The sequence below is a fragment of the Nodosilinea sp. P-1105 genome, from assembly GCF_012911975.1.
Classification (GTDB): Bacteria; Cyanobacteriota; Cyanobacteriia; order Phormidesmidales; family Phormidesmidaceae; genus Nodosilinea.
The window spans coordinates 56,750-113,239 of sequence record NZ_SMDQ01000002.1; the positions used below are offsets into that span (position 1 = coordinate 56,750).

56 protein-coding genes, 2 pseudogenes and 1 riboswitch (1 of these 59 running past the window's edge) are annotated in these 56,490 nt (G+C 54.9%); of the genes and pseudogenes, 29 read left to right on the top strand and 29 right to left on the bottom strand.

Going from position 1 to position 56,490, the window contains the following annotated elements:
* The first annotated feature begins 29 nt into the window (after positions 1-29).
* Entirely contained in the window at positions 30-1,658 is a 1,629-nt protein-coding gene (locus E1H13_RS01225; RefSeq protein ID WP_169611577.1) for a BCCT family transporter, read from the top strand.
* 12 nt (positions 1,659-1,670) lie between these two features.
* Positions 1,671-2,354, top strand: a complete 684-nt coding sequence (locus tag E1H13_RS01230; protein WP_169611578.1) for an SDR family NAD(P)-dependent oxidoreductase — start codon at positions 1,671-1,673, stop codon at positions 2,352-2,354.
* A gap of 127 nt (positions 2,355-2,481) precedes the next feature.
* Here the strand turns inward: E1H13_RS01230 and pyrC are convergent, their stop codons facing one another.
* On the bottom strand, positions 2,482-3,543 hold the full coding sequence (gene pyrC / locus E1H13_RS01235; protein WP_169611579.1) for a dihydroorotase: 1,062 nt from the start codon (positions 3,541-3,543) through the stop codon (positions 2,482-2,484).
* A 160-nt stretch (positions 3,544-3,703) separates the two neighbouring features.
* On the opposite strand from pyrC, the gene E1H13_RS01240 reads away from it, so the two are divergent.
* On the top strand, positions 3,704-4,141 hold the full coding sequence (locus E1H13_RS01240; protein ID WP_169611580.1) for a hypothetical protein: 438 nt from the start codon (positions 3,704-3,706) through the stop codon (positions 4,139-4,141).
* Positions 4,142-4,272: 131 nt separating this feature from the next.
* On the opposite strand, the gene smpB is transcribed toward E1H13_RS01240, so the two are convergent.
* Positions 4,273-4,743, bottom strand: coding sequence for an SsrA-binding protein SmpB (smpB, locus tag E1H13_RS01245; protein ID WP_169611581.1), 471 nt, complete (start codon positions 4,741-4,743; stop codon positions 4,273-4,275).
* A gap of 11 nt (positions 4,744-4,754) precedes the next feature.
* Positions 4,755-5,021 carry a YciI family protein gene (locus E1H13_RS01250; RefSeq protein ID WP_169611582.1) on the bottom strand — a complete coding sequence of 89 codons (267 nt, stop codon included), beginning with the start codon at positions 5,019-5,021 and terminating at the stop codon, positions 4,755-4,757.
* Positions 5,022-5,213: 192 nt separating this feature from the next.
* Here E1H13_RS01250 and E1H13_RS01255 point away from each other — a divergent pair, with 192 nt between their 5' ends.
* From E1H13_RS01255 to E1H13_RS01270, 4 genes and pseudogenes are all read left to right on the top strand, one after another.
* Positions 5,214-5,786 carry a 2'-5' RNA ligase family protein gene (locus tag E1H13_RS01255; RefSeq protein WP_169611583.1) on the top strand — a complete coding sequence of 191 codons (573 nt, stop codon included), beginning with the start codon at positions 5,214-5,216 and terminating at the stop codon, positions 5,784-5,786.
* A 98-nt stretch (positions 5,787-5,884) separates the two neighbouring features.
* Positions 5,885-5,963: riboswitch (Glutamine riboswitch) on the top strand.
* Between the two features lie 43 nt (positions 5,964-6,006).
* Complete coding sequence (locus tag E1H13_RS01260) at positions 6,007-6,459, top strand: DUF4278 domain-containing protein (protein ID WP_169611584.1); 453 nt, start codon at positions 6,007-6,009, stop codon at positions 6,457-6,459.
* A 247-nt stretch (positions 6,460-6,706) separates the two neighbouring features.
* Positions 6,707-7,337, top strand: a pseudogene (locus tag E1H13_RS27830) (chromosome segregation protein ParM); the annotation flags it as partial.
* Between the two features lie 281 nt (positions 7,338-7,618).
* Positions 7,619-8,731 carry a saccharopine dehydrogenase NADP-binding domain-containing protein gene (locus E1H13_RS01270; RefSeq protein WP_169611585.1) on the top strand — a complete coding sequence of 371 codons (1,113 nt, stop codon included), beginning with the start codon at positions 7,619-7,621 and terminating at the stop codon, positions 8,729-8,731.
* A 59-nt stretch (positions 8,732-8,790) separates the two neighbouring features.
* Here E1H13_RS01270 and E1H13_RS01275 read toward each other — a convergent pair whose 3' ends face one another.
* From E1H13_RS01275 to E1H13_RS01290, 4 genes are all read right to left on the bottom strand, one after another.
* On the bottom strand, positions 8,791-9,504 hold the full coding sequence (locus tag E1H13_RS01275) for a cyanoexosortase B system-associated protein (RefSeq protein ID WP_169611586.1): 714 nt from the start codon (positions 9,502-9,504) through the stop codon (positions 8,791-8,793).
* Between the two features lie 42 nt (positions 9,505-9,546).
* Positions 9,547-10,425 carry a cyanoexosortase B gene (gene crtB, locus E1H13_RS01280; RefSeq protein WP_169611587.1) on the bottom strand — a complete coding sequence of 293 codons (879 nt, stop codon included), beginning with the start codon at positions 10,423-10,425 and terminating at the stop codon, positions 9,547-9,549.
* Positions 10,426-10,589: 164 nt separating this feature from the next.
* Entirely contained in the window at positions 10,590-11,090 is a 501-nt protein-coding gene (locus tag E1H13_RS01285; protein WP_169611588.1) for a hypothetical protein, read from the bottom strand.
* Positions 11,041-11,895 (bottom strand): DUF4347 domain-containing protein, encoded by an 855-nt coding sequence (locus E1H13_RS01290; protein WP_169611589.1) that lies wholly within the window; start codon positions 11,893-11,895, stop codon positions 11,041-11,043. The genes E1H13_RS01285 and E1H13_RS01290 overlap by 50 nt, the downstream gene beginning before the upstream one ends.
* Positions 11,896-12,347: 452 nt before the next feature.
* Here E1H13_RS01290 and E1H13_RS01295 point away from each other — a divergent pair, with 452 nt between their 5' ends.
* The gene (locus tag E1H13_RS01295; RefSeq protein ID WP_169611590.1) at positions 12,348-13,049 is read left to right on the top strand and encodes a GntR family transcriptional regulator; all 702 of its coding nucleotides are present in this window, start codon (positions 12,348-12,350) and stop codon (positions 13,047-13,049) included.
* 117 nt (positions 13,050-13,166) lie between these two features.
* On the opposite strand, the gene E1H13_RS01300 is transcribed toward E1H13_RS01295, so the two are convergent.
* From E1H13_RS01300 to E1H13_RS01320, 5 genes are all read right to left on the bottom strand, one after another.
* On the bottom strand, positions 13,167-14,825 hold the full coding sequence (locus E1H13_RS01300) for a S8 family serine peptidase (RefSeq protein WP_169611591.1): 1,659 nt from the start codon (positions 14,823-14,825) through the stop codon (positions 13,167-13,169).
* 4 nt (positions 14,826-14,829) lie between these two features.
* Positions 14,830-15,216, bottom strand: a complete 387-nt coding sequence (locus E1H13_RS01305) for a hypothetical protein (protein ID WP_169611592.1) — start codon at positions 15,214-15,216, stop codon at positions 14,830-14,832.
* A gap of 138 nt (positions 15,217-15,354) precedes the next feature.
* Entirely contained in the window at positions 15,355-15,780 is a 426-nt protein-coding gene (locus E1H13_RS01310; RefSeq protein WP_169611593.1) for a hypothetical protein, read from the bottom strand.
* Positions 15,781-16,511: 731 nt separating this feature from the next.
* On the bottom strand, positions 16,512-17,318 hold the full coding sequence (locus E1H13_RS01315; RefSeq protein ID WP_169611594.1) for a TlyA family RNA methyltransferase: 807 nt from the start codon (positions 17,316-17,318) through the stop codon (positions 16,512-16,514).
* Positions 17,311-17,763, bottom strand: a complete 453-nt coding sequence (locus E1H13_RS01320; protein WP_206069867.1) for a hypothetical protein — start codon at positions 17,761-17,763, stop codon at positions 17,311-17,313. Before E1H13_RS01320 ends, E1H13_RS01315 begins: the two co-directional genes overlap by 8 nt.
* Before the next feature lie 387 nt (positions 17,764-18,150).
* Here E1H13_RS01320 and E1H13_RS01325 point away from each other — a divergent pair, with 387 nt between their 5' ends.
* From E1H13_RS01325 to E1H13_RS01335, 3 genes are all read left to right on the top strand, one after another.
* Positions 18,151-18,759, top strand: a complete 609-nt coding sequence (locus tag E1H13_RS01325; RefSeq protein WP_169611596.1) for a CPP1-like family protein — start codon at positions 18,151-18,153, stop codon at positions 18,757-18,759.
* 84 nt (positions 18,760-18,843) lie between these two features.
* Positions 18,844-19,239, top strand: coding sequence for a hypothetical protein (locus E1H13_RS01330; protein ID WP_169611597.1), 396 nt, complete (start codon positions 18,844-18,846; stop codon positions 19,237-19,239).
* Positions 19,240-19,313: 74 nt separating this feature from the next.
* Positions 19,314-19,670 (top strand): hypothetical protein, encoded by a 357-nt coding sequence (locus E1H13_RS01335; protein WP_169611598.1) that lies wholly within the window; start codon positions 19,314-19,316, stop codon positions 19,668-19,670.
* A gap of 51 nt (positions 19,671-19,721) precedes the next feature.
* Here the strand turns inward: E1H13_RS01335 and E1H13_RS01340 are convergent, their stop codons facing one another.
* From E1H13_RS01340 to E1H13_RS28250, 3 genes are all read right to left on the bottom strand, one after another.
* On the bottom strand, positions 19,722-20,900 hold the full coding sequence (locus E1H13_RS01340; protein ID WP_169611599.1) for a VOC family protein: 1,179 nt from the start codon (positions 20,898-20,900) through the stop codon (positions 19,722-19,724).
* A gap of 192 nt (positions 20,901-21,092) precedes the next feature.
* Positions 21,093-21,419: a hypothetical protein gene (locus tag E1H13_RS28245; RefSeq protein WP_240966350.1), complete on the bottom strand. Its 327-nt coding sequence runs from the start codon at positions 21,417-21,419 to the stop codon at positions 21,093-21,095.
* Positions 21,412-21,966: an inositol monophosphatase family protein gene (locus E1H13_RS28250; protein WP_240966351.1), complete on the bottom strand. Its 555-nt coding sequence runs from the start codon at positions 21,964-21,966 to the stop codon at positions 21,412-21,414. Before E1H13_RS28250 ends, E1H13_RS28245 begins: the two co-directional genes overlap by 8 nt.
* Before the next feature lie 91 nt (positions 21,967-22,057).
* Between E1H13_RS28250 and E1H13_RS01350 the strand changes: the two genes are divergently transcribed.
* A complete protein-coding gene (locus E1H13_RS01350) occupies positions 22,058-22,642 on the top strand; it encodes a DUF981 domain-containing protein (protein WP_169611600.1) in 585 nt (194 codons plus the stop codon).
* Between the two features lie 403 nt (positions 22,643-23,045).
* Here E1H13_RS01350 and E1H13_RS01355 read toward each other — a convergent pair whose 3' ends face one another.
* Positions 23,046-23,306, bottom strand: coding sequence for a hypothetical protein (locus E1H13_RS01355; protein WP_169611699.1), 261 nt, complete (start codon positions 23,304-23,306; stop codon positions 23,046-23,048).
* Between the two features lie 112 nt (positions 23,307-23,418).
* On the bottom strand, positions 23,419-24,504 hold the full coding sequence (gene leuB / locus E1H13_RS01360) for a 3-isopropylmalate dehydrogenase (protein WP_169611601.1): 1,086 nt from the start codon (positions 24,502-24,504) through the stop codon (positions 23,419-23,421).
* A gap of 503 nt (positions 24,505-25,007) precedes the next feature.
* Here leuB and E1H13_RS01365 point away from each other — a divergent pair.
* Positions 25,008-25,658: a YqiA/YcfP family alpha/beta fold hydrolase gene (locus E1H13_RS01365; RefSeq protein WP_169611602.1), complete on the top strand. Its 651-nt coding sequence runs from the start codon at positions 25,008-25,010 to the stop codon at positions 25,656-25,658.
* A gap of 275 nt (positions 25,659-25,933) precedes the next feature.
* On the opposite strand, the gene E1H13_RS01370 is transcribed toward E1H13_RS01365, so the two are convergent.
* Positions 25,934-27,616 carry a phosphatidic acid phosphatase gene (locus tag E1H13_RS01370; RefSeq protein ID WP_169611603.1) on the bottom strand — a complete coding sequence of 561 codons (1,683 nt, stop codon included), beginning with the start codon at positions 27,614-27,616 and terminating at the stop codon, positions 25,934-25,936.
* 626 nt (positions 27,617-28,242) lie between these two features.
* Here E1H13_RS01370 and E1H13_RS01375 point away from each other — a divergent pair.
* The gene (locus E1H13_RS01375) at positions 28,243-28,791 is read left to right on the top strand and encodes a DUF3038 domain-containing protein (RefSeq protein WP_206069887.1); all 549 of its coding nucleotides are present in this window, start codon (positions 28,243-28,245) and stop codon (positions 28,789-28,791) included.
* Between the two features lie 64 nt (positions 28,792-28,855).
* Positions 28,856-30,151, top strand: coding sequence for a DUF4335 domain-containing protein (locus tag E1H13_RS01380; RefSeq protein ID WP_169611605.1), 1,296 nt, complete (start codon positions 28,856-28,858; stop codon positions 30,149-30,151).
* Positions 30,152-30,159: 8 nt separating this feature from the next.
* Here E1H13_RS01380 and E1H13_RS01385 read toward each other — a convergent pair whose 3' ends face one another.
* From E1H13_RS01385 to E1H13_RS01395, 3 genes are all read right to left on the bottom strand, one after another.
* On the bottom strand, positions 30,160-30,636 hold the full coding sequence (locus E1H13_RS01385) for a ferredoxin (protein ID WP_240966352.1): 477 nt from the start codon (positions 30,634-30,636) through the stop codon (positions 30,160-30,162).
* 81 nt (positions 30,637-30,717) lie between these two features.
* Positions 30,718-31,110, bottom strand: coding sequence for a DUF1257 domain-containing protein (locus E1H13_RS01390; protein ID WP_169611606.1), 393 nt, complete (start codon positions 31,108-31,110; stop codon positions 30,718-30,720).
* Positions 31,111-31,168: 58 nt separating this feature from the next.
* Positions 31,169-31,384, bottom strand: coding sequence for a DUF2997 domain-containing protein (locus E1H13_RS01395; RefSeq protein WP_169611607.1), 216 nt, complete (start codon positions 31,382-31,384; stop codon positions 31,169-31,171).
* Between the two features lie 346 nt (positions 31,385-31,730).
* Here E1H13_RS01395 and E1H13_RS27620 point away from each other — a divergent pair, with 346 nt between their 5' ends.
* From E1H13_RS27620 to lspA, 10 genes are all read left to right on the top strand, one after another.
* A complete protein-coding gene (locus tag E1H13_RS27620) occupies positions 31,731-31,862 on the top strand; it encodes a hypothetical protein (RefSeq protein ID WP_256378479.1) in 132 nt (43 codons plus the stop codon).
* Positions 31,863-31,966: 104 nt separating this feature from the next.
* Complete coding sequence (locus tag E1H13_RS01400) at positions 31,967-32,836, top strand: rhodanese-related sulfurtransferase (RefSeq protein WP_169611608.1); 870 nt, start codon at positions 31,967-31,969, stop codon at positions 32,834-32,836.
* Positions 32,837-32,970: 134 nt separating this feature from the next.
* Entirely contained in the window at positions 32,971-34,296 is a 1,326-nt protein-coding gene (locus E1H13_RS01405) for a cardiolipin synthase B (RefSeq protein ID WP_169611609.1), read from the top strand.
* A 467-nt stretch (positions 34,297-34,763) separates the two neighbouring features.
* Complete coding sequence (locus tag E1H13_RS01410; RefSeq protein WP_169611610.1) at positions 34,764-34,934, top strand: ssl1498 family light-harvesting-like protein; 171 nt, start codon at positions 34,764-34,766, stop codon at positions 34,932-34,934.
* Positions 34,935-34,991: 57 nt separating this feature from the next.
* Positions 34,992-35,189, top strand: a complete 198-nt coding sequence (locus tag E1H13_RS01415; protein ID WP_169611611.1) for an electron transporter — start codon at positions 34,992-34,994, stop codon at positions 35,187-35,189.
* Positions 35,190-35,531: 342 nt separating this feature from the next.
* Positions 35,532-35,987, top strand: coding sequence for an ATP-dependent zinc protease (locus E1H13_RS01420; protein WP_169611612.1), 456 nt, complete (start codon positions 35,532-35,534; stop codon positions 35,985-35,987).
* A 122-nt stretch (positions 35,988-36,109) separates the two neighbouring features.
* Entirely contained in the window at positions 36,110-37,015 is a 906-nt protein-coding gene (rimK, locus tag E1H13_RS01425; RefSeq protein ID WP_169611613.1) for a 30S ribosomal protein S6--L-glutamate ligase, read from the top strand.
* 343 nt (positions 37,016-37,358) lie between these two features.
* Positions 37,359-38,867 (top strand): sodium-dependent transporter, encoded by a 1,509-nt coding sequence (locus E1H13_RS01430; protein ID WP_169611614.1) that lies wholly within the window; start codon positions 37,359-37,361, stop codon positions 38,865-38,867.
* A gap of 237 nt (positions 38,868-39,104) precedes the next feature.
* Complete coding sequence (locus E1H13_RS01435) at positions 39,105-39,704, top strand: biotin transporter BioY (protein WP_169611615.1); 600 nt, start codon at positions 39,105-39,107, stop codon at positions 39,702-39,704.
* Positions 39,705-39,708: 4 nt separating this feature from the next.
* Positions 39,709-40,185, top strand: coding sequence for a signal peptidase II (gene lspA / locus E1H13_RS01440; protein WP_169611616.1), 477 nt, complete (start codon positions 39,709-39,711; stop codon positions 40,183-40,185).
* A 29-nt stretch (positions 40,186-40,214) separates the two neighbouring features.
* Here lspA and E1H13_RS01445 read toward each other — a convergent pair whose 3' ends face one another.
* The 5 genes from E1H13_RS01445 to E1H13_RS01465 form a co-directional block, all read right to left on the bottom strand.
* Positions 40,215-40,931: a DUF6683 family protein gene (locus tag E1H13_RS01445; RefSeq protein ID WP_169611617.1), complete on the bottom strand. Its 717-nt coding sequence runs from the start codon at positions 40,929-40,931 to the stop codon at positions 40,215-40,217.
* A gap of 67 nt (positions 40,932-40,998) precedes the next feature.
* Positions 40,999-41,499 carry a hypothetical protein gene (locus E1H13_RS01450; protein ID WP_169611618.1) on the bottom strand — a complete coding sequence of 167 codons (501 nt, stop codon included), beginning with the start codon at positions 41,497-41,499 and terminating at the stop codon, positions 40,999-41,001.
* Positions 41,500-41,529: 30 nt separating this feature from the next.
* Positions 41,530-41,796, bottom strand: a complete 267-nt coding sequence (locus E1H13_RS01455; RefSeq protein WP_169611619.1) for a hypothetical protein — start codon at positions 41,794-41,796, stop codon at positions 41,530-41,532.
* Positions 41,797-41,930: 134 nt separating this feature from the next.
* Positions 41,931-42,401, bottom strand: coding sequence for a cupin domain-containing protein (locus tag E1H13_RS01460; protein WP_169611620.1), 471 nt, complete (start codon positions 42,399-42,401; stop codon positions 41,931-41,933).
* Between the two features lie 106 nt (positions 42,402-42,507).
* Positions 42,508-42,993, bottom strand: coding sequence for a hypothetical protein (locus E1H13_RS01465; RefSeq protein ID WP_169611621.1), 486 nt, complete (start codon positions 42,991-42,993; stop codon positions 42,508-42,510).
* A 400-nt stretch (positions 42,994-43,393) separates the two neighbouring features.
* Between E1H13_RS01465 and E1H13_RS01475 the strand changes: the two genes are divergently transcribed.
* Together E1H13_RS01475 and E1H13_RS01480 are read left to right on the top strand one after the other, a co-directional pair.
* Entirely contained in the window at positions 43,394-43,711 is a 318-nt protein-coding gene (locus E1H13_RS01475; protein WP_169611623.1) for a DUF2283 domain-containing protein, read from the top strand.
* A 441-nt stretch (positions 43,712-44,152) separates the two neighbouring features.
* Complete coding sequence (locus E1H13_RS01480) at positions 44,153-47,887, top strand: NB-ARC domain-containing protein (protein WP_206069873.1); 3,735 nt, start codon at positions 44,153-44,155, stop codon at positions 47,885-47,887.
* Positions 47,888-48,057: 170 nt separating this feature from the next.
* On the opposite strand, the gene E1H13_RS01485 is transcribed toward E1H13_RS01480, so the two are convergent.
* On the bottom strand, positions 48,058-50,601 hold the full coding sequence (locus tag E1H13_RS01485; RefSeq protein ID WP_169611625.1) for a glycogen/starch/alpha-glucan phosphorylase: 2,544 nt from the start codon (positions 50,599-50,601) through the stop codon (positions 48,058-48,060).
* A 1,084-nt stretch (positions 50,602-51,685) separates the two neighbouring features.
* Here E1H13_RS01485 and adhE point away from each other — a divergent pair.
* Positions 51,686-54,340: a bifunctional acetaldehyde-CoA/alcohol dehydrogenase gene (gene adhE, locus E1H13_RS01490; RefSeq protein ID WP_169611701.1), complete on the top strand. Its 2,655-nt coding sequence runs from the start codon at positions 51,686-51,688 to the stop codon at positions 54,338-54,340.
* A gap of 84 nt (positions 54,341-54,424) precedes the next feature.
* Here adhE and E1H13_RS01495 read toward each other — a convergent pair whose 3' ends face one another.
* Both E1H13_RS01495 and E1H13_RS27840 read right to left on the bottom strand, forming a co-directional pair.
* A complete protein-coding gene (locus E1H13_RS01495) occupies positions 54,425-54,763 on the bottom strand; it encodes a hypothetical protein (RefSeq protein WP_169611626.1) in 339 nt (112 codons plus the stop codon).
* A gap of 474 nt (positions 54,764-55,237) precedes the next feature.
* A pseudogene (locus E1H13_RS27840) lies at positions 55,238-55,399 on the bottom strand (phage integrase N-terminal SAM-like domain-containing protein); the annotation flags it as partial.
* Between the two features lie 366 nt (positions 55,400-55,765).
* Here E1H13_RS27840 and E1H13_RS01505 point away from each other — a divergent pair.
* Positions 55,766-56,490, top strand: partial view of a hypothetical protein gene (locus E1H13_RS01505; RefSeq protein ID WP_169611627.1) — the 5' portion only. The gene runs 385 nt beyond the window's last position; the window shows 725 of its 1,110 coding nt (coding positions 1-725); it begins with the start codon at positions 55,766-55,768; its stop codon lies beyond the right edge, outside the window.

Here is a 56,490-nt window from a genome sequence, read left to right on the forward strand (position 1 = left end):
TATAGACGCCGACCGCCTGCAAAAAAGTCATGTCTCAGCCTTCTCCCTCTCCCATCTCCCGACCAAAGAAACCCCCTGGCGCCGGCAACATTAAGCTGCGAGGATTTGACTTTCATCCTCAAGTCTTTTTGATTTCGGTCAGCCTGATTATCCTGTTTGTGTCCCTCACCCTGCTCTTTCGTCAGCCGGCTGAAACCGCCTTTGGGACGGTTCAAACCTTTATTACCACCACCATGGGCTGGTTCATGATTCTGGCGGCCACCCTCTATTTGGGTGTCGTCGTGCTGGTGGCCCTGAGTAAGTTCGGTAAGGTGCGCTTGGGAGGGCCTGAGGCAAGGCCTGATTTCCCCACATCGGCCTGGCTGGCCATGCTGATGAGTGCCGGTATGGGCATTGGCTTGATGTTTTGGAGTGTGGCCGAGCCGATTGAGCACTTTCAAAATCCACCGTCTCCGATGGGCATAGTGGAACCGAATACCGCCGCCGCCGCTAAGCAAGCCATGGGGCTGACCTTCTTCCACTGGACATTCCATGCCTGGGGCATCTATACCCTGGTGGGGCTGGCCCTGGCCTTTTTTGCCTATAACCGGGGCCTACCTCTGACCATGCGCTCAGTGTTCTATCCCCTACTGGGCGATCGTATTTATGGGCCGATCGGCAATGCGGTGGATATTCTGGCGATCGCCGCCACCCTGTTTGGCCTTGCCACCTCCTTGGGACTGGGGGTGCAGCAGGTGAACGCTGGGCTGGAATTTTTATTTACCGTGCCCGTCAGTGTTGGCATTCAGGTGGCCCTGATTGCGATTATCACCGGGTTCGCCACTGCCTCAGTCATGTCTGGTCTGGATGCCGGGGTGCGTCGCCTTAGCGAACTGAACATGATCTTGGCCGGCATTCTGATGGTGTTTGTGTTGCTGGTCGGCCCGACGCTGTTTATCCTGCACTCTTTTGTCGAAGATATTGGGTATTACCTGTCGATCTTACCCACCATGAGCTTTTGGACCCAGGCCTTTGAAGGGGCCACCTGGCAGCGGGAATGGACGCTCTTTTACTGGGGCTGGTGGATTTCCTGGTCCCCTTACGTGGGCATCTTTATCGCCAGGGTGTCCCGGGGCCGCACCATCCGAGAATTTGTCCTGGGGGTGCTGCTACTGCCCTCGCTGTTGACTTTTTTGTGGATGTCGGTGATGGGGGGGACTGCCTTGAATATGGAGTTGGGCGATTTTCCTGGCTTAATTACCGCAGCGGTATCGGACAACTTGGCCACCGCCCTGTTTGTGATGTTGCAACAATTGCCCCTGGCCAGCCTTACCTCCCTAGTGGCCATCATCTTAGTTGTGGTCTTCTTTGTCACCTCTTCTGACTCAGGCTCTCTGGTGATTGACAACCTGGCCGCTGGCGGCAAAGTCCACACCCCCACGACTCAGCGTGTCTTTTGGGCCGTGGCCGAGGGCGTTGTGGCCGGTGCACTACTGCTGGGCGGCGGGCTACAAGCCTTGCAAACAGCCGCGATCGCTACTGGCTTGCCCTTTGCCATCGTGCTGTTGATCATGTGCTTTAGCCTTTACAAAGGTCTGTCGCAGGAAATGGCCCTCGCCGCAGCAACGGCTAAGCCCCTAGCCTCAAGTGCTGCGAAGCCAGATCAGTCCCAATCATAGCGAAGCAAGACTATGACAAAGCATATCTTAATTACAGGGGTCAGTCGGGGGCTGGGTCGTGCCATGGTGGCCGACTTTATAGTCGCCGGGCATACAGTGTCGGGCTGTGCCCGCAATCCTGAGGCAGTCAGTGCCCTAGCGGCCCAGCATGGTGCTCCCCACCAGTTTTTAGCGGTCGATATCAGTGATCACCAGGCGGTAGCCACCTGGAGCCAGGAGGTGCTATTGGCCAATGGCATCCCTGACCTGGTGGTTAACAATGCCGGCTGGGTGAATACCCCGGCTCCGTTGTGGCTGGTGCCCGAGGCGGAATGTCGCGGCGTAGTTGAGGTGAATCTATTAGGCACGATCAATGTAATCCGCCACTTTGCCCCGGCCATGGTGCAACGGCAGACAGGCATTTTTGTTAATTTCAGCTCTGGCTGGGGGCGGTCAACCTCCCCTGATGTCGCCCCCTACTGCGCCACCAAGTGGGCCATCGAAGGGTTGACCCAGGCCTTTTCCCAAGAACTGCCGGCTGGCATGGCGGCGGTCTCCCTCAACCCCGGCATCGTTCATACCGATATGTTAGAAACCTGCTACGGGGAGAGGGCCGCTGCCTATACCCCGATTAGTCAGTGGGTTAAAGCTGCGGTGCCCTACCTGTTGGCGATTCAGCCCAAAGATAATGGGCGAGCCCTCACGGTGCCAGTCTAGAACGCCGGTATAGATCCCAGGGTTCTGCCCTGAGATACCCCGAAACTCATGACCAATCAGCCTAAGAACCCTGGGATCTTGACGTACTGTACCGATGCTCTAGGCGCTGTTATGGGTCTGGCATCCGTCACGGCAGTGCTTGCTGCTGGGCCGTGTCACCTGTTGAGTTCTGCCACGTCAGTGCTTCACCGGCCCGTAAGGGCACCAGCTCCGAATCTCCAAAGGGCAACTGGTCGGGAATCTGCCAGGGGGCTTTGGTCAGGGTTATCCGTTCGGTATTACGCGGCAGTTGATAAAAATCAGGCCCGTAAAAGCTGGCAAAGGCTTCTAGTTTATCCAGAGCACCCACACTTTCAAAGGCCTCTGCATAAAGCTCCAGGGCGTGCAGGGCGGAAAAGCAGCCTGCGCAACCACAGGCACTTTCTTTCCCATCCCGGGGATGGGGGGCACTGTCGGTGCCCAGGAAAAACTTGGGCTGCCCTGACGTAGCAGCCTTGAGCAGGGCCTGGCGATGGGTCTCTCGTTTCAAAATCGGCAGGCAGTAGTAATGGGGGCGCAGCCCCCCCTGAAACAGACTGTTGCGGTTAAAGAGCAGATGTTGCGGGGTGATGGTCGCCGCGATTTGATCGGTCTCTAAGACAAACGCCACGGCGTCGGCGGTGGTGATGTGCTCAAGCACCACCCGCAGATCAGGAAACCGCTGCTTGAGGGGAATCAAGTGCTTTTCAATAAACACTTTCTCACGGTCAAACATATCCACGTCGGCATCGGTCACTTCGCCATGGAGCAATAGCGGCATGTCCACCTGTTGCATGGCCTCAAACACGCGATCGCAGTTACGGATATCCGTCACCCCTGAATCTGAGTTGGTGGTGGCCCCCGCCGGGTAGTACTTCACAGCCTTAACGAACTGCGCTGCTTTCGCCGCCTTGATCTCTTCAGGGTCGGTATTGTCAGTCAGGTACAGGGTCATCAAGGGTTCAAACCGTTGACCGGCCGGAACCGCCGCCAAAATCCGATCGCGGTAGGCCGCCGCCTCGGCCACAGTACGCACGGGGGGCTTCAAATTTGGCATGACGATGGCCCGGGCAAATTGGCGCACCGTGTAGGGCAACACAGCCCGGAGGGCCGCACCATCGCGCAGGTGCAGGTGCCAGTCATCGGGGCGAGTCATGGTAAGAGTTTGCATTCCCCTATCATATACAGCTCTTTGACGCGGGTCACCAAAGGGAGCCTGAGCCAGGGATTGTTGCTCCAAGACTGGCATGCAGGCCTAACGACCAGGTCTATCTTGCCCTGCCAGGAGAAAGGACGTAGCCTATTCGAGGAAACCTCTATACGGTGACATCATGGACTTAATGGGTATGGTTAACCAGGCGATCGCCAGTACCGATACTGAAGCCAACAGTGGCCTGGTGGGCTCACTTTTAGGCAGCTTGAACAACGCCCCCGTGGAAAACAACAAAATCGCGACCATCGCCAGCAGTGTCCAAGGCTTGCTGCAGCAACAAAGCCAAGGCAATCCCAGTGCCCTGATGGGGGTCTTGCAAAACGTCGCGGCCACGGGTGCGGTAGATCAGTTAATGAAGACAGAACAGGTTAGCGCGATCGCCCAACGGGCCGGGGTTGATCCCGCCATGGTGCGCAACATCACCCCATTAATTGCCATGTTCCTGGTCAAGGGGTCCAATGCCAAAGGTGGCTGTATGCTCCAAAACGTCTTGTCTGGGCAGGTGGATTTAGGTCAAATGGCAGGACTGATTAATATGGCCAGTCGGTTTAAGTAACAAACCCTAGCGCCAACCGATTACTCTGCGGCATAGGTCAGCCAATCATTCCTGACACCCGACCCCCAAAACCTGATTACCTTCAGCCAAGGTAGTTACCTTCTGCAAGGCAGTACTAGCTACTGCCTGCCTCAGCCTCGCCCACTCAGGGCTCGTTCCGTCTCGCGCTTCTCTTGCTTGCGCTTCAGGCTTTCTCGCTTGTCGTGCAGCTTTTTGCCTCGGCCTAGGGCAATCGTCACCTTAATCCAACCCCGCTTCAGGTACAGTTTTAGCGGCACGAGGGTTAATCCCTTTTGCTCCACCTTGCCAATCAGTTTCCGAATTTCATCGCGGTGCAGCAGCAGCTTGCGGGTACGCTTAGCTTCGTGGTTATAGACCTTATTGGTCATGGAATGGGGGGACACATGCACATTGTGCAGCCATAGCTCGCCATTTCTAATTTGGGCATAGCCATCCCGCAGATTCACCTTACCCTGGCGAATGGACTTCACCTCTGACCCCAGGAGTTCGATGCCGGCTTCAAAGGTTTCTAAAATTTCGTACTGATGACGGGCCTGGCGGTTATCACTGATTACCTTATATCCGTTGCTAGAATCGGCCACACACGCTCCTCCTATTCCACTACCACCCGCCATTCATGGAGTTCGTACTCCACACAGTGGTGCTTAATCAACGGGTCGGCCGCCACAATGGCTTTGGCTTCATCCAGAGATGCCGCCCGAAACAACAGCATACCACCCCCGAATTCGGCCCAGTAGCCGCTCTTGGCCTGGTAGCCCCGCTCAATCAACCCTTTGACATAGGCCACATGGGCGGGCACATGTTGATCAAACGTAGACTTATCAACAACGCCTTTCTCTATTTTGACAAACCAGGGCATAGGGCACCAAAACTCGCTTAGCAGGACAGGCTATAGCAATTTGCTATGGTTGAAATCATGCCATCGTCCCCAGGGGCCTTCCCAGAAGATTTTCGTTTTTTAAGATTTATACTAAGTCCAGTTCGGGAGCTGGAGTTTTCCCACTGACAAAGCTCCAGGTGTCTGGACTTGGATTTGGTTTAAACCCCGCCTATGGCTTCCCCCCCAGTTGATACCGCCCGGTTTTTTGTCGCCCTACTGCCACCTCCAGATGTGCAAGCACAAATTACCGCCATCAAACAGGACATTTGGCAGCAATTCCACAGCAAAGCCGCCCTCAACTCACCCCCTCACATTACGCTCCAACCGCCGTTTACCTGGCCGTTAGATCGCCTGCAAGCGCTAGAGCAACCCCTGGCGACGCTGGCTCAGCAACATTCCCCTGTGCCCATACAGTTGTCAGGCTATGGCGCTTTCCCGCCCCGGGTAATTTACATCAATGTGCTGCGTCAAGGGCCATTAATGACATTGCAACCCGCCGTGATGGATCACCTTGAAACCCACTGTGCCATTGTGGATGCTGTGGCCAAGCGTCGCCCCTTTGCCCCTCACATTACCGTGGGATTTCGCGATCTAAAGCCTGCGGCCTTCCGTCAAGCTTGGGAGGCCGTGAAGGATCAGCCCTTCTTGGCCCAATTCCTCACTCCGTCCTTGACCCTGTTGCGCCATGATGGCCACAAATGGCAAATTTTCTCCGAGTTTCTACTTAGTCGGCAAAACCCTTAGAGATTAAGGGTTGTGGAGTTTGTGTAGAACCCTAACAATGGGGACTCTTCCTTGACAATCAGCCAAACCGTAGCTTACTATACAGAAGTAATCGGAAAAACGTTCATCTCTCTCATTTTTCTTCAACTGGATCAGAGAGAGACGGAAGTAGGGACTGATCCCCCGAAGGAACGCGCCCCAATTTTTGGATCATCCTTTGATCTTTTTGGAGGCGACTCTTATGAAACTCACTTATCGCGGCGTCAGCTACGACTATACTCCCCCCACAGTGGAGTCCAACATAACCGATGATGTTGGTAAGTTCCGTGGTGTAGATATTCGGTTCCGCACCGTTAAGAAAGCTCCGGTTCAACAACCCACAGTGGACTTAGTTTATCGTGGCGTGGCTTATCAAACGGGTACTCCTGCCGTGGCAGATGCTCCGGCCGTAGAGCCTACCCCTGTAACCACTGCGGCTGTGGCCAGTACTCCTGTCAACATCGAAGACAAAGCACGGATGCAGATGATCAATCGTCATCGTTCTGTGAAGCAGCGTCAGCAAGCGATGTTAGGCCGTCTGGCAACGGAAGCTGGTCTACCGATTGATGCAGCCAAGTACTGGAACCACATTCAAGGTAAGGTGCATCCCAGCTTTTGGGCCACCTATGGCCGTAGTGGTGCCGCAGCTAGCTAAGCTCATCTGCTGCTAACTCATCATCAAAGCCGGAAGAGGTTTGCTCTTCCGGCTTTTTGTTGTGCTTGCTTTAGGATGACACTTGCCGAAATTCCAACCCTAGGGCGGCGATCGCATTGGTCAGGGGCAACGTGATCGCCAAGGTCAGTAAAGGGTTCAAGATCAATGACCATGTCACAAGCTGCTGCTATACCGATGAACCAGGCATCGCCGGAAAAACCACCCAGCGATGCCGCAGCTTCTATCCGACATTTGGATGGTTTATCAGGGCAGTGGCTATGCCATGGGACAACTAGCAGAAGATTTTGGGGCTAATTTAGGGGTCGGCCAGTCTAAAGTTAATGATGCTTTTAGCCAAGGTCTTAGCCTGTATTGGTTATTTCCAATTACAGGATCAGATTTCGGTGGTTTTGGGTCTGCCCTATCACTCCCAGGATCAGTTTGAACGCGAGAAAGAGCAGCTGATGAGCCTACTGCTTGGTCCCCATGTGATGAGCTATCGCGGTGAACCCATGACTGTTCATATCCAGAAGGTTTGGGTGATGCCCGAAGGATATGGCAGCATTCTGTGGAATGAGGTTCAAGCCGCTGACGTTGACTTTACGAAGCTGCCAGTGGCGATCGTATAGCCAGTCCCTGGCGTTAATCGCAGCGGTCAATCAGCCCCAGGGCCAGCGGTTTTACTGTCTCCGGGGAGCTAGTAAGCCCACTAATCTGGATGATCTGTTACCTAACCTCAAGGAGAATTTTCCCCGGGAGATGTGTAACCGCCTGTTGGCTTGGTTCCCGGGGCGGGTTACGGACGTCATTCTCACCGGGGGGGCGGAGAGTTCTTTTGGAGCGATATTCAGCGTTTGCTTAAAGAGGCTAAAATCAATCCAGTGAGTTTGATCAGGCGCTCTTAGCCGCTGTTAAAGCTGAGCTAGTTAAACAGCCGGGCCTGAGTTTTAGCAGCCTTTGTAAAGAAGCCCTGCACCATCTGCTACTGGGCGATCGTCCTTCCTTTAGTCACCCTCCATGGTCTGCCAACCAACGGATTGAAAGCCTAGAAGCCCAGTTATTGAGTATAGAGCAGCGTTTTTTTGCCCAAGAGAAAAAAAGAACTGGCGCAGTGTCAAGAATAGCTGACCCTGGTTATGCTGATGGATCCCTAAACCCTATGGCCCCAAAAGTACTGATTGTCGGTGGTTGTGGCCGGGTGGGTCGGTGCATTGCGGCAGATTTGCGGCGTTATACCCAGTCTGCGGTCACGGTCACAACTCGGCAACCTCGGTCATTTGGGATAGAAGAAGGCTTGTCTGTCCTGACGCTGAATTTAGCGGATCGGGGGGCGGTGGAGGCTGCGATCGCGGCCCATGACCTGGTTATCCACTGTGCTGGCCCCTTTCGCTACCGCGACGACCATGTGCTGCGCAGCTGCATTGCGGCGGGGGTGGATTACCTCGACATTGCCGACAACCCGGACTATGTGACTCAGGCCCAAGCTTTGTCCGATGCTGCCCAGGCGGCTGGGATCACTGCTATTCAAAGCACTGGCGTATTCCCCGGCCTGTCTAACCTAATGGCCCGCCAGGGGGCAGAGGCCCTCGATCAGGCGGAGACGATCCAACTCAGCTATGTGGTGGATGGGTCTGGCGGGGCCGGGGTCACGGTGCTGCGCACCACCTTCCTGGAACTGCAACAGCCAATCAACGCCTGGATCAACGGCCAGCGCCAGCCGGTGGCCCCCTACAGCCAGCGGCAGCGGGTAGAGTTTCCACCCCCCTATGGCCCCTGCGCCGTCTACTGGTTTAACACCATTGAAGCCCTCACCCTGCCCCAGAGCTTGGCGGTACAGACTGTGGTCACTAAGTTTGGTTCTCGGCCCGATATCTATAATTACCTCACCTGGCTAATGGCCCGCTTGCCCCAGGCCTGGCTGACCCCAACGCGGATCGAAAAACTGGCCCAGATTAGCTATGCCATGACCCAGGTGAGCGATCGCCTCAGTGGTACCGGCATCGCCATGCGGGTCGATGTCACCGGCCAATGGCAAGGACAACTCACGACCGCTACCCTGACCTTTACCCATCCCGACACCGCTACCGCCGTCGGCGCTGGCACGGGCCTGGTGGCCCAGCAACTTCTGGCCGGCTACCGCAAACCAGGGGTCTGGCCGATTGAACAAGCCCTGACCCCTGCCGCCTGCCAGACGGGATTACACCAGCGAGACCTGATCGTCACCCTAGAGCATCACCCCGGTCAAACCACGCATGCTAAGCCACCACGCTAGGCTGCGGCTGAGTGGTGGTAGTTAAAATGCCCAAAATTTTATCCACCTCTTTGATGAAGTCAGTACTGAAACACGGTGCTGACCAGCTGTTGCTGAATCTGCTGGATTAGATCTCGGGCCAGAGGCTCATAGGCGTCAAGGTCCGCCTGGGGGGGCGTGGGGATTAACACCGCCACGGCTACCCAGGGGGTAAGGCGACGATCGCTAAGTTGCGATCGCATATTCGCCCAAAACCAGCGACTGGGGGCCGGGTGCCCGCCCCTGGGCCAGGCATACCACTGGGCCACCGCTAGCGACTGATGGTCGTTCTGGGCTTGGAGCCAGCGGGCCTGGATAGTCCCTGATGTCGGGGTCAGAGGCATACGAAGCGATTGGCTCTGTTCAATCTGCCAAGCTTGAACCCCTTGCAGGTCTAACCACTCGATCTGAGGCTGATCGCTATGCCAGGGCTGGGGCCGCAGCAGCACCGCCACAGAAGGTAGCCCCCCTGCTTGGCGGCGATCGCCCTCGGCCTGGTATTCCGCTAAGCTCCAAGCCTGGCGATTGATTGTGACCGGCTGATGGTCAGTCATCTGCCAGCCAGGCAGCGGCAGGCCCTCCTGCTGTAGGGTTTGTAGCCTCTCCATTTGGGCCACCTGGGGCGGGTTGACCCAGGGCCACTGGCCAGTGAAGTAAGCCGGTAAGATTGCGATCGCCGCTAAGCCTGCCAGCCCTATCACCAGAGCCAATTTAAACCAGGCTATGGGCACCTGCCACCCATGGGACTTTGTCACCTTATGCATCTCCCAAAAGCATCTTCGCCAGGGGCACCCCGCTTACACCGACGACGCCCGAGACTGGGCCGTCAGGGTCAGGGCGGGGGGTACCCAGCGGCGAATCCCGACCAGCAAGCCCATCAGCGACAGCAACATCAGGGCTGCATATAGATCTCCCCCCCACCCCTCATGAAGCCAGTCAAACGCAGCTGCCTGTCCAGTGCCGTGAAAATAGCTCAGCAGGGTGTTGCGAATCATGTTAGCGGCCAGACTAACCAGGACCACCATCGATAGAAATAGGCCGGTTTGTAGCCGCGATCGCTGCAAACCAGTCCAGTAGATCAGCATCAGCGCCACATATAAACTCGTCAGCAACAGCTTCAGCCCAGCACAGTGGGGGGCCACCTCCACGGTTTGGCCATTGACATAGAGATACACCTGGTCCACCACCACCTGAATGCCCAACTGGGTCAGCAAAAACCCTGCCCCTGCCGCAATCAACCGCTGCAGGGGCAGCATGTAGGGCTCAATTAAATAGGGCAACTGGGTCGGGGTCGCCAAAGCCAGCAGCAGCAGCGGCATCGCCTGTAACCTTAGGCCTGCCGTTGATTTTAGGCCCAGGCACAGCCCAACCAGCAACAGCGGCAACGACAGGTTCATCCAGTCGGTCAGACGGGTAGCATACATCAGCGCCGCCAGCCCTATGAGCCCCAGCCCCACAGGATGGCAATAGTTGGGCAACTGGACCCATCGATCCCGCTGGGTCCAGCTGAGGTAGGCGGCAAAGGGTAGGCCAATCAACCCATGGCTGAAATACTCGTGTTGAATGCTGATCGTTTTATGCAGCCAACCATCTACCCAGTGCAGCAGCAGCGGCGCGTACAGCAAGGCTAGGAGAGCAACGATGGCCCAGTTTAGGACGAGGTGACGGCGGGACATAGGTGCGGCAATGGCTGTAGACGCGGAGCAGCTTCCCCCAGGGTATGGGGATGGGTGGGGAGTTAAACCACCGGTTCCACCATAACTGGACAATCCTTAGAGGAAGGGAGCCAGGCTTTGCTAAAGGTTCACACATCCCTGAGGCTGAACCCAGCGCTTTTTAATTATTGCGCCCCAGCGCTGAGGGTAATAGTGCCATACCAGTTATTGTTATCAGTGGCCGATTCGTCGGTCGTAGTCGCCTGGTTGTCTATAAATGTAGGCATGGCCCCCAGCGCTCTCACCTGGGGGGTAATACGCCCGTGAGCGGTAGCTTTTGGAGGGGGCACAAAGATGGCACCCCCTTTCCCCTGGCCAGGATTAGCCCCATCCCCAGGGATCGCTTCGTTATGCTTAAACACGGTGTTGTGCAAAATCAGTCGCCCAGCCCGCAAGAAGATGGCACCGCCTAAACCGCCGCCGCCACCGCCCAACCCGACAGACCCATCACCGCCGCCAAAGCCACCATTACCTGGGTTCCCTGGTTCCCCAGGTAAACCAAAGTAGCCCCCGGCCCCACCCCAGCCCCCGGCCTCGCCGCCGCCACCAAGGCCGCCGTTGCCACCGTCGCCACCGTTACCACCGTTGCCCCCCTTCCGGTCCACCATCCCCGCCGTTGCCGCCATTGCCAGCGTTGCCCAACCCCCCAAACCCGCCTCCACCGGCATTGGCGATAGTGCCAATACCGCCAATGCCAATACCGTTGGCCCCGGCGATCGCGCCGCGATTGGCCCTGACCCGGTCATCCACTGTGTCAATGGTGATCCCTTTGGGGGCCACGGGCAGAGCATTAGCCTGGTGAATGGCGGTTCGCAGGGTGCCAGGACCACTGTCCGCCGTCGAAGTGAGGGTAATTTGCTTCAACACCCCGGGCAGGGTGGACAGGGTGGCTGTAGACCAAGGTAAAGGGGTCTGAATCTGACCTAGGAGGGTTTCCAGCACCCAGTCCCCTCCCAGGGCGGCTGGGCCGGTGAGCGTTGTTGAGGCCGCCATATCCGCCCGGGTTAAAGCCTGGACAATCGATAAAAACTGCTGTCCTTCGATCCCCTGAGCCACTTCACAGCCGTAGATCAGCAGGTCGGCCCCAGGGTGCAAATATGATCGCCACTGTTTCAGCTCATCGTTCCACTGCTGCAGGTTGTCGAGTCTCAGCTCTTCTCCTCCCAGGACCAGGCCGCCAGGACGACCGTGGGTCACGAGATGGACAGCCCTAACATTCTGGTGGTTAGCTAAAGCCTGGGTTACCGCCGCCAACCCCTGGCCCGACGATACGACCACCGTTTGGTGATCGGCTGACAGCCCCTTTTGCCATGGGGCCTGATTAGCCAGGGTGCTATCGATCACGACAATGTCTGACGTCCCTCGCCAGTGAGCTGCCGCCAGCCCTCCCCAGTCAGGAAACCACCGAAGGCTACTAACCAGCCCCACCATCAGAATCAGTCCCAGGGTGATTAGCCTCGCCCTAAATCTCTTTTGCCGGGAAAATGAAGCTCGTTGTCCACCGATAACCCTGTCCCCGGGGTGATGGCCCTGACCTCCCGATTGGATAGAGTTATGGATGGTTTTACCCCGATTCTGCTGAGGCTGCCCCATGGTGCTACTGACCCTGTCTGAGCGTTGCTCGATGTTAGATATAGCCCCTAGACCGAGAAAAATCTACCGCTTTGCCTAGTCTCCTGGCAGAACATCTGGTTCCACCGACAATCAGAAAACCCTCGTCTATCAAGGCTTCAGGAGGCCCGGTTCACCAGCTGAAAAGGGTAGGGTGGGAACCTTGGCCCGTTGATCTCTGACATTTGATCATCGATCAGAATTGTCAAGCGTTGTTACCCCACTTTTTCATTCATCTTTGTATGATGAGATGGCATACAGCATACAGCCCTATGATCTTATCGTCTCCCCCTACCATTCGCCGTGGTAAGTCTCTCTACGAGCAGGTTTACCAGGCACTGCGATCGGCTATTTTAACGGGGGAGCTAGCCCCTGCCGATCGCTTGGTAGAAACTCAGTTGGCCGAGTGGCTACAGGTAAGCCGTACCCCCCTGCGGGAGGCCCTACGCCAGTTGCAGCAAGAAGGGTTGGTGACGGCTGATATTAGCGGCGGCTTGCGGGTGACGACAATTACAGCGGCGGACGCCCGTGAGCTTTACGACTGTCGCTTAGCCTTAGAATGTTTGGCGGTGACTGGGGCCTGCAACCACGCTACCCCCGAGCAACTTCAACGAATCAAAGCCTGTGTGATGCAGGCCGAATCTATCGGTGCCCTCAGTCCCGAGAAGCCCGACCAGTTGTCGCCTCAACAACTGTTAGATGTAGATTATCAGTTCCACCATTTAATTGCCGAAAGCTCAGGGAATCAACGGCTGATTACCTTGTTAGACAGTCTGTTTGATGCCATGGCCCTATTGCGCATTCAAACCCTAAAGCAAAATCCCAATGTGCTGGACATTCGCCTAGAGCACCGACAAATTTATGACGCCATTGCTAACCGAGACCCAGAGCAGGCTACAGCCGCCATTACTAGCCACCTGACAGCTAGTAAACAACGGGTGGTAAGAGAAATTGAAAGCTATCAGCGTGAGTGATGATTCCAATAGCCTGGGGCCAGCGCTTAGCCTGGTGGCCAGTAGCATCTACTGCCCGATCACAAACCGCAGGATGATGCGCTGACCACTCCAATAGGAACCCTGTTAAGGGCAGTACTAGGTCTCCACTTGCGATCGCAACAGCTTTAAAATCTGTTGTAACAACTCCTCTATTTGGGTCCAGGGGCTGTCAGGGGTATCTGCATCAGGAGCCTCGGGAGGAATCTTCAAGGCTTTGAGCACTTGAGGAAGTCCATGCCCTTGATAGGGATAAGGCAGGCCCAGATCAACAGCACTCTCTCGAATAGCTTGAAATAAAGCGTTGACCCGGCCCCGTTCGCGGGACATCGCCCGGATATCTGACCGGGCTTCAAGGATAAGGGCCGCTAAACCAACCACATGGGGGCAGGCCATTGAGGTACCATCCCAGGCGGCATAGGCGTCAGCCTCGGCCGATACCGCAGAGACCACAGCCACACCAGGGGCGCATACATCCAAACGCTGATTAACGTCAGCAAAACAGGTAAATTTAGCTGTGAAGAACTTACCATCAGCGCTTTTGTGCGCCCCAACTTGTCGAATATGGGCACTGCTGCTGGGGAACGTATCCACCTGACCAATGGCCGATACCGCCAATACATCGTCATAGGCAGCAGGGTACTGAAGCTTGGTAGCTGAATTGCCAGCCGCCGCAATACAAGCAACCCCAGCATCGGTCACCTCCTGAATCTTTTGCTCCAGCAGTTCAGAGTACGTACTACTCCCCAGGCTGAGGTTGACGATATCAACCCCAGCAGTCATACATTCATTCAGGCTGTTAATCAGGGCAGAGAATGTACCTCCCGGAAAGATTTTGCACACATGGTAATCGGCTTCAGGGGCAAACCCTCGAATTCCAAACTCATCCATGAGGCCAACAATCACGCCAGCAACATGGGTACCATGGGCCATCGGATCAAGTTTCCAACTGGTAGGGGTAGCCTCCGCCGTAAAGTCTTTACCGTTAGCGTGGTCGCCAAGGTCTTGGTGGTCAATGTAGCCTCCTGAGTCAATAATGCCGATTTTAATGCCGTTGCCTCGGTAGGGAATTTGAGCATCGCCCAATCCCATGGCTTTTTGGCCCCAACCCAGACTCTCAGTCTGTGGAAAATCCGCCAATGTTTGGTCAAAAGCCTTGAGGGCAACAACGTTATCTTGACCAGGTCGCAGAACTGGTTGATCGAGCCAAAAGCTCCAGTAATTGGCGGCGGGCCTAACCATTAGGCCACTAAGGGTATCGGCGGTTTCGCCATAAAGGGTTAAGGTGATCCGACCAGCCGCATCGGTAATTCCATCGGCATACCAGAGGCTGCCGATCAAAGTTACATGGGCATTGGCAATCGGCTGCTGGGTTTGACTGTCTCGGATCATCAACGGGATCGTTAGCTCATCATCCTTTAATGGAATCAGGTTGGCTTTAAAGTTAGGGACTATCGGCAGATCGATACCTGTCGGCTTAAATAGGTCTAGGGGCCGATCTTCCTCAACAATTAATCGGCCGTCATAGGCCCTTTTTAGATTTTCAAATCTCTCCAGTGACATCTCTGCTACCAGCAACTCTGTCTTACCGTTATGGGAAACAATTTTTTGCAAGAGTTGAATATTTAGGCTAGGGAATATGTCCCGGGCAAGAACATCAAGGTCTAAGCTCTCTAACTCTAGAGCCTGAAACCTCGGCTTACCAATCAAGGTTTTAATGTTACGAGATACTGGCTGATACTGTAATGAATTGGACATAACTTCAGACCTCTTCTATAGGCAAAACTTGGGATAACAATGCTTTGACTTGATCGACTAATTGATGTAGTCGGGCGTTCTTATCACGATCTTGGCCAGGTGGTGATTCTTTTAATGTAGAAATCATCTCTAGAGCTGCCTCCAAATTTGAGATCAGGGCTGCAATCTTAGTCTGACGAGCATTGGCAGCCGACTGGGTCGGCTTAATGTTTGGGAGGAGGGGCTGTAGATCAGCCATTTCTGCTTCCAACTCTGCTAAAAGTTGAGCCCCCGACTGGCTCTTCTGACTCAACTGTGATGGAGGTGAACCAAAGGCTAATGCAAACTCCTGGTCAAGACTTTGCATTAGCTCTTCTATACCAGGGGAATTTTTATTCTGGGAGTTTGGCATGGGAATCTCCATTTTTTAACACGGCAATCTTGAGTTAAAATTCTCCAAAAAATGAATTTTTTGAAGAAAAAAGAGAGTGACTTAGACTCCAATATGACCGGAAAATTTAAGTCACTCTCCATGACAGTAACTATTACTTTACTTGGTTGTACACTTGCGAATGCAGAGAATAGCTCGACCAGCTATATAGATGGCTCGGGCATATTTTTTGTCTCTGAAAGCTTGTACAGCCTGACGGACAAGATTTACACAACTGGTGCAATTGCTGCCGATTCGACGAATGTACTCATAGAGACGTTTAATCAGCTTGGCTGCCCTGGATTTAAGGAGGTTGCTAACAAAAGCAGCTTCCACAGCATTATCTGCTAGGGAATTTAAATCCATAGTCCCAGCATCAGCCCCAAAGCCCGCTGCTTCCATATCAGCATCTAGGGCAGAAAGCATATCCTGTGCTTCGGATGAAAGGTTAGCCTCAAGAGTAATTAGCTCATAAAGGTCAGGATCTAATGCTGCGAAGTCAGCATCAAAGGCGTCGACATCAAAAGTATCTACACTAAAAGTCATGGGTCGTAATCCTCGTAGTTAGTTATGTGTTTGAGCGTTAGGCATCGTTTAATCCGGATGTTTTGATTGCCTTATGAGACTAAATTAGCCGCTGAAAATACATGCGAACAGTACACAAAGGGGTGATATTATTGTTCTCTGATTCGAGTTTATTAAGATCTGAGATTATTTTTCAGATAGAGAAATTCATTGTGTTTAAGGTGCTGAATATCGATCTTTTTCAAGAAGGCTTCAGGGGTATCAACGCAAGGCGAGAAGCATACACACTGATCGCTCTGTGTATCAGTCTTGGACGATGCCCTTCGACAGGCTCAGGGCGAACGGTTTGAGTGCATCCCACTTTTGTAGCCCTCACCCTAAATCCCTCTCCCAGAGCGGGAGAGGGACTTTGAATCCGGCCCCCCTTCTCCCATTTTGGGAGAAGGGGCTGGGGGATGAGGGTAAATTTGCATAACTGGGATGCACCCGAACGGTTTCAGCGCGCTCGGGCTGAGCTTGTCGTTCACGAAGTGGCTCCCAGAGGGCGCAAGCCCATTACTGACGCAACCTGTCCCGGCTTAAGTTGATACCCGGCTTCAGGCTCTTGGCGTGATCGAGGCTATTTGCCAACCCTTTCTTCGCTGGTAAAGCTCTGCTATCACACCGTCATGGCCAAAGACCAAAATCAGGCCCCTAGACGGAGCCATAAACAGTGCCGCCTAGGCAAAACGGGAATAGCGGCGCCATAGTACTTATCCAAGGGCAGACTGGGCGGCCTGGGTGATGGCGTATAAATCAACTGGGGCCGCTTCAGGGATAGATTCAGCTAACCACAGCAGGTATTCAAGATTGCCAGCGGGTCCCACCAGGGGAGACCAGGTGATTCCTTGGTACTGCCAGCCTAGGGGTTGGGCACTGGCCAGGACAGCCGCGATCGCATCCGCCTGATCCCGAGGATTGCGCACTACCCCTTTCTTTCCTACCCGATCGCGCCCCACTTCAAACTGGGGCTTCACCAGCAGTACCACTTCACGGGGGGGAACCAATAGCGCCCACAGGGCAGGCAACACCTTGGTCAACGAGATAAACGACACATCCATCACCCCCAAGTCGGGGCGAGGGTCATTGTCGCGGTAAAGCTGGTCGGGAGTGAGGTGGCGCAGATTCGTGCGTTCTCGCAACACCACCCGGGGGTCCTGACGCAGGGACCAGGCCACCTGGCCATAGCCCACGTCAATGCCGTATACCCGCTCCGCCCCCGCTTGCAGCAGGCAGTCGGTAAAGCCCCCGGTGGAAATGCCACCATCTAGGGCAATGCGGTTAGGGACTGTAATGGGAAATTCGGCCAGGGCCTTGGCCAGCTTTTCGCCCCCTCGCGATACAAAGGGCGATCGCGCCTTCACCTTGACCTCAGCATCGCTGGCAATCGGGGTACCGGGTTTATCCACCACCGTCTGGTTGACCTGCACCTCCCCCGCCCGAATCAGCCGCTGAGCTAGCTGCCGCGACTCGCACAGCCCCCGCTCCACTAGCAGGGTATCTAAGCGTTGTTTAGCCACCGGTCTGCCCCGTTGCCGCTTGCCGCTGCCCCCGTTGGCGAGCGGCCAGTTGCTCAAGCTGCTGCTTGACTAACACTAGGCCCGCTGGAGTCCCCTGCTGGTTATAGAGATCACTGGCTTTGACCAGGGCCGCCACCGCCAGTCCGTCATTGCCGAGGTTGGCATAGGCTAAGCCACTGTTGTGGTAGGCCTCAGCACAGGTCGGCTCTAGGCTAACCGCGCGGGAAAAAGCCTCCATCGCTGGGCCGTAGCGCCCCCACTGAAAGGCATCACACCCTGACTGGAACGCCGTTCTGGCCTGGTCTGACAGGGGCAGGGAGGGCTCCAGGACGGGCATGGCAAACAGCACACTGTTGCCCAAGGGACGACGATAGGCCCACAGCATTGAGCCCATCCCCACCCCCAATATCCCCAGCACCACCGCTAGCCAAATTCCCAATTCCATCAGTTGTTTGTACCCCGCCACCGGATGAGATATTCAGGCTAATTGTAGGTCATCACTGGCCGCAGGTTGATCTCAGGGGCAGACCTGTGGCCTGATCCCGATGTCTTCCCAAACAAAATATTGCAGCCCCTGACTCATTCCCAGTCCATGACCTAAGATGGGGCCAGGGATGGCCTAAGGTTGGGCAGGTATTCCCTATTTGTAGGGTGGCTAGTTACACTGGAATCTAGAGAAATCGTTATCTGACTTGGTAGATTAAATCTAAGTCCAAGTCCAGGCGCGGAATTTTGCCTGTGGAAAAACTACAGATCCCGAGCTGGGCTTGGTATAGCGTTGTTACTATGGGCTGTTGTTGTCACGTCGTCTGGGGGTCTTGGAGTTTTGCAGATGAGCAATAAAAATTCGTATGAATTGCTAGGGTTGACAGAGGCCTCCACCTTTGAGGAGATCCAGGAGGCGCGCGATCGCATGATCCACGAGTGCGGCGACGAACCCAAACAAAAAGAGGCCGTCGAAGCGGCCTATGACGCTATCTTGATGGAGCGGCTGCGGCTGCGCCAGGAAGGCAAAATCAAAGTGCCCGATCGGATTCGTTTTGCTGAAAATATTCCTGACCTACCCCCTTCGCCCAAAGCAGCGCCTAATTTATCCCGCCCCGAGTGGCTATCGAACCTGGTGGATACCCCCAGCCGAGATGAGGTGCTGTGGCCAGCCATCACCTTCGGAGGGTTAGGTCTATTTGGGTTCTATGCCCCCTCCTTTGCCTTGGCCATCGCCATTGGGGCCGCCATTTATTTCCTCAATCGCAAAGAAAATCGCTTCTGGCGCTCTGTGTTACTCACCATCGGCGGGCTGGCGGCGGGCTTGACCCTGGGGCTGACAGTGGGGCAGTTGTTGATTCCCCAAGGAGCACAGATGGCCTGGGCCAGTACTGATGCGATCGCTGCGGCGGTTACCTGTCTTTCCCTGTGGACGGTCAGCAGCTTTCTGCGATAAGCCACCGCGCGGCTGGGCTAATCGAGGTGGGTAGCGAGATATAATTGGATATATACACAGCCTTGATTATGGGTCAGTAGAGTTATGTTGCATCGTTGGATCGACATTGTTAACCCAAAGCGTTCAAGGGCTGGAGCATCTAAGCCCTCTGATCAAGCTGAAGCGCGGGTCGTTATCGGTGCTGATGTGGCTGATCAGCGTGAGGGAACCGACGAAGGGGCTAGCCTGTTTATGCAAACTGAAGATGGCACCTTAAAAGCTGTAAAGCTGAAAACGCGGTCAGGGGCCTCGGGGGTAACATCACCAGGGTACCAACATCTCTACTCCAAAGCCCTAGCTAGGTATATTATTGATCAGGAAAAAAAAGGGAATAAGTTTTTTATTCAGCAACCAGGAGGGTCGATTAAGCGCTTCTCTGTGGTTAGAAATCCCATTGAGCCTTTTTCTAACCGCCATGGAATTGTTGCTGAGCAAGCCTGAGGCCAGCCGCCAAGTTCTCCTTCGACGTTCACTGGTAACGTTTGATCTAGGACTGTGGAGGATTTAAAAGTGCTATGGCCCCTGAGGACATTCCCAACGAGATTGATTCAGGCGAGCAATCGCCAGATGATTTTGCCTTTGTCTCGGAAGAGTTAACCTCTCAAGAAAAGGAGAGCCTAAAAAGCCACCTACTCAGAAGTCGAGAGGAAACCCGCTCAGCCATTGCCAAGCGACTGATCGCGTTACTGGGGATTACGGTTGCCTCTACCATTATTCTGTCCGGCGTTGTGATTTTAACGCCTTCCAACGATAGCGATCGAGACAGTAAATTTACGTTTTCGAAGGATGTGTTTTCTATTTTGCTCAGCACTCAAACCGGGTTGATCGGGGCGGCTTTAGGCTTTTACTTTGGCAGTAAAGAAGATGGGTAGTCATGGATATTAGGGAGTCCAGAACGCCGGTCCGGTAAAGATCTTAGGGTTCTACCCTGAGATGCCCGGAAAAGTGTCCGGACTATTGTCCTGACTGATAGAGTCGTGATTAAACGCTAAACTGCCCCGTTTAGCCTGCTCGCGCTCGATCGCCTCAAACAGGGCCTGAAAATTACGTTCCCCAAACCCTCGCGCTGCGATCGCCACCCCATCGTTCGACACCACCTGTCGCTGAATAATCTCAAAAAATACTGTCGGGATCGCTAAAAACGGTTGGGTAAACGTTTGCAGCAGTCGCACCTGGGGCAAATGGGCTTCCCAATCGACTAAAATTTGCAATTCTGCCAGGGCCTCATCCAGATGGGCATCGGGCTGAAACCCCTGACGCCGGGGTAGAGCGTCGTAATAGGTGGGAGGCACCTCTAAAAATTGCACCCCGGCCCAGCGCAGATGACCGACGGTACGCAAAATGTTGCCGGTATGCAAGGCCACATGCTGCACCCCAGCCCCCCGATTCCAGTAGAGAAACTCCTCCACCTGGGAATTCACGGTCGTGGATTCATTCACGGGAATTTGGGCTCCCCCATGGGGGTGGGCTAACACCTGGCTGCGCAGGCCTGATTTGGCCGTATCGATAGCAAATCGCTGCTGGGGTTGAAAGCCCAACTGCCGAATGTACCAGTCTGTAGCCAGGGGCAACTCGCCTTTGGCCACATTCAACACCGCATGGTCGATGCGATCGAACGGTAGGTGGTCTGGGGATGGCGATGGTCCAAACGGGATACCAGGCACCCATCCTGGGGGCTGATGGGTTTGCACCAGAGTGTGGCGCAGATTTCCCCACCCCTGGACCTGGCACCAGCGCCCTCGCCCCTGGGGATCGACCTGGATCGACTGGAGCACCTGTCCCCCCCCTTGCCTTACCTGCCCTAGGGTTTGATCTAGATCAGCCACCCGCAGGGCGACATCTCCGATGCCGGGGGGGTGTTGCCTAAGATAGGTGGCTATAGGGTTGGTGTCGCTGTTGTCAGGGCTGCTCTCAGGCTCTTGTCGCCCTGGCTGGGGCGCGATCGCCCCGGGGGTACTAAACAGCAAAGGGACTTGGCCCAGATAAATCAAGACAGTCTGGCTGATGCCCAGATCAACGACCGTGCCGCCCCACTCTTTAAGAAAGCGATCGCGCCAGGGACCGACATCATCAACATAAAAGTGCAGGTGGTTGAACTCCATGGGGGCAACATGCTGGTAAAGACGGTGGAGAGTCGGGCAACGTATGAATCCAGACAGACAGCTGAGATGGCCTACCCTAACGGCTGGACTCCCCCCACACTGTAATGACATCCTATAGCCCTGTCAGCCTCCCCCAAAGGCTTGATTTGTCTAAACCTTTTCCTTTGGGGCAAAACGAGCGTCACGACCGGCCTAGGCCTGGGCTAGACGGACTGCCGCCAACAGGTCACTGTGGACCTCTGGGGAGGACGCGATCAGCAGCCCAGGTCGCATATAATCGTCGCAGGTGTGCAGCAGAGGCGGTGGATCGCCGGTTAGGGTAGTGACGATATGCCCCATTTCTTCAGCCATAAAGGCCAGGGCAGCCCCATCGATAAACTGTCCCCTGGCCAGCACAGCTCCAGTTAAATCGCCACTGAGCAGACCGTTAAAGTTGGGAATTGGAGCCGTTTTAGAGTAGTCCGTTTTGGTGTGGTAAACCCGGTAGCGATCGCCCAGGTGAGGCCCCAGATCACCCATTTGCCAGCCTAGGCAAATGGCCGGGTTTTGGGGCATTAATTCGCAGGGGCTCACAGTCTTCAAGGGCCTGGTGTAGCCGTCCCCGAAAGGTTCCCTGCCCCCTGAGGGTATAGTAATACAGGTCTTGGCCAGGGGTAATCGCCAGGGCCGCTTCATAGTCATCATGGTTGAGCACGGCCAAAATCACCTGATAGTTGCGGTGTCCATCCAGATAGAACTGGGTGCCATCGATTGGATCCAGGGTAATTAAATAGTCCCCTTGGGGGCCTAAATCTGTGGCTCGAAAGTACTTGGTGTTATAGGTTTGCTCATGTTCCTCGCCATAGAACCGCACCTGCGGAAACAGGCCGAGCAACACCACTTCCACCATAGTCTGGATAGAAAGGTCAGCATCGCTGAGGGCAGAGGCGAAGAAATTGTCGCCGCCCTCAGCCTTGTCAGGTTGGGACTGAATTTGGGTCTGAATCTGGTGGGCATAGGCCCCAGCGGTGGTTAGATAAGGCAGCAGGGTCGCCAAGAGGTGGCGGGGTGTCGGATGAGTTGTCATAAGTACAGGCAACCATTGAGGCAAAGCATCCCCATTTACGCATGTTTATCCAGGTTTATGATGGGAGGCGTTGCGTCTTGAGCCAGGTTCTATGTTTATTGACTACATTTCCCTGATGCTAATCAACATGGTGGCCGGGTTAGTCCTACTGGCTGATTTTGTCTATCGGGGGTTAGACGGGGCCAATCTCAAACGCTGGATTCCTGGGTTTGGCTTGGTCGGCGGCATTGCTCTGGTCACCGGGTTACACATGACCCTGACCTGGCCCTTGCCCGGCAGCTTTAACATTTCCTTTGGGGAGACCACCCTTTTGTTTGGGGCGCTTTACGTTATGGCGGCGATCGCGATCGCCCAGGGCTGGGATTTACTCACCGTGACTATTTATGGCTTTTTCGCGGGCCTCATGTCGGTGGTGGTGGGCTTGCGCATTATCAGCCTAGAGCAAACCCGTCAGCCCTTCGTGGCCGGCCTAGGGTTTATATTGACGGGTCTGGGAGGAATGTTGTCAGCCCCCACCCTGGTTTACCTGCGCTACAACCAAGGCTGGCGCACCCTGGGAGCTGTGGTGCTGCTGGTGGCAGCCCTGATCTGGACAATCGTCGGTTTCCAAGCGCTATGGGGCCACATGGATAACTTCAGCGACTGGCAGCCTCCCGGGATGATCAATAACGACTAGAGCAGCGTCACGTCTTGAATTTAGGGTTAGCAAATGTAGAGAATTGGTAGCATCAAGGTCCGAAATCCCCTCCTTTGGAGGCCTGTGCTGAGCCTGTCGAAGTAGGTAGGGGTGGGTCAAGCAAGCCCGAAGAACCCACCCCGCCCTCCGGGCACCCCTCCCAGGAGGGGACCACCCCGCCCTTTCCTGCGGAACGCTTTTCCTCGGAACGCTTCGCGAACGCGAACGGGCACCCCTCCGTGGGAGGGGATGGTAAGTCCTGATATGTTGAAGCAAACTCCCTGAAGATAAAAGGCTTTCGCAAACCGCTCAGCCTAATTTTTAGCCTTGACAGACCACTCCCCGACACCCGACACCCGAAATCCTCACCCACGGTGGCCATCTTTTTCCCAGGCCATACCCGTTAATGTAAACCTGGCTCAATTTGACTCAAGGGGATAAAGCATTCGGTGGGCAGCAGTACTGGCTTATCACCAAAAATCAACTTACCCCGGTGGGTTTTGGTGCTGATGGCAATACCAATGGGCCGCTGTATATCTTCCGGATGCACTTCGTAGTACGTACGATAAATTTGACGAGCTGACTTAAGTAAAGCCGGGTTAAGCAAAGCTGGCAGAGAACTGCCATCCGGAGGCGGGGATGTGGGTTGGTTCGGTTGGTTTATTGGACTCGTAGACGGGGGGGTTTGTAGACCGTACACGGCTCACCTGTGACTCATCTGACACGACTGTAATCGATCTACCCAGGGGCGGCAAACTGTAAAGTTTTATTGCTTTTTAGCCAGCCAGGGCACTCAGCAGAGCATCCCCCATGGCTTTGCAGCCGACCAGGGTCATATTTTCCGCCATGATATCGCCGGTTCGGTATCCCTGATCTAAAACCTTGATCACAGCTTTTTCTAAGCGATCGGCGGCGGTAGGCTGATCCAGGGCATAGCGTAGCATCATCGCCGCACTCAGTACCTGGGCCAGGGGGTTGGCTTTGTCTTGTCCGGCAATGTCAGGGGCTGACCCATGCACCGGCTCGTACACCCCAGGGCCATCGGCCCCTAAACTGGCGGACGGCAGCATACCAATGCTGCCTGTGAGCATGGCGGCGGCGTCAGACAAAATGTCACCGAACAAATTGCCTGTGACGATAGTGTCAAACTGCTTGGGCCAGCGGATCAGCTGCATGGCGGCATTATCTACATACAGGTGGCTGAGGCTAACATCCGGATAATCAGCCGCCATAGCGGTCATGCGATCGCGCCACAACTGCGACACTTCCAACACATTGGCCTTATCCACCGAACACAGTTGTCCTCGCCGCTTTTGAGCCGTTTCAAAGGCCACCTTACCAATCCGATCAATTTCGCTGTCGGTGTAGGCCATGGTGCTAACCCCCCGCTTTTGCCCCGTTTCCGTTTCAAAAATGCCCTTGGGGGTACCAAAGTAAATGCCCCCCGTCAGCTCGCGCACCACCATGATGTCTACGCCTTCCACCACCTCTCGCTTTAGGGAGGAGGCGTCGATCAGTTGGGGCAGAATGGTGGCCGGGCGCAGGTTGGCAAACAGGCCCAGTCCAGACCGTAACGCCAGCAACCCAGTCTCTGGTCGCTGATGCCGAGGCAGTGTGTCCCATTTGTAGCCACCGATCGCCGCCAATAATACCGCGTCGCTATCCTGGCACCGATTCAAGGTTTCCTGGGGCAGGGGTTCGCCGGTTTCATCAATCGCCGCCCCGCCGATCAGCGCCTCCTGGAACTCGAAACTCAGATCCATTTGCCCCCCCAGGGCCTTCAATACATCTACCGTAACGGCCATAATCTCAGGGCCGATGCCGTCACCGGGCAGTAGGGTAATGCGGTAAGAAGAGGTCATAACGTTGGAGAAAGGGAAATGTACGTAGAAGGCATAACGCCGGGGCGAGGCTCTGTTAATGTCAGCCAACCAAGGCTAGCCAACCTACCTGGGCTATGGTCCCCAGGCCCACTACCCCCGACCGATTCAATATCATACCCCCAGGGCGCCCTCACCCTGGCGATCGCCCCATTCCCTCTCGGTACCATTCCCTCCCAGGGCGGACACACAGGTATCTGAAGAACGAAAAACGAAAACAGAAAAACGTAGGGCGTAGCCCGTGCGTAGCAAAGGGAAGGGTCCAAAATTCAAAATCTAAAATCCAAAATTCCCCACCACCGGTGCATTGCGGCCTCAGGTTGATCACCAAGGTCCAGACCCCGACCGCTAATGCACCCTACGATTTCAACAATCCAAAATCCAAAATCCAAAATTCATCCCCCACCCATCCACCCATCCACCCATCCACCCATCCCCCCATCCCCCCATCCCCCCATCCCCCCATCCACCTCCCCACCTCCCCCATGCCCCAATACCTCTACCTCCACGGCTTCGCCTCTGGCCCCCAGTCCAGCAAGGCTCAGGCATTTAAGCGACGCTTTCAGCAGCTCGGGATTCCCTTGCTCATCCCCGACCTCAACCAGGGAGACTTCTCTACCCTCACCCTCAGTCGGCAAATTCAGCAGGTGAGCGAGTTAGTACAGGCCAACCCAGAACCCACAGTGCTGATTGGCTCTAGCCTGGGCGGGCTAACCGCCGCCTGGGTCGCTCAACAGCCTCAGGTCCAGAGTTACCTTACTCAGCTGGTGCTGTTGGCGCCAGCGTTTCAGTTTTTGGACCAGTGGCTGGCGCGATTGGGGCCGCATCAGTTAGACACCTGGCAGACTGAGGGGACGATGCTGGTATACCACTATGCCTATCAGCAATCGTTGCCTTTGCACTACAGCTTTATCACCGATGCCCAAGGGTACGATGATCAGGCATTGACGGCAGAAATTCCCACCTTGATCCTGCACGGCATCAATGACCAGGTGATTGCTATCGAGGCCAGCCGTGCCTATGCCGCTACCCGCCCCTGGGTGACGCTGGTGGCGTTGCCTAGCGATCATGCCTTGGGAGATGTAGAGCAGGCGCTATGGCAGCACACCCAACATTTTCTAGCCTGTTTCGGTTAATCCTTACTCCAGAGGGTGGGCTAGCCCCACCTAGCGGGGGTGGTCAAACCAGCGATCGCACGGGCACCACCACATCTGTAAGAGACTGGACAGTAGGCTCATCCAGAGCGTTGCTTTAGGTTTTCAGACCCAGGCAGCACTGCCAAAAACCATCGCAACTGTCACTGATCAACAGCTGCGATGGCGAGGATATACCTTATCCGGTTTAAGGATGCTGCCCCCAGGTTACGGGATTAGCCTGGGGAAAACTGCTACCGCCGGACGAAGAGAGGGTCCTAGATGTCAACCTGGTTACCGTTGATGCCCTGGAAGCTAAATTGCCCCACAGACTCCCGATAGGTACAGCGAATATCCCGCAGCATGCTGATGGCGAGACACTCACCCAGCAGGTTGCCGCCGGTCTTGATGCCAAAGCCAGGGCGGTTGGCCCCTGCATTCGACCCCGACGTGGTGCCATCAGTGCGCCAGTGCATACCCGCCCCATCCCGGAATAGGGTGACATTCGCAATCAGCTTATTCAACTCACCATGAATGGTTAGAGGTTCACCCCGGTAGTCAGCTAATACCTGACCGCCATCCACAGGCACCTTAGGATTTGGGAACGGACCATCGGCAAAGTAAGCCTTAGCGATAGTCGCCGCCGCAGCCGCAAAGGCTGAGTGGCCGCCAGGGTAGGCGGGGTGAGTGGGCGATCCTTCAGGGAAGCCCATGGGCAGCAACCAGGTACCTTCGCGATCGCCCCGGTTTTGGGCGATATTTTGCTGGCGATTGTGCTCATAGATGCGGTCTAGCACCTGGGTACGACGCCAAACATCAGCCCCTTCGCCAAACAAATCATTGAACTTCTCGTCATGGCAGGGGTTGTCAGTCGTGCCGCCCAAAGCCCCCCGGCGGAATAATTCTAGCCGCTGGGCATAGACCTCGGGCCGCAAGCGACGATGGACACACCACTTTTGGAACCAGGCGTGCTTCAGGGCATAGACACCAGCTATAGCCGCTTGACTAGTGATGTCAGGACCACCCAAGCTACCAAAGGCATAAGCCGTCGTAATTCCCCGGTCATAGGGGGTGGCTTCGGACATCGCTGCACCTAAGCCAAGCAACATGATGGTAGACCACAGCCCAGCCTGGTGGGGAAAGTCGATGTGTACCCACTGCCCCCCGTCCCGCAATGTCGTGATATAGCGCAGCCCATTGATGATATCTGTACCACTGGGGTCGATATCGCCATTATTGACTTGATTCCAGCTGTCTAAGTCAGTCATGTAGTCAAGTCCGGGGCGCGGATAACGCTGCTGCTGCCGAATGGGTTGATTCCCAAAGTTAAAATCTTGCAGCAAAAACTGAGATACATGGGGGCCGACCTCGCAGCCCGCATAGGGACCTCGAAACAGGGTTTGGGGGGTACAGACAAACCCAAACTGTTCGTCAAACCTTAGGGCATTCAGGTCATCGCAGGCGGCGCGAATCAAACCACTGTTGGCGTATTGGTCAAAGGGTACATCGCGGCAGAGGGCCATCCAATAGCGCTCGACCATATCGATCGCTGTATTGCGGCTGGCAAAGGCGGGAGCCGCAGCCATGCGAGACCCGTTAGAATCGTTACCAATCAGCTGGTGAGAGAAGGCATTGAGCGGGTTGGCCAGCCGTCGCACGCCGCCACCCATCTGCACTTGTTCAAGGGCATCTTGGGTACCAACTTGCAGAGCATCTAACAGTGATTGCAGCGAAGCAGGGTCAACGAAGCCGTTGGCATTGTGGGCCAAGGCCTTGGTGAATGACGCAAAACCTGGAAAGCCAATCTGGGCAAACCGCTTTTCATCGTCGTTGATGTCTGGCGCAGTCAGACTAAATTCACCAGAGGCCTGATCACGCTTTTGATCGCGCAGCGTGTTGGCCTCAGTGCGTCGCCCCTCATAGTCGCGCGTCGGTAAGCAGGGATTATTGTAGTCAACCATAGAATTGTTCCTCAATGAATGGGCTAGTGAATCGCCACCAGCAGGTTGAATCGCCTTAACCTCTGGATAGGTTGTCGGGAGTAACATGGCCGTTGGCCCTGCGGGAGCAAGTTGGCGGCGTAAAAACTTGAGTATCGTCCTGTAATCCATAGGGCAAAGGGGGGGTAAATTAACCCAAATCCATGGCCAGACCTGGAGTTTTACCTGTGGGAACACTCCAGTTTCTGAGCTGGACCTGATGTAGAACCCTGTGGCCAAGGTTCCTAAAGCTGCAAGGCACCCCTGATGTAACCGACCCACCCAAGACAGGGCTACTCACGTGAGCTGTGGAAGGAGGTTGCCGTTGCCATGTACCTAAGCCATACACCTACGGTAGAGGGGGCTAACCGCAAATCACAGTACCCGCGCGGGTACTATTACGCTTACGTTGCAGCTCCGCTGTCCCCAACCTCTCGCATCGCCATCTCCACAGGCTGGTCCGCTTTTAATAGCCCTAGATGGCTAACCTGTTTCAAGAACTGCAACCCCTGTGCCACAATTGGCCCAATCCTTTACCGTAAAGACAGGTGGTAACGGTGGAGTCGTCTACTCGTCGGCAACCTGGTGCCCAACCCAGGGATCCTAATCTGTCGGGGGTATCCCCAACCCCCCAACAGCTGCACAACATCAAGGCTCACCTTGACCTGGTGTTGTTGGCCCTAGAAGCCCTGACCGGCCTAGGGTCGGAAGCGATGCTGGCGGCGGCTGAGAGCTTGCAGTTGTCTGAGCTGCTCAGCGATCGCGTTAATCTCTGGCGGCTGCGCCAGGCCAGCCCCCTACGCAAAGGCCAGGGTCGCAAAAAGCTGGATGTGGACGAGGCCCGGGCCTTGGTATTGGTTAGCTGTCATCTGGCGGCCCAGCACCGAGATACTATTCGCCAGGCGGTAGGACGGCTGGAGCAGGCCTTAGAGCAGGGGCACCCCCCCCATCGAGCGGCGATCTTAGGTAACTACCTAGATGCCTTTACGAATGCCTACCAAGAGCGGATGGAGGGGGATCAGAGCTCGACCCCCGATCAGTTAGGGCCGCTGGCCTTGAAACTACTCGTGGATCTGCTGTTTTGTAGCGGTCAGGGGGGTAGCCGCAAGCTGTGGGGGACCCTATTGGATCGCTCTATGCTAGAGCAGCAGGGATGACGAAACAGGGATGACAAAACACGATTCAAACCTAAGAGCAGGGATGATCACAGGGTAAGACTTTATGGCCGCGATCGCATCGCTTACAACCTATAGCTATCAGGCGGGTACCTGCACCCTACGGCTAACCGGGCAACAGTCGCCCCTGAGTCAGGTGTCAGACCGGCCAGTACTGGCGCGATCGCGGTTTGATCTACAACTCTACGCCCCAGTCCTGGCAGCGGCAACAACTCCGGAGGACACAACCTCTGCCGCCCCTAGCCCGACAGCCCAGGCGCAACTCACAGGGCGCGCCCCCCAGTTGTCGGCGTTGGCCCATTTGGTACATCGCTATGTGTCGGTCTACCTTCAGGGAAATGACCTGAGTTTGACGCCAGAGACAGCCCTAGAGGAAGGGGACTATACCTTACAACCCGTAGGACTGATCCGCCACCAGTTAACGGTGGCCCCAGCCAATGGAGACTCTCCGCTAACAGTCACCCTCTCGCTGTTGCAACTGGCGGATCTGGCGGATGTGCTGGAACAGGCCACTGGCGCTGTGCAAGTACTAATCGAGGCTGACTTGCCCAAGAGCAACCCCAGAGGCCGCCCCCGCCTGCCCTTGTGGATTGGTTCGGCAGCAGCGGTGTTAGTGGCGGCCGTACTGGGCGGTCAGTGGTTGACATCGACCCCCAGCCCCGTGGTCTTTTCCCCATCCCCAGACTCGATTGCCGAGCCCGACCTGGAAACGGCCCAAGAGCGCGCCCAACAAGAGCGCGCCATTGACGAGCCGACTGATGACGATCAAGTGGCTGCCCTAGAAGACGATGCCCCGGCTGATCCGGCTGAAACACTCCCCGAACCTGCTCGGGACCCGTTGGCGCTGGATCGACCAGCCCCCCCCTCCCCTGGCACCCGAGCCGACCAGCCCACCGAGGGTCGCCAGCCGAGTCCTCAGCCCGCCACCCCAGAGGCCCAGTCCAGCCCCAGCAATGATGTCTCTAGGGCGCAGCGATCGCGGCCCTTGAGCCTAGAGGAGCCCCCCGAAGCCGACCAGGCCGATCCAGACAGGGCACCCATGGCCGCAGCTCGGACCCCCCTGGTGCCGGGGTCAGAACCGTGGCGAGACGCCCTAGCCCAGCTCCTAGGTCAGCAGTGGCCTGCTACCCCCGATCTTCCTGCCCCCCTACGCTATCGGCTCACCCTTGACGCTGAAGGCACCATCGTCGAACGGCGACCCATGACCGCCGTATCAACCCTGTACCAGAACTCCCCTGACCTGCCTGAAGTGGGTACCGTCCTAGCCGAGGTAGCACCGGGGGAGACAATCACGGTCGAAGCTCGCTTTTTACCCTCTGGGGATGTAGAAATTCTGCTTTAAGGGGGGGGTTAAGTATGACCTGACTTGCCCTTATTTTTAGCCTTGCGCATCCGTAGGGTCGACATAGCCTTATCGACCGGGAAACCCGCCACTGGAATCACCTGGTGCTTACGATCGGCTTCTAGTTGTTTAAGCTCTGTGTAATCCACCCAGTGGATGCAGTCGACAGGGCAGGTATCGATCGCTTCTTGAATCAGCTCTTCGGAGTCACCATCTTGGCGATACACCCGCGATCGCCCATAGTCTGGCTCGATATAAAAGGTATTGCGGGCCACATGGGCGCAGTGCTTACAGCCAATACAGGTAAGCTCATCAACGTAGACCCCTGTTTGCCGTAATTGTCCTCCTAGTTCGGGTTCATAGCCAGTACGGTTGTCGGCCTGGCGCAGATGCCCCCCCAGTTCCGGCTCCAGGCCCGTTGGTGGCTTCGGCGTATCTGGATTAGTCACGTCTGGATTGGTCACGTCTGGATCAAATTCAAGCATTGATCACAAGGTCCTAACAACATCTCCTAAAAACGGCAAAAGGGGCCAATAGCCCCTCTTAGCCATCAGTCTGGTCGCTCATTAGCCATTCCAGCGCTGGACCACCAACCGCACAGAGCCATCAGCTTTCACCTGCTCTTCGGCCAGTTGAAACCCTTGCTTGGTTGCTTCGCTAAGCACAGTGGTATAGGCGTAGCGCTGAGTTACTTGATTTAAAAAGCCCTGAACCGTAAGGGGCTGCTGCCAATATTGCAGGTCAGTTACCAGCTCATAGTCACTCGTTTCAGGATTACGACGAAACCCGATGTCGTAACCGTTATCTTGGGTAATGACCACATCAGCCGTTTCAGTTTGCCCCTGATACCCCTTAACATCACAAGGCCCTGATTTCCAGGGGGTACCTAAATCGGTCAATGCCGCCTTGAGAGACTCTAGGTTGCGGATTTTGGTTTTGATTTGGCTAAAGTGTGACATCGTTTCTTAGGTAACTCTAGATACTAAAGGACTCAGAACTAAAGGGACTCAGGGTAAATCACCACTGGCTATAGGAGACTTGAGAGGATGCTTTTTCGCCGATTGTCTGCTGATTAGGCTGGTTGTAATAGTCAGAGGTGGTCTGCTGAGACACAACAACACCGAGTTGAGCCTCAATAGCCGCCGTAACCTCAGCACAGGATGCCCCCACGATGCCAGTCACCGCCTCCTTGACGCGACCATCGGGGTAGATGATGAACTCTAACGTTTCCATAGATAAATTAGCCAGGTTAGTTAGCCTTTTACCCTGCCATGAACTTGCAGGTTTAACAAAAATGGCCTGTGGCAACAGCCCACAATACAGCCTTGGTTTAGATCCTAACGATCGTTGGGCAAATAACCCACAATGTTTCATTACGAAAGTCAATACGCTGTATTGATTCGGCGAGCAAAGCCTGTATTAGATGTAGTGTCGCGTAACTTTCAGAGAGCGTCAAGGCAACTTTTGTTACATATTGTCGAGATATTCACCCCTGCTTTGCCCTGAACTACCATTTCATCGGCATTCTACAACGGTCGATAATTAAGAAACGTAAAGCAACGATTAAGGAACCTTTCCCATGCCAGAACCCATTTACGACCTACTGCTGCGGGGTGGCCGGGTCGTTGTCGGTGGTGCGAACACCTGCGGACAGCGCCAAGATTTTCGAGTTCTGTTTGGAGAAGACGAGTGGGTGTTTTCCGAGTTATAGCGGCGTTCGGGGGCGTTGGCTGAGGTCAGAACCCCTCGGCGGTGCTTGATCAGCAAAATATTGAGCTTATCTATAATGAGGAGTCCGTCCATCACGGTTGTTCCATGGTTTGGATTGTTGCCACCTTTTACAAATTTGTCCCCCTCAGTCAGCCGGGGACACTGCGGATTGAGCTGCTGGAAACATGCCTGGGCTGGGGATTGCGGGGGACGATCTTGCTGGCCAGCGAGGGACTGAACGGCACCGTGGCGGGCGATCGCAACCACATCGACCAACTCCTGACCTGGCTGCACGGTCATCCTGAAGTTGGCTACTTTCCCCACCAAGAATCGGCCACCAACGAGGCACCGTTTGAACGGATGAAGGTGAAGCTGAAGCGGGAAATTGTCACCTTGGGGCGACCGGAGGTCAGCCCAGCGCAGCAGCCGGTGGGCACCTATGTCGATCCCCACACCTGGAACCAGGTGATTAACGACCCTGAAGTGATGGTGATCGACACCCGTAACGACTTTGAAGTGCAACTCGGCACCTTCCAGGGGGCAATCAATCCCCAGACCCAATCATTCCGGCAACTGCCCGACTACGTGGCCACCCACCTGGACCCGGCGCAACACAAAAAAGTCGCCATGTTTTGCACTGGCGGCATTCGCTGCGAAAAGGCCACCGCCTACCTGCGATCGCAGGGCTTCGAGCAGGTTTACCATCTGCAAGGGGGCATTTTGAATTACCTAAAGACGGTGCCTGAAGCCGAAAGCTTGTGGCAAGGGGACTGCTTTGTGTTTGACGATCGCGTCACCGTCGACCATCAGCTCGCCCCAGGCCAGTACCAGCTCTGTCTGGGCTGTGGCCATCCCGTTAGCCCCCAGGAGCAAACCTCCCCCACCTATGAACCGGGCATTAGCTGCCCCCATTGTTATGCAGATCTAACTCCTGAACGGCGCGATCGTCTAGCCCAACGACGGCGTCACCGCTAGTGACCTAAAACTCCATCTGGCTCCCTACCTGGGATAGAGACAAGAGCGGGGGACCGTCGGTACCCTAGACTCCATCCAGTATTGTGGATGCTGGTTTTTTCAAAAAGTAGTGTGTCGCCGTGGAAGACAATGTGATGCCCAGCCCGTTAGACAGCCAGGATGCAGACCAAAAACCTCCCTCTGTGCATTGGTGGTGGTGGCTAGCTGGGGGGGTGGGAGTCTTGCTGATTGCCCTATTCGGCTATGTCTACGCTAAGGGCATTTTTCGCACAGCGCCAGACTATAGCATTGCCAATGTTCCTGGCTTAGAGGATCCGCAGTTTCATCTCAGCCTGGTGGGGTTGACCAATGCCGTGGCCACCACCGGGTACATGACCGGCTTTTGGGACAATGTGGACGATATTTATGCGGCCCGCAAAGCCGCCATGGCCCAGGCGGAGCGCCTGATTCAATACGAAACCTACTTTATGACCCCAGGGCGTCGGGCCGATGACTTTGCTGATGTGGTAGTGGAACGGGCTCTGGCTGGGGTGACGGTGCAGCTGTTGTTTGACCATCAGGGCACTGAGGCCATGCCCGCAGAGTACTGGCAGCGGCTGAGAAATATGGGGGTGCAGGTGGAGTTTTTTCGCCAGCCGGATTGGCGGGCACCGCTGGAATACAACTCGCGATCGCACCGCAAACTCTTAATTATTGATGGTCAGCAGGTGCTGATTGGCGGAGCTGGCATCTCTGACTACTGGGATGGGGTCGAGTTCGACCACGACACCGCCCCCTGGCTCGACTTTGAAGTGGCCTACGAAGGGGAAATTGTGCGCCTGCTCCAGGGTAAGTTTCTACAGAACTGGGCCTATGCCGGGGGCGACATCAACCTCGATCGAGAGGTCAGCACCGGCCCGGACGAAGCGGTCGTTCCCTTATACATCACGGATGACACCTCAACGTTGAATGAATCGTCCATCCGCATGTTGGTGCAGCTAAGTGCATTAGCGGCCCAGCAGCGACTCTGGGTTGGTAGCCCCTATTTCGTCCCTGATCGCAACACTGCCCAGGCGCTAATTGACGCCCAAGGTAGTGGAGTTGATGTGCGCGTGTTGACCATGGGCGATGCCACTGACAAACGATTTGTCCACCTCGCCTCCCGAGAGCTCTACGGCGACCTGTTACAGGCCGGCATCGAGGTTTGTGAATATCAGCCCAGTATGATGCACGCCAAATTCATCCTGGTGGATGCGGATTGGGTCAGCACTGGCAGCGCCAATTTTGACCCCCGCAGCTATTTCCACAACGACGAACTCAACATCTCCGGCCCCTACCCACAACTGTCTGACGCCGTGGAGCAATTCTTTCTCAACGCCATGGACAACAGCCGCTGCCTTTCCTACCCAGAGTGGCAAAATCGACCATGGACCGAAAAACTGACCGGGCAAGTCGCTCTGATCTTCAAAAATCTGCTATAGCCCAGAACTTAGGGATCTGCGGGTTAATAGTCTACCCAGTGGCCAGGTTTCGACTTCGCTCAACCTTCAGCGATCGAGGGCTGAGCGAAGTCGTTCATGTCATGGCTCCCCTGGGGAGCAAGCCCGATCTGCGGGTAGTTTATTGTCCTCACGTCCCTTACCATCATTTCACCCCAAGCATCCCCGTTGAGATCGTTGCCTCGACAGGGATGCATTTAGGGCCTCACCCATTGATAACGTCCCCATGCCTGTGCCGCGATCGCGGAGCAAGATCAGAGGTCTAAGGCGAGGCTCCCCCCTTGAATAGTCGCCTGCTGGTGCTTTTTTGCAGACATCTTCCTCAGGCACTGAGGCGGGAATGCCTTCGGTTAACGCATTCGAGGAATTTTCGCAAACTTTGTTGCACGTTTGTAACAAAACTGTTACATTGATTTACATAAAGCAACAAACGCCCTGGAGGGACCCAAATGTACACCACCCAACTCGACAACGGTATTCTCAACAACTACGCCGTAGAGCCCACTGTTTATCTAGCGGAGTATCCTTCCCAATGGCAGCAGCAGCGCTACGCGTTACAGGGTGCTGTGGCCACTCTTTTCGTCACTGGTTTAGTGCTGGTCGCCCTGGCTGTTAGCTAAATCAGGGCTAGGGAGACTAATTAAGTTTTAGATGTCTTTGTAAAGGAATCAGTGGTTATGTTTGCACCTTTAGTTGTCCTGGTTCGTAATGCGATGGGTACTCCCAAGTTCAACAAGTTACGGGGAAAGGCCATCGCGCTGCATTCTAAAGCGATTACTCGCTTCTGCAATCGGTTTGGGATCACCAGCAAAGAGCGGCAAAGCTTGATTCGCCTGGCTCGGGACAATGGCAAGCGATTGGGCTTCTTGATCTAGTCGATCACATCGGGTTGTGACCAGAAACACTCAGAAATCAGGCTGCGATCTCAGTCACAGTCTGATCAGCCCGGTAAATTTAAGAGTAATAAGCCCAAGGGCTGGTTTCACCAAGGGCGATCGCTAGACAATCTCGACCCCTTTCTGGGCATTTACCATCGACTCACCTTCAGTTTCCTCTCCAAGACAACGACTGTCAGCCCCGGTGCTCTACCGGGGCTTTTTATTGGGGCGATTGGGAGATTGAGTTTCTTATAGATTTAGATCCGCATCCATGGGGCAACACCCTATAGGATATAGGCATGACCACCGGAAGCAGCTAGAGTTGCTAGGAGTATCGCTATGGGGTCTGAGGCGGCGTCCTTAGACATAATTGGTTGGCGCGAATGGGTTGCCCTGCCGGCCTTAGGGGTTCACACTATTAAAGCCAAAGTCGATACCGGAGCGCGGTCTTCGGCCCTGCATGCCTTTGAGGTGGAACAGTTTGAACGGGATGGCCAGCCGATAGTGAGGTTTCAGGCCCACCCGGTTCAGCGCAATGACACGGTGATTGTGGCAGCTGAGGCTCCGCTGCTGGATCAGCGGGTGGTGCGAAATTCTGGGGGGCAAGAACAGTTACGACCGGTGATTGAAACCTCGGTGCGGGTGGGGCATCAGGTTTGGCTCATAGAACTGACGCTCACGAACCGCGATGACATGGGGTTTCGCTTGTTATTGGGGCGTCAGGCGGTGCGCTATCGCTATTTGGTTGATCCGGGGGGCTCATACCTGCAACCATTACCAGAGCACTCCAGCTAATTCGTTATCGAGAAATTGGGCAAGGCCAGTACAACTCGCTAATTTCAGCGCCATTACCCCGGATACTTTTTGATGGAATACGCTCAGAGATACGTTTGGCCGATGTTTAACCATAAGCCGCTATGAAAATTGCGATTTTGTCTAGGGATGCTACGCTCTACTCAACCCGGCGGCTCAAAGAGGCGGGAGAGGCTCAGGGTCACGACATGCCGGTGATCGATCACCTGCGCTGTTACATGAATATCACCTCCCACAAGCCTAAGGTGATCTATCAGGGGGAGCACCTGGAAGATATTGAGGCGGTAATACCCCGGATTGGGGCGTCGAATACGTTTTATGGCACGGCGGTGGTGCGCCAGTTTGAAATTATGGGGGTGTTTACGGCCAATACTTCCATGGCCATTTCGCGATCGCGGGATAAGCTGCGATCGCTGCAAATTATGGCTCGGCGAGGTATTGGCTTGCCCGTTACCGGGTTTGCCCACTCCACCAAAGATATCGACGGCCTGGTGGACATCGTTGGCGGTGCCCCCCTGGTGATCAAGCTGTTAGAGGGCACCCAGGGCATTGGGGTGGTGCTGGCAGAAACCCAGCAGGCCGCCAAGTCGGTAATCGAAGCGTTTCGCGGCCTGGATGCCAATATCCTGGTGCAAGAGTTTATTAAAGAAGCGCGGGGCATGGACCTTCGCTGCTTTGTCATCGGCGATAAGGTGGTGGCCGCCATGAAGCGCCAGGGGGCACCGGGGGAGTTTCGCTCGAACCTGCACCGGGGGGGGTCGGCGGACAAGGTGCGGCTCACCCCAGAAGAACGCAGTACTGCCATTCGAGCGGCCAAGGCCATGGGTTTGCGGGTGGCCGGGGTAGACCTGTTGCGATCGAACCACGGCCCGGTGGTGATGGAAGTCAATTCATCCCCAGGGCTGGAGGGGATCGAAAAGGCCACTAATGTTGATGTCGCCAGCAAAATCATTGATTTTGTGGTGAAAAACGCTGCCCCCCATAAGGATCGCGATCGGATTAAGTACTGATGTATCGTTGGAGATGGGGAGATGGGGAGATGGGGAGATGGGGAGATGGGGGAGAGCGGGGAGAGTTTTGAGTTTTGAGTTTTGAGGTAGGGGCAGACCTGGGTGTCTGCCCTGGTGGGAAATTGGGCGATGGGGGTAGGGGCAGACCTGGGTGTCTGCCCTGGTGGGGAATTGGGCGATGGGGGAGGTAGGGGAAGAGTTTTGGACTTTTCATTCTGTCGCCCTCCGCCCTCCACTTTTCGTCTTAGGTAATCAAGGGGGGTTGCCCTTTAAAGTTTTTTGTCATCCTCAGTTTTGGGTAGAGCCCTTGTTTTATGGTGCTTAAACGGAGGAAGAAAACACTATGACACGTGAAAAGTGGTCGTCTAAGACTGTATTTATATTGGCGGCGGTTGGCTCAGCCGTCGGGTTAGGCAATGTCTGGCGATTTCCCTACTTGGCCGGACAGTATGGGGGTGGGGCATTTTTAATTCCCTACCTGATTGCGTTTGTGGTCATGGCCACGCCCATCTTGATTTTGGAACTGGCGATCGGTCAGCGGATGCAGCAGGGGCCGGTTAAATCCCTACGGCAGATGCACCCCGCCTTTGGTGGGGTAGGGCTTTTGGGGGTAATTTCGGCTTTTTTGGTGGTGGCCTACTACGCGGTGGTAATGGCCTGGTGTTTGCTGTATCTGTTGCAGTCGTTCGCCGTCGCCTGGGCCGATGACCCTGAAACCTACTTTTTTGGCAATGTGTTGCAAATTAGTGACGGCATTGGCCAGTTGGGGGGCTTTAACGGGCCGGTGCTGGGGGCTTTGGCGGCCATTTGGCTGATGATTTATTTCTGTATTTGGCAAGGTCCCAAAAGTGTGGGCCGGGTAGTGCTCTATACGGTGCCGATCCCGGTGGCGGTGCTGGGGGTGCTGTTTTTGCGATCGCTATTTTTACCGGGCTTTTGGGCTGGCTGGCAGCTCTACCTCACCCCAGTTTGGAGCGCTATGCTCTCCCCTGAGGTTTGGACGGCAGCAGCGGCCCAGGCCTTTTTGACCCTATCCGTGGCGTTTGCGATCATGCTTACCTATGCCAGCTACAAAAACCCAGACGAAGACATTGCTAAATCCTCGTGGATTACGGCCCTGTCAGATATGGCTATCAGCCTGTTTGCTGGATTTGTGGTGTTTGCGGTGCTGGGCTATATGGCCTATGAAGCCTCAACGACAGTGGCTGAGGTCACGGCCTCGGGGCCAGGGCTAGCCTTTGTTGTGTTTCCCCAAGCCCTCAGTTTGATGCCCCTACCGGGCCTGTTTAGCGCCCTGTTCTTCTTTATGCTGCTTACCCTGGGGATCGACAGTGCCTTTTCGCTGGTCGAACCGGCGATCGCGACGATTACCGACATGAAGCCAGAAGCTAAGAGCACCCGGGTGGCGGGCTGGGTTTGTCTTGCGGCCTTTGGGGTGGGTCTGTTATACACCACCCGAGCCGGGCTCTACTTTTTGGATATCATCGACCACTTTGTGGTCAGCTACAACGCGATTTTGATGGCCCTGGGGATGGCCCTGCTGGGCGGTTGGGTATTTGGAGCCGAAGCTTTGCGCCGCTATATTAATGAAGTCAGTGACTGGCATGTGGGTCGCTGGTGGAATATAGCGATTAAATGGGTAGTCCCTGTGGTGCTGACCATTCTGTTGGCTACCCAACTTTCCACCGATCTACGCAACCCCTATGAGGGTTATCCAGCTTGGGCCCTGGCCCTGGGCTGGGCGGCGGTGATCGTGCCCGTAGGGCTTGGCCTGTGGATGGTGCGGGGTCAGCGACAAAGCGTGACGACTAATCGTGATGCCCTGGCCGAAAGCCCAGTGGCAGATGAGTAGTACGCTGCGGCATCAGTCGGCCAACCATTCCTGATACCTAGCCCCTAGTCGATACTGTTGACCGTTTTGAGTCGGCGATCGCCCCTTAAAATCTTTCCGCCCAAATCACACCAGCCAGGAAAATCCCTGTTACCCTGGATGTCTACATTTTGCTGGTAGTTTGCCGACCATAGCGGCGATCGCCCACAGCAAGTCACAACATCAGGGTAATCACAACGACGGGTGAAAACATCACAGGTGCTAGCGCCATTTGAACTACTGTGGGCATTAATTGGGTTGGTCCTCACCATTGTGGCCACCTGGATGGAAGCATTCACCATTAACCCGCCCTGGGCCTGGGGCAGTTCTGGCGTAGAGTTGATGTCTTTGGGGGTCAGCTTTCAGGTGGGGGCCGTGTTGCTCACGGGCTGCGTCGGCGGTCGCAATGCAGCGGCTCTATCACAAATTGCCTACCTAGTTTTGGGATTAGCCCTGTTTCGTGTCTTTGAATTCCCCGTCTTTACCCAGGGAGGGGGGCTGAGTTACGTCCGAGAACCGGGCTTTGGCTACTTAGTGGCCTTCGTGCCCGCTGGTTGGATCTGTGGCTATTTGGCCTTCCAAGAGCCCCCAAAGCTAGAAAACTTGGCTTACAGCGCCCTTTGTGGTCTGGGCATCATCCATGGCCTAGGGATTATTTACCTGACCTTCGCTTCCCTGCTAGGCTGGCTACAGACCGTCTCAGCCTCTTACTGGGAGCTATTGCTGGCCTACTCGTTGGTCCCACTCCCCGGCCACTTGGTCGTGGTGTGTGCGGTGGCGGTTCTTTCCCTTACCCTGCGGCACCTGCTGTTTTATTAATTCCATGGGCGTTAAAAATCGTTATTTCTGGATAGCCGCCGCGATTGGGTTAGTCCTCGATCAGGCCACCAAGTACTGGGTGGCCCAAAACTTTGAGCTGACCACCCCACCGGACTCTGTGGCTCTGTGGCCAGGGGTGTTTTACTTCACCTTTGTCACCAACACCGGGGCCGCCTTTAGCCTGTTTAGTGACAGCGGGGAATGGTTAAAGTGGCTGTCGATGGTGGTTAGTTTGGGGCTAGCAGCTTTAGGGATCTGGGTCACCTTACCCAACCGTTGGGAACAAGTGGGGTATGGACTAATTCTTAGCGGTGCCCTGGGCAACGGCATTGATCGGATGCTGGCCGGAGAAGTTATTGACTTTTTGGATTTTCGGCTGATTCGCTTTCCCATTTTCAATGTGGCCGATATCTGCATCAACGTCGGCATTATTTGCCTGTTAGTGGCGGCGGTTAAGACGCCCCAGAAGCGCGATCGCTAACCCAAAACAGCCCCGTTTTTAACTAGCGGCTATCCGGCTTCGTCGGTCAAAATGGCGATTAGGGTGGCCTCTGCCATGGCTTGGGCTTGGGTAATCAAGCTCGGGTCGTCGTCGGCTTGGCCTTGGAAGTAGAGGGCCAGGGGCAGGGCCGCTGAGATGACTATGGTTTCATAGAGTTCTTGTTTGCCCCGGGCACTCAGAAACTGAAAGTGAGCGTCGCTGGCCAGGGCGTTATTAAAATTCTGGAGAATCACATCTTGCTCTACCTGGCTCAGCTCTTCCCCGTCATTGAGCACATAGTGACTGGTGAGTAGCAGGTACATCATCGCTCCCGCCACGTTGTGTTGTAGTCGTTGCTCCCCTTCCTCGACAAGCCAGTGATGATAATTGGCCAGCAACTCAGCATAGAGGTTAGCCAGTTGCTGCTGATCGGTAGGGCTGAGGGTAGGATCGCCAGCTAGCTGCTGGGGCATCAGTTGCCGGGCAACGGGGCGAAAGCTGCTAGCACCAAGGGGGGCAGAGGACGCCGCCACTGGGGACACCGCCGCAGAAGTGCCTGAAGAGCTACCTGCCACCATGCGTTGAAAGGCGCGGTTCATAATGGCGGTATCAGCGGAACTGGAGATGGGGTTATTCCAGGTGTTGAAGGTGTAGGGATTGGTGAATTGGGCTTTGGCAGGTTGTAAGGGAAGAAGTAGAGTAGTTGCGATCGCAGTTCCTGCCATGATCGGTCTTACCCATGTCATCGGGATAAATGTCATTTAAAATCAGCTCCTAAAACTTAGAAAGAAGACGAGAGTCTAACCCTCTGGCTTACCGTTGGGGGGTTTGGGATATTTGGCTAAGTCGCCCCTCTAGGGCCGCCAAAAACAGCGAGCCATTATCAATTGAGTCAATTTCAATAGCCATGATCTCGCCCGATTTAGAGAAGATGCGAATGCTATCGCCCACCATCCCATCGGTTTCGTGCTCGATGCGCTCGACCTCAGTTAAAGGAATGACGCTGGTGCCCATGGGCTGGTGATAGATCACCCGGCTATCGGTCAAAATGGCCGCTTTAGTTCCATTCAGCTGAAACGAGGCATCGTAGTAAGCCATGATCGTTTCATGGGGGTCTAGTAATTGATGGGATTCGAGATATTCCAGGGCATAGGGTTCCATATTGCTGGTCACCCGAACCCCGCCCTCTGGGCCAGTGAGAAAGAAAATAAACAGTCCAAAAAATCCTAAAAACACAGCGCCTATTGGCAGAACAATAGCCAGAATGATCCATTTCCAAGGCTGGTTGCTTTGCGCTTGAGGTTGAGTTTCCATAGAGCGATCCTGTGTAAATGGTGAAAAGTCTTAGGGTAAAAGTCTCGTTTGCCCAGACAAGGTGCCCCCTGCACCGGCAGACATCAATGCGGATTCCCCTGGCAGATCCTGGGGGGTTTGAGTAACGCCGTGATCGGCAACGGGGTGCTGGGTGGGATATAACACTGAACTGGAGTAGTGCTGGGGTGCCGCTAATTCGTCAACCTGGGCGATGGGAGATCCTAGGGAGCAACTTTGAAGCAGTACCAGAGACAGGGTGGTAAAGGCCGCTGAGGCCAGAGTATTGAGATCAGACATGGGGGGCTCCTTTGCCGAAGGGCCGAGTGGTATTGAGGGATAGGGGGCCTTGGCCCTCTCCCCAACCCCTCTCCCAACCTTGGGAGAGGGGCTTTAGAGGCCGACATGTGGGTGACTTCTTGGAAGCCTTGAGATTAGGCTGCTGCTGCTGGAATTAAACGCACGTTGTGCTTGGCACAAACGGCTTCGAAGGTGTCTGGATCGGGGGGGAGAGTGGTGATTTTTTCCCCGACTTCGCGGTAAAAGGCATCGGACCAGCCCGGTAAAATCACCAGCAGCCGAGCCGTAGGAGAAACGATTCTAAAGCTGTGGGCCATGTTTTCTGGGAAGTAGATGGAGGTTCCGGGCTGGGCTAGTACGGTGCGATTGCCCAGGCGCACCTCTACCTCGCCATCGAGGATGTAGAAGGTTTCTTCCCAGGGGTGGGTGTGTAGGGGGGCACCATTGTCGGCGGTGTCCGTGGCTTCGTACATCACCCACTGTCCCCGAGTATCGCTGTTGGACACTTTGAGGATCATGGTATGGCTGAGCATTTGGAAGCGATCGCCTTCGCCAGCGGCTAACACTTTGGGGGTTTTGTTGCTGGTTTTAATTAGAGTTGTCATGGTAAGAATTCCTCAGAATTGAAGGGATAAAATTGAAGTAACGAGTGGTCGGACCGTTGAGATATACACTCGTCGAGTAGACACCGCCCTCCGGGCCAAAGCATCCTTATCCGCGGACTGGTACAGTGGCCATCTGCGCTAGGAGGTGGTCTAAACTGGCAGGAGTCATGGCCTGTAAGTACCCCTCAGCCATCGTGGGAGGAAGCAGTTCTAGCATCAGGTGGTTTTCCACCCAAAACTCGATCAGGTTAAATAGACCATCGCGGTTGCAGACCAGGACGCGCCACCCCTCCCGCTGGGCGATCGCCTCAATCTCGGCCTGGCTCAGGGGTACTGAAATGGCTGCATGGACTGCCGAGAATCGATAGGGGTGAGCATTGCGACAAAAGCTCGCTTCGTCAGTGCCGCGACCGGGCATCAGTTCGCTACCCATGGGGTAGACCTCGATCAAGGTGCCATAGTCATCTTTGGTCAGGACGACATAGGCCCCCTCCAGGGGCGGAAACGGCATGATCGTGCCCTGGAATAATTCAGCTAACACCGAAGCGACATGGTGGGGATTTTGTGCCGGAATGGATATGTGGTGAATCATGGAAACCTCTTCAGAAGCGCCGTGGGAAGCGCTGTGTGGTTGATGCATCCACTATCGCTCTGCCCCCTCTGGGATTCCAGGGAAGATAGGGTAAGTTAAGCGGGAAGTTAGTAGGAGCCTAAGTTGGCTGATCTCAAATGGATGATGGGGAATTCCCATACGATCTCAGCGACCATGCACAACGCAGACTGGCTGGACGCCAGATCGATTTGCAATGGGTAGCCTTTACTCTAAATGAGCCTGCTTTGGTTGAGCCGCATCCCGAGGATGCTACCTGCCGATGTGCCTATCGGGCTATCCCTGATGCTGAGGGGCGAGTCTTAAAAGTTGTCTATAATGCAACGACAGAGCCTTGGCGAATCGTGACAGTTCATTTCGATAGGCGAATGCGAGGCCGGTTATGAAAATTCAGTTTGATCCAGCGGCTGATGCCCTCTATCTTCAGTTAGCTCCAGATCAGGTCGTAGATTCTGAAACGATAGAGCCCGATTTGGTATATGACTATGATGCCGAGAACCAGGTGATCGGTGTTGAAGTGTTGCGGGTCAGCGTTAACCTGGCTGACTTAGCTGTTAAGCCGCTACCCTTTAGCTCTCTTGAACAGCAGGTTGAGTTTATTAATTTTTTAGAAAGCCTGGCAGACCAAGATTTACAAGCAAAGCTAGCCTTTGCTAAACAGATTTTGCAAAACCAGCGGGCATTGTTGCAGAAAGCTTAATTTGGTCTGGCAGTCCGCCAGACCATCAGTTCGATGCCCAGCGATTGACAACCACATGGCCGATTGATAGAGCTGGAAGAAACGGGTGGTTTCTCACAGGATTCTGGCCGGGGATACCCCGAAATTCGTAGCCAACGGGCCACAGAACTTTGGAGGCTTGGTATGCTTTACCAATCTTCTAGCCGATCACTACAGTTTCGTAATTTTACTTAGGGAACTTAAGTTCCATGGCATAATCCTGACTTAGGCTGCGACTGGTGCCCTAAGGGGACAGCCTGGAGGAAGGCAGAAGGCAGAAGGCAGAAGGCAGAAGGCAGAAAGCAGAAAGCAGAAAGGCTTGTGTTTCCAGGCCATGGTCCAGCAGTTCTTTCCTTAGGTCTGTACTAGAGTGCCGCCCATTCCCCTCAACCTCATTTCAGGGCAAGGAAGTTGTAGTTAGTGGTGGAAAAGCGAATTTTGCGACGCCGTGGGGTAGTGTTGACGCCCCAGGGGCAGGAAAAGTTGAATGCGGCTCGGCGACAGATGGAGCTGCAAGACAATGAAGGGCAGCGGTTTACCCTGGAAGAATTGTGCGATCGCACCCAGCTTTCCCTCAAAACCATCACCAAAGTTCTTGATGCCAAGACCACCGTTGATCGCCAAACCCTAGAAGCGTTCTTCTGCGCCTTTGGCCTCACCCTCGATCGCCGCGATTACCAATTTCCAGAGGTTGGGCAGACACCTGGGTCTGCCCCTACGGAATCCGATTATTCCTCGGTTGGGCAGACACTTGGGTCTGCCCCTACATCTCCCCCTTCGACTCCGCTCAGGGCAGGCCATCTCCCCATCTCCCCATCTCCCCATCTCCCCATCCCCACCACCTCCTGGGGCGAAGCCATCGATGTCTCCCACTTCTATGGCCGCCAGCAGGAACTTGAGGCCCTAGAGCAGTGGATTGTGCTCGATCGCTGTCGGTTAATTGCCCTGCTGGGCATGGGGGGCATGGGGAAGACGGCTCTGTCGATCAAGCTGGCCCAGACGGTGCAGTCTCACTTTGAGGTAGTGATGTGGCGTAGTTTGCGGGATGCGCCGCAGCTGAGTGATGTGCTGGCGGATATTTTGCCGATTCTGTCCCAGCAGCAGGAGGTAAAGTTACCCCCGGGGCAGACGGCCCAAATTGCCCGTTTGATGGATCACTTACGGCAGCGCCGTTGTTTGCTGGTGCTGGATAATGCTGAAACCATTCTGCAAACTGGCCAGGCGGTGGGCCGTTATCTGCCGGGCTATGAAGCCTATGGTGACCTGCTGCAACAGGTGGGGGCAGGCAGCCACCAAAGCTGTTTGCTGATCACCAGTCGAGAAAAGCCGGGGGAAATTGCCGCCCTAGAGGGGGATCATTTGCCGGTGCGCTCCCATGCCCTACCGGGTCTGAAAGCCCTGGATAGTCAGGCGCTGTTTCAGGCCAAGGGGCTGGCGGGGTCCACCACCGACCACCAGCGGTTGATCGATCGCTATCGGGGCAATCCCCTGGCGCTGCAAATTGTGGCTACCTCCATCCGTGATCTGTTTGGGGGCAGCATTGCCGAGTTCTTGCAGGATGAGGCGGTGGTGTTCAGCGATATGCGACGGCTGTTGCAGCAACAATGCGATCGCATTTCCGAGCTTGAACACCAGGTGATGACCTGGCTGGCCATCCACCGCGAATGGGTAACCCTGGCCCAACTTCAAGCCGATGTGGGCCAGGCCGTGTCGCGGCGACAGTTAATTGAAGCCCTAGAAGCCCTCAATCGCCGCTCCCTGATTGAACGGGGTGACCTGGGCTTTACCCAGCAGCCGGTGGTGATGGAATACTGGGTAGAGTGCCTCCTGGAGCAAGTCTTTGCAGATTTAACCGCCATAGATGCCCCGAGTGCCAATTTCCTACCTCCCCACCTCCCCACCTCCCCATCCCCCCACTCTCCTTGGTTCCACCACTACCCCCTGATCCAGGCCACCGCCAAGGAGTACATTCGCCAGAGCCAACGGCGGGTCATGCTTACCCCCCTGGCGGAGCGACTAAAAACCCATCTCTGCCCCAAAGAACGGCTGGCCACCCACTTGCAGCAGGTCTTGGCCCAGGTTAGGCGTCACTTTGCCCATACCCCCAGCTACAGTGCTGGCAACCTACTTAACCTGATGTACCACCTGGGCCTGGATTTGACGGGCACTGATGTTTCAGGCCTATGGATTCGTCAGGCCTATCTGGTGAATACCCCCCTGCACCAGTGCAACTTTACCCATGCCACCTTCGAGCAGACCGTGTTTGCCGAACCCAGCACCTACAGTCGAGCGGTGGCCTTTAGTCCGGACGGCACCATACTGGCCTCAGCCGACTTCAACCACCTGCGGCTGTGGGCGATGCCCAGTGGTCGTCTGATTCGCTCGATGCCCCACAACACCTGGACCTGGCGGCTCGCCTTTAGTCCAGATGGCACCCGTCTGGCCAGCGGCACCACCGATAATGTGGTCAAAATCTGGGATGTAGCCACCGGGCAGTGCCTCAAAGTCCTAGAAGGGGAGGACGAGGGGTGTTCTTCGATTGCCTGGAGCCCCGATGGTCGCCAACTGGTCGGCAGCTACCACAACCACATTCGCCTCTGGGATGCCGTCACCTGGACACTCCTCGGCACCCTGAGCGACCATACCCACCGGGTAGCTTTTGTGGCCATTGCCCCCGTCGCTGATGCCCAAGGGCGGGTGATTCTCGCCAGCGGCAGCCATGATCAAACGGTGCGCCTTTGGGATCTCCAAACCCAGCAATGTCTGCATGTGCTGCGGGAACATGCCAACTTGGTCTGGAACCTTGCCTTTAGTGCGGACGGCAAAATCCTGGCCACCAGCAGCATGGATGGCACTATCCGCCTCTGGAACGTGGCCACAGGGGACCTAAAAACCACTCTCACTGGCCATCGCCATATTGTTAGTGCAGCCACGTTTATCCCCAATACCAACATCTTGGTCAGCAGCAGCTTTGATCAAACCCTGAAATACTGGGATATTCACCAGGGCACGTGTCTCCATACCACCGTGGCCCATCGTGGCGAAGTGTGGGGCGTTGCCAGTACCCCAGATGGTCGCCTCATCGCCAGCGTCGGCAATGATAAAGCAGTCAAACTGTGGGATGGTCTGACTAAACAATGCGTGAAAACGATTCGGGGATCCTCCAGCCAGGTCTATGGGGTTACGGGGGCCAGTCCTGGCTTTTTAGTGAGTGGTGGCGATGACGAACTAGCCCGAATTTGGGATTTAAGGACTGGCCAGTGCTGCCAAACCCTGGTAGGCCATGACAGCTGGGTCTGGGCGGTGGTGGTTGATGTGGCCCGGCAACGGTTAGCTACAGCCGGGGGCGATGGCAAAATTCGGATTTGGGATCTAACGACTCACCACTGTCTGACCGTGCTGCCCGGTCACACCGCCCCGATCTATGGTCTGGCCTTTAGTGCCGATGGCCAAACCCTGGCTAGTTGTGGGGCCGATGCTGGCACTAAACTGTGGGACATGCAGACCGGCGACTGCCTCCGTACCTTGGAGGGACACCGCAGTTGGGTGTGGGATTGTGCCTTGGCCACCCACTCCCCCTGGTTGTCGACGGCCAGTAATGACGAAACCGTCAAGCAATGGGACATTCAAACCGGTGACTGTTTACGCACCCTAGCTGGCCATAGGGAACGAGTTTGGGCCGTGGCCATTGCCCCCGAAGATGACCTGATTGTCTCCGGCAGTGAGGACTATACGGCCAAGGTTTGGGACGCCACCACCGGCGAGTGCCTGAGCACTCTCAAGGGTCACACCAGCCAGGTTAAAACCGTGGCCTTTGACCCGTCGGGACAATGGTTGGCCACCGGCAGCCAAGACTGCACTCTCAAACTCTGGAACCGCCGGGGGGAGTGTCTGAAAACCTTCGAGGGCCACACGAGCGCTGTTTCTTCTCTGACCTTTCTGGCCTCGATGCCGATGGACAAATCCGCTTCTCCCCTCCCCTGTCTGGTTAGCGGAAGCCACGACGAAACCATTCGACTGTGGAATATTACCTCTGGGGAATGTCTACAAGTGCTTCGGAGTCCCCGCCTCTATGAAGGGATGACCTTGGCCCAGGTGCAAGGGTTGAGTGCCGCTGCGATCGCATCCTTGCAAGAACTCGGGGCCCAGCCCTCTTGATCCATGGCCCCTAACCCAGGGTAAGCCGTCCAAGGACTGGCCTGACATCAGAGATGATTGGGCTTAACCCATTGGACCGACACCCATAGACCTAACCCAAAAGATACCCCCAGCGGTCGTAACCAACTGGGGGCATCCATTGCATCAGGCAAAACTCAAAGCGACAGCACCTATTCCTCAGGTGCAACCGGCACCGGCTTCACATGCCAGATATCCCGAGCATAGTCGGCAATGGTGCGATCGGCAGAGAACTTACCCGACCGGGCCGCATTTAGGATGGACATGCGGGTCCAGCGATCCTGGTCTTCATAGCAGCGACTGACATGCTCTTGACATTGAATGTAGGCGGCATAGTCGGCCATCACCATGTAGGGATCGTCCACCAACAGCGAATCCAGCAGGGGTAAGAACAGATTGGGATCCTCAGGACTAAACAGCCCAGAGGCAATCACATCCACCACTCGCTTCAGCTCGGGGTTGGTGTCGTAGTAGTGCCAGGGGTTGTGACCCACCGCTTTGCATGCGCCCACCTGCTCAGTGGTCAAGCCAAACAGGAAGAAGTTGTCAGCCCCGACCTCTTCGCGAATTTCCACATTAGCCCCATCTAAGGTGCCAATGGTCAAGGCCCCGTTGAGGGCAAACTTCATGTTGCCGGTGCCCGAGGCTTCTTTACCAGCGGTGGAAATTTGCTCGGACAGGTCAGAAGCCGGAAAGATGCGCTGGGCGGCCGACACGTTGTAGTTAGGCAAAAACACCACTTTCAGCCGTCCAGCCACAATTGGGTCGTTATTCACCACATCGGCTACGGCGGTAGTGAGCTTGATGATCAGCTTAGCCATGGCATAGCCAGGGGCGGCCTTGCCACCAAAGATCACGGTACGGGGCACCACATGATCCCCGGGGTTTTGCACCATGCGGTTGTACAGGGTGATCACATGCAGCACGTTTAGCAGCTGGCGCTTGTACTCATGGATACGCTTAATTTGCACATCAAACATGGAGTCGGGACGCACCTCAATGCCCATGGTGCTTTGAATATGGTGGCTGAGATCCCACTTGTTAGCCTGCTTGATCGACTGCCAAGCCCGGCGAAACTCGTCGTTATCAATATGAGCTTCTAGCTGCCTGAGGTCGTCTAGGTGGGTAATCCAGCGATCGCCGATGGTCTCAGAAATGAGCTGGGCCAGGCGAGGATTACACTGCAACAACCAGCGACGGGGGGTAATGCCGTTGGTTTTGTTGGTGAACTTTTCAGGCCACAGGTCATAAAAGTCGTGGAGCACGTCTTGCTTTAATAACTCGGTGTGCAGCGCTGCGACGCCATTAACAGCGTGACTACCCACACAGGCCAGGTTAGCCATGCGCACCCGCCGCTCAGGACCTTCTTGAATCAGCGATAACCGGGCCAGTCTCTCTGGATCTTGGGGATAGCGCAGCTTCACCTGATCTAGAAAGCGGTGGTTAATTTCGTAAATTAGCTCTAGGTGACGGGGCAGCAGCCTGCCAAACAGGTCCACCGACCAGCATTCCAGAGCTTCGGGCAACAAGGTGTGGTTGGTATAGCCAAAGGCCTTCTGGACAATGGGCCAGGCGGCGCCCCAGGTGAAGTGGTACTCGTCAATCAGCAGGCGCATCAGTTCGGCAACACCAATGGCTGGGTGGGTATCATTCAGCTGAATTGCTGCGAAGTCTGCCAAGTCGTCTAGGCTAGGGTGATCCCGCAGGTGTAGACGAATAATGTCTTGCAGAGCACAGGTTACAAAGAAGTACTGCTGCTGTAGCCGCAGTTCCTTGCCCTGAGCGGTTTCATCATTGGGATATAGCACCTTGGTGATATTTTCAGAGATCATTTTATCGGCCACGGCCCCAAAGTAATCTCCAGCATTGAAGGCATTCAGGTCAAAGGCCGTACCGGCCTCGGCCTTCCACAGCCGCAGAATATTGACGTTTTCAGTGCCGTAACCCGGAACGGGCACATCGTGGGGAATGCCAATTACAGTTTGGCTGGGCACCCATTGCACCCGATAATTACCGTCACTATCTTTATGGACCTGGGTGTAACCACCAAACTTGACCTCAACCTGGTAGTCGGGCCGGGCAATTTCCCAGGGGTTACCAAACGTCAGCCAGCGATCGGGTGCTTCCACCTGGTGACCGTTGTGAATGGCCTGGGTAAAAATGCCAAACTCGTAGCGAATACCATAGCCCACAGCGGGTAGATTGAGGGTGGTGAGGGAATCCATGAAACAGGCGGCCAAGCGACCCAGACCGCCATTACCTAGCCCTGGTTCAGCTTCACGCTCAAGCAGCTCATCCAAGTCCAGGCCGCAGTCCGCCAAGGCGCGACGCATGGGTTCGTGTAACCCTAAATTGATCAGGCCATTCCCCAGGTGACGCCCCATCAAAAACTCTGCCGACAGGTAGTACACCACCTTGGCTTGGGCCTGGGCATAGGTCTTGGCCGTGCGGATGCGCTTCTTCAGCAGCTCATTGCGTACGCTATGGGCCAAGGCCATGTAATAGTCGTGGGCATTGGCAAATTGTTCGTCCTTACCCTGGACCCACTGCAAGTTGTTAAACAAGGCTTGCTGGAGTTGTTGGGATGGCTCTCCTAGGTCGGTCAAGACGCTAGCTGTAGGGCTGACCTCTGGACTAAGCCCAGGGGTAGCGGTCACCACCTCAGGTGAAGATAGGTGAGCTGGTTGTCTAATCATATAAACCCCTAACTACATTGAAGACTAATGAGGTACGTGAATGATCCCAAAATGCTTGACTTAAGGAGATGGACCTTACCTCATCTAGCAAGAACTGCTACAGAACTATGCCTCGCCTAGTAAGGGATGCCACGGAATAGTGATTCTAGCCATCTAAGACCAACACATCAACAATACTAGGCCTGTCATAAACATTGGTCTAACCTTACAAGTCCAGACCAATCTCATATTAACTGCCCGCAGACAAAAAAAAGTATCATTCAAAACGCATTCTTGATGTCAAGCGAATTTTTGCTTTGCTTGGATGCGGAGAAGCTAGCCATAGCCAACTCAAACTAGATATTTAAAACTATCCTAAATACAAAGTTTAGCCCACTGCCATTGACTTTCAGCCAAAATTACCAGGCCCCCGGGAAAAAGATTATGAGAATAAGATGTCGCAATGTAAAGCTAATTGAAGCAGCTCATAAAAAGGTTGCGACAACCTGAGAGTGGCCCGAAAGGCCCTACGAGTAGGCGCTTGCAAAAGTTAAGGAACGTTAAGCCTGTGGGACTGATGAGCTTTAAGCACTGCTTTTAAACGATCTCATGATTTATTTTGGGCATGCACTGGATAGTCTCACCTTTTTTTTAGGTTCATGAATCTATAGTAAATATTAACGCTGCCTATTTTAGTTTGGAAAAAATATTTTGGTCAGCTTAGTTGATTAGAGCATGATCTTTGAAGCCTTGAAACCAGAGAAGGGTAAAGATTAAGAAATAGCTAGAAAATCCTTTAACTGGGATCCCTTGCTCTTAGGATGGATCTGGTTTTGCAAAGAGCCTGACCAAGAGTTGTCTTCAAGAGTTGCCTTGTTGTTGTGATTTCGGTAAAAATTCGGCTAGGGCACGGTCGGCATAGCGTCGATACATCACAGGTCTGTACAGCCCCAGGTGTCCATCCCCCCGAAGTTAGAGATCACACGGCCCAAGATGGCAGGGCTGAACCAATGAGTTCCATGAGTTCAATTAAGTAGGTCTGTTAGTAGATAACTCGGTTAGATAGTTGGCGCGCGATCGTGCCATTCGAAGACCTTTCCAGGAATTGACTATGCACATCACCAATCTCGATGAGCTAGAAGCGTTAATTGCCCGAGTTAAAGCGGCCCAGCAGCAGTATGCCCGCTTTTCCCAAACCCAGGTAGATCACATTTTTAAGCAGGCGGCCCTGGCGGCGAATGCGGCTCGCATTCCCTTAGCCAAGCAAGCGGTGACCGAAACTGGCATGGGTGTGGTGGAAGACAAGGTGATCAAAAACCACTTCGCCTCGGAGTACATCTACAACAAGTACAAAGACGAAAAAACCTGCGGCGTGGTGGAAGCCGACAAAACCTTTGGCATGCAGAAAATTGCGGAGCCCGTCGGCCTGCTGGCGGGGATCGTGCCCACCACTAACCCCACGTCTACGGCCATCTTTAAGGCATTGCTGGCCCTGAAAACCCGCAATGGCATTATTTTTTCCCCCCACCCTAGGGCCAAAGGCTGCACCATTGAAGCGGCCCGGGTGGTGCTGAAGGCAGCGATCGAGGCGGGGGCTCCGACCGATATTATCGGCTGGATCGACGAACCCACCGTGCCCCTGTCCCAGGCCCTGATGCAACACCGAGACATCAACCTGATTTTGGCCACCGGTGGCCCCGGCATGGTGCGGGCCGCTTACTCCTCAGGCAATCCCTCCTTAGGGGTGGGGGCAGGCAACACCCCAGCGGTGATCGATGCCACCGCCCACCTGAAGATGGCGGTGTCCTCCATTCTGCTGAGTAAAACCTTTGACAATGGCATGATCTGTGCCAGTGAGCAGTCGGTGATTGTGGAAGATGCGGTGTACGACACCGTACGTCAGGAATTCTGCGATCGCGGTGCCTACCTGCTTAACCCCGAAGAACGGGACAAAGTCCGCCAAATTATTCTCAAAGATGGCCATCTGAACGGGGCGATCGTCGGCCAGCCCGTGAGCAAGCTGGCGGAACTAGCGGGGATCACCCTGCCCGAGACGGCCCGGGTGATCATTGGGGAAGTTGATGCCATTGGCACCGAAGAACCCTTCGCCTTTGAAAAGCTCTCGCCCATCCTGGCCATGTATCGGGCTACAGACTTTGCCGATGCCCTGGCCAAAGCCCAGGGGCTGATTACCTTTGGTGGACGGGGCCACACCGCCGTGCTTTACACCGCCCCCGGCAACCATGAGCACATCGAGGAATTTGAGAACAACGTGGAAACGGCGCGAGTGTTGATTAACACCCCCGCGTCCCAAGGGGCGATCGGCGACCTGTTCAACTTCCGCCTTGACCCCTCCCTCACCCTCGGTTGCGGCTCCTGGGGCGGCAACTCCGTCAGCGAGAATGTGGGCGCGCACCATGTGCTCAACATCAAAACCGTCACCGAACGACGGGAGAACATGTTGTGGTTCCGGATTCCGCCCAAGGTGTACTTTAAGCACGGCTGCATGCCCGTGGCCCTGCGGGAACTGGCCGGTAAACAGCGGGCCTTCATTGTCACCGACAAACCCCTCTATGACATGGGCATGACCAAAGGATTAGAGGAGGTGCTAGAAGACGTTGGGATCAAGTACGACATCTTCTACAATGTGGAGCCCGATCCTTCCCTAGCCACCATCAACCGGGGGCTAGACCTGATGAAAACCTTCAACCCCGATGTGATCATCGCCTTTGGCGGTGGCTCCCCCATGGATGCGGCCAAAGTGATGTGGATGATGTACGACAATCCCGACATCGAGTTTGAGGGCCTAGCCACCCGATTTATGGACATTCGCAAACGGGTGTATAACCTGCCCGACATAGGCCAAAAAACCCTGATGGTGGCAATCCCCACCACCTCAGGTACCGGGTCAGAAGTCACCCCCTTTGCGGTGGTCACCGACGATCGCACCGGCATCAAGTACCCCCTGGCCGACTATGCCCTGACCCCCAATATGGCCATTGTTGATCCCGAGCTGGTGCTGCATATGCCCAAGGGGTTGACTGCCTTTGGCGGCATCGACGCCCTCACCCACGCCCTGGAAGCCTACGTGTCGGTGTATGCCTCGGAGTACACCAATGGCATGGCCCTGGAAGCCATTCGGCTACTGCTGAAATACCTGCCCAGTGCCTACACCAATGGGGCCAACGATCCCAAAGCGCGGGAAAAGGTACACTACGCTGCCACTATGGCTGGCATGGCCTTCGCCAATGCCTTCCTGGGGGTGTGCCACTCCATGGCCCACAAGCTGGGGTCCACCTTCCATGTGCCCCACGGCCTGGCTAATGCCCTGATGATCTCCCATGTGATCCGCTATAACGCCACCGATGTGCCCTTTAAGCAGGCAATCTTCCCGCAGTACAAGTACCCTAATGCCAAGTGGCGCTACGCCCGCATTGCCGACTACCTGCAACTGGGCGGCACCACCGAGGATGAAAAGGTGGAGCGGCTAGTGGATGCGATCGAGGATTTGAAGCGCCAGCTCAATATTCCCATGACGATTCGAGAAGTGCTGAACGACGACGACAAAGCCTTCTACGACCATGTAGAAGAGATGGCAGACCAAGCCTTTGATGACCAATGCACCGGGGCCAACCCCCGCTATCCGCTGATCCGCGATCTAAAAGAGCTATACACTCTGGCCTACCGGGGCTGCCGCATTGAGGCCACCCTGTTTCACCCAGAAAACCAGGAGGAGTTGCCGCCAGTGGCGATCGTGTAGTTAGGCCCAATCCCAGGGGTCTAGTCTTAGCTGAGGCTGATGGAGCCGAGGAGATGCAGACCCCTGAGATCGGTTGGCCCCAGACTATTCCAGCAGTAGGGTTTTGGTGAGGATCACCATCCACACCTCGACTGCGCTCGGTGGAACCCCCTCGACTGGATTCGGTGGCGTCTGCTCGGAGGGGCTAACCGCTGGGGGAGTCCCTCCGCTTTGGGGCACTGGCAGGGGATCGCTCCAATCGTTGGGGTCGGCATAGCCGAGGGCATGGAGGATTTTGATGGTGCGGTCTAGGGCGGGTAGGCTGCCGTAGAGCAGATGGCGGACTTTTTCGGGTCGAGGCGGACGGGGACTGCTGGCCGACGGCGGCAGGCTGGACGCACTGCCGGACACAGCACCGGCGCCCGGTTCGAGATATTGCAACATCGGTTCTGTTTCCTTTTTTGCGTTTGCAGAAAACAAACCCTTCGCCGCCATCCCCTCCTCGGAGGCTTGTACTGTTCGCACAGCGACCCCAGAGGGGGAACCTGTCGAAGTGGGCGGGGGTGGGTTTGAGGAAAACAGAACGCGAAAACCCTAGCGACCCACGCTGGAGGTGCAAACTGGGTGCTAGGGTTGATCCTAGCCTCGCAATCTGCTGGATAGACTTGCGGGGTTAGCTGTTCGTAGGTGGTGCAAACACCTGCGGACAGCGCCAAAGCTTTCGAGTTCTGTGTGGTCACCGTTCGGTTGAACGGCTTAATGTAAGAGCATAGTGGGGCGACTCCCCGCCGTCAACCGTAGCCTTCACAATTACCCTTGCCCCCCTACCCATCCAACGGACTGCGCACCCCCCGCCCACCGCGATTCAGCACGTGGGTGTAAATCATGGTGGTCTTCACATCCTTGTGCCCCAACAACGATCTCGTCGACTCCCATCTTTCTAGGGTGGCGCTTGTTGTGGAACAGGATGAAATCCCGAATGTAGTAAACATAGGACTTCTCGGTTTTTAGGCTGAAATGCTTAAGGCGAATGGTTTCCCTTACCTGATCAAGCAGACGCGGTGGTTGAGGTGGTGACATAGGTGGATGCTGGATAACCCCGATAAGAGGGGTATTATCCGTCAAAAGTGCTGGCTAATACCCTTAGCTACCATGCTTAACCCTCAAAAGTGCTGGATAACACCCCAAACCCACGGTGTTATCCAGCGATAATGAAATGATGATTAATTCCTTAAAATCTGGGTATTATCCCGCAGATCTGGTGGACAATACCCATTAAAACAGTGGTTATCCACCGGATCTGATGCTTAACATATAGTTAGGCAGCTTACGCGACTGCTGCTTGAATGTTGAATTTTGTCTCTAGCTATTAGAGTTACTCTTGGAAATCTTATACTAATAAGTAGAGCTGCTTACCAAGTTGTTGTTAAGGAGAGAGGTATTATTATGTCTATTCTTAATCCCAGCTTCAATGTCGGCTGTCTTTTAGAGGAATATGGAATCAATAGTCCTCAAGATTACGAGAATCTTAAGGACGTAAATATGAAATCAAGTTTCTGCCGGAGGCTCTTTAAGTTATTGGAGAAAGAATCCGAAATAACTATTCATGAACTAAAGAAGTTTAGAAATTCTTTCCGGGTAAATATACACTATGCTGTTTCTTTGAATGAAAATTGCTGCATAGGAAATTTACCTTGCGCTACTTTTCTTAAGAAAGCATCTTTTTTTGCGTCAAGAGTTATCATATCTTTCCCTTTTCCTGCTCACAGTAAGATTCAGTTTCTAAATCCTTCTATTCAAGTATTTGGCAAGAGAGATATAGAAGCCTTGGAGTTGAGATCTCAAAAATTTGGCTACGAGATATTCTATGGACTTCTAAAATTGATTTGTCAGTGTCGTCTTTTGTTAAAAGAAAATTGCCTCAAAATAATTCCAATTTATTCTGAAAATCAGAAGAAAATAGAAAAGATTCTGGAAGAAGAGTGTGAGCTACTGTCAGCAAACTTTGAGCTAGAAAAGCTAATTTATTGTTTTGAAGAAGTTAATAAAGACGTTTTACTCCAACCACATTTTTCAAAGATCCGAGAGGAAGATATTGTCAAAATCAAGCGCATTGAAAAAGCTATATATGAACAGTTTGAGATATATTTTCATAATCTGATTTATGACTT

Bases quoted from the DNA above. Each gene is read 5' to 3' on its own strand.
- E1H13_RS01225 (WP_169611577.1), top strand. From the start codon at position 30: ATGTCTCAGCCTTCTCCCTCTCCCATCTCCCGACCAAAGAAACCCCCT.
- E1H13_RS01230 (WP_169611578.1), top strand. From the start codon at position 1,671: ATGACAAAGCATATCTTAATTACAGGGGTCAGTCGGGGGCTGGGTCGT.
- pyrC (WP_169611579.1), bottom strand. From the start codon at position 3,543: ATGCAAACTCTTACCATGACTCGCCCCGATGACTGGCACCTGCACCTG.
- E1H13_RS01240 (WP_169611580.1), top strand. From the start codon at position 3,704: ATGGACTTAATGGGTATGGTTAACCAGGCGATCGCCAGTACCGATACT.
- E1H13_RS01250 (WP_169611582.1), bottom strand. From the start codon at position 5,021: ATGCCCTGGTTTGTCAAAATAGAGAAAGGCGTTGTTGATAAGTCTACG.
- E1H13_RS01255 (WP_169611583.1), top strand. From the start codon at position 5,214: ATGGCTTCCCCCCCAGTTGATACCGCCCGGTTTTTTGTCGCCCTACTG.
- E1H13_RS01260 (WP_169611584.1), top strand. From the start codon at position 6,007: ATGAAACTCACTTATCGCGGCGTCAGCTACGACTATACTCCCCCCACA.
- E1H13_RS01270 (WP_169611585.1), top strand. From the start codon at position 7,619: ATGGCCCCAAAAGTACTGATTGTCGGTGGTTGTGGCCGGGTGGGTCGG.
- crtB (WP_169611587.1), bottom strand. From the start codon at position 10,425: ATGTCCCGCCGTCACCTCGTCCTAAACTGGGCCATCGTTGCTCTCCTA.
- E1H13_RS01285 (WP_169611588.1), bottom strand. From the start codon at position 11,090: ATGGCGGCAACGGCGGGGATGGTGGACCGGAAGGGGGGCAACGGTGGT.
- E1H13_RS01290 (WP_169611589.1), bottom strand. From the start codon at position 11,895: ATGGTGGGGCTGGTTAGTAGCCTTCGGTGGTTTCCTGACTGGGGAGGG.
- E1H13_RS01295 (WP_169611590.1), top strand. From the start codon at position 12,348: ATGATCTTATCGTCTCCCCCTACCATTCGCCGTGGTAAGTCTCTCTAC.
- E1H13_RS01300 (WP_169611591.1), bottom strand. From the start codon at position 14,825: ATGTCCAATTCATTACAGTATCAGCCAGTATCTCGTAACATTAAAACC.
- E1H13_RS01305 (WP_169611592.1), bottom strand. From the start codon at position 15,216: ATGCCAAACTCCCAGAATAAAAATTCCCCTGGTATAGAAGAGCTAATG.
- E1H13_RS01310 (WP_169611593.1), bottom strand. From the start codon at position 15,780: ATGACTTTTAGTGTAGATACTTTTGATGTCGACGCCTTTGATGCTGAC.
- E1H13_RS01320 (WP_206069867.1), bottom strand. From the start codon at position 17,763: ATGGAATTGGGAATTTGGCTAGCGGTGGTGCTGGGGATATTGGGGGTG.
- E1H13_RS01325 (WP_169611596.1), top strand. From the start codon at position 18,151: ATGAGCAATAAAAATTCGTATGAATTGCTAGGGTTGACAGAGGCCTCC.
- E1H13_RS01330 (WP_169611597.1), top strand. From the start codon at position 18,844: ATGTTGCATCGTTGGATCGACATTGTTAACCCAAAGCGTTCAAGGGCT.
- E1H13_RS01335 (WP_169611598.1), top strand. From the start codon at position 19,314: ATGGCCCCTGAGGACATTCCCAACGAGATTGATTCAGGCGAGCAATCG.
- E1H13_RS01340 (WP_169611599.1), bottom strand. From the start codon at position 20,900: ATGGAGTTCAACCACCTGCACTTTTATGTTGATGATGTCGGTCCCTGG.
- E1H13_RS28245 (WP_240966350.1), bottom strand. From the start codon at position 21,419: ATGGGTGATCTGGGGCCTCACCTGGGCGATCGCTACCGGGTTTACCAC.
- E1H13_RS28250 (WP_240966351.1), bottom strand. From the start codon at position 21,966: ATGACAACTCATCCGACACCCCGCCACCTCTTGGCGACCCTGCTGCCT.
- E1H13_RS01350 (WP_169611600.1), top strand. From the start codon at position 22,058: ATGTTTATTGACTACATTTCCCTGATGCTAATCAACATGGTGGCCGGG.
- leuB (WP_169611601.1), bottom strand. From the start codon at position 24,504: ATGACCTCTTCTTACCGCATTACCCTACTGCCCGGTGACGGCATCGGC.
- E1H13_RS01365 (WP_169611602.1), top strand. From the start codon at position 25,008: ATGCCCCAATACCTCTACCTCCACGGCTTCGCCTCTGGCCCCCAGTCC.
- E1H13_RS01370 (WP_169611603.1), bottom strand. From the start codon at position 27,616: ATGGTTGACTACAATAATCCCTGCTTACCGACGCGCGACTATGAGGGG.
- E1H13_RS01380 (WP_169611605.1), top strand. From the start codon at position 28,856: ATGGCCGCGATCGCATCGCTTACAACCTATAGCTATCAGGCGGGTACC.
- E1H13_RS01385 (WP_240966352.1), bottom strand. From the start codon at position 30,636: ATGCTTGAATTTGATCCAGACGTGACCAATCCAGACGTGACTAATCCA.
- E1H13_RS01390 (WP_169611606.1), bottom strand. From the start codon at position 31,110: ATGTCACACTTTAGCCAAATCAAAACCAAAATCCGCAACCTAGAGTCT.
- E1H13_RS01395 (WP_169611607.1), bottom strand. From the start codon at position 31,384: ATGGAAACGTTAGAGTTCATCATCTACCCCGATGGTCGCGTCAAGGAG.
- E1H13_RS27620 (WP_256378479.1), top strand. From the start codon at position 31,731: ATGCCAGAACCCATTTACGACCTACTGCTGCGGGGTGGCCGGGTCGTT.
- E1H13_RS01400 (WP_169611608.1), top strand. From the start codon at position 31,967: ATGGTTTGGATTGTTGCCACCTTTTACAAATTTGTCCCCCTCAGTCAG.
- E1H13_RS01405 (WP_169611609.1), top strand. From the start codon at position 32,971: ATGCCCAGCCCGTTAGACAGCCAGGATGCAGACCAAAAACCTCCCTCT.
- E1H13_RS01410 (WP_169611610.1), top strand. From the start codon at position 34,764: ATGTACACCACCCAACTCGACAACGGTATTCTCAACAACTACGCCGTA.
- E1H13_RS01415 (WP_169611611.1), top strand. From the start codon at position 34,992: ATGTTTGCACCTTTAGTTGTCCTGGTTCGTAATGCGATGGGTACTCCC.
- E1H13_RS01420 (WP_169611612.1), top strand. From the start codon at position 35,532: ATGGGGTCTGAGGCGGCGTCCTTAGACATAATTGGTTGGCGCGAATGG.
- rimK (WP_169611613.1), top strand. From the start codon at position 36,110: ATGAAAATTGCGATTTTGTCTAGGGATGCTACGCTCTACTCAACCCGG.
- E1H13_RS01430 (WP_169611614.1), top strand. From the start codon at position 37,359: ATGACACGTGAAAAGTGGTCGTCTAAGACTGTATTTATATTGGCGGCG.
- lspA (WP_169611616.1), top strand. From the start codon at position 39,709: ATGGGCGTTAAAAATCGTTATTTCTGGATAGCCGCCGCGATTGGGTTA.
- E1H13_RS01445 (WP_169611617.1), bottom strand. From the start codon at position 40,931: ATGACATGGGTAAGACCGATCATGGCAGGAACTGCGATCGCAACTACT.
- E1H13_RS01450 (WP_169611618.1), bottom strand. From the start codon at position 41,499: ATGGAAACTCAACCTCAAGCGCAAAGCAACCAGCCTTGGAAATGGATC.
- E1H13_RS01455 (WP_169611619.1), bottom strand. From the start codon at position 41,796: ATGTCTGATCTCAATACTCTGGCCTCAGCGGCCTTTACCACCCTGTCT.
- E1H13_RS01460 (WP_169611620.1), bottom strand. From the start codon at position 42,401: ATGACAACTCTAATTAAAACCAGCAACAAAACCCCCAAAGTGTTAGCC.
- E1H13_RS01465 (WP_169611621.1), bottom strand. From the start codon at position 42,993: ATGATTCACCACATATCCATTCCGGCACAAAATCCCCACCATGTCGCT.
- E1H13_RS01475 (WP_169611623.1), top strand. From the start codon at position 43,394: ATGAAAATTCAGTTTGATCCAGCGGCTGATGCCCTCTATCTTCAGTTA.
- E1H13_RS01485 (WP_169611625.1), bottom strand. From the start codon at position 50,601: ATGATTAGACAACCAGCTCACCTATCTTCACCTGAGGTGGTGACCGCT.
- E1H13_RS01495 (WP_169611626.1), bottom strand. From the start codon at position 54,763: ATGTTGCAATATCTCGAACCGGGCGCCGGTGCTGTGTCCGGCAGTGCG.